Annotated in this window: 53 protein-coding genes and 1 tRNA gene (2 of these 54 running past the window's edge); 29 read left to right on the top strand and 25 right to left on the bottom strand. The window is 67.2% G+C overall.

From position 1 onward, the window contains the following. The 3 genes from dacB to C4B30_RS12470 all read left to right on the top strand — a co-directional run. A protein-coding gene (dacB, locus tag C4B30_RS12480; protein ID WP_027785299.1) for a D-alanyl-D-alanine carboxypeptidase/D-alanyl-D-alanine endopeptidase crosses the window boundary here: on the top strand, positions 1-85 show its 3' end. The gene continues 1469 nt to the left of window position 1, outside the view; only the last 85 of its 1554 coding nucleotides appear in the window; its start codon lies beyond the left edge, outside the window; its stop codon occupies positions 83-85. Positions 86-416: 331 nt separating this feature from the next. Next, positions 417-1331, top strand: a complete 915-nt coding sequence (locus C4B30_RS12475; RefSeq protein WP_027785300.1) for a sterol desaturase family protein — start codon at positions 417-419, stop codon at positions 1329-1331. A gap of 96 nt (positions 1332-1427) precedes the next feature. Beyond that, positions 1428-2567, top strand: a complete 1140-nt coding sequence (locus tag C4B30_RS12470; protein WP_027785301.1) for an SGNH/GDSL hydrolase family protein — start codon at positions 1428-1430, stop codon at positions 2565-2567. An 81-nt stretch (positions 2568-2648) separates the two neighbouring features. On the opposite strand, the gene C4B30_RS12465 is transcribed toward C4B30_RS12470, so the two are convergent. The 6 genes from C4B30_RS12465 to pyk all read right to left on the bottom strand — a co-directional run bounded on the left by C4B30_RS12465 (position 2649) and on the right by pyk (position 9481). Further along, positions 2649-3677 (bottom strand): L-threonylcarbamoyladenylate synthase, encoded by a 1029-nt coding sequence (locus tag C4B30_RS12465; RefSeq protein ID WP_027785302.1) that lies wholly within the window; start codon positions 3675-3677, stop codon positions 2649-2651. A gap of 11 nt (positions 3678-3688) precedes the next feature. Next, positions 3689-4885 carry a 5-(carboxyamino)imidazole ribonucleotide synthase gene (locus C4B30_RS12460; protein ID WP_089499149.1) on the bottom strand — a complete coding sequence of 399 codons (1197 nt, stop codon included), beginning with the start codon at positions 4883-4885 and terminating at the stop codon, positions 3689-3691. Between the two features lie 90 nt (positions 4886-4975). Next, the gene (gene purE, locus C4B30_RS12455; protein WP_027785304.1) at positions 4976-5497 is read right to left on the bottom strand and encodes a 5-(carboxyamino)imidazole ribonucleotide mutase; all 522 of its coding nucleotides are present in this window, start codon (positions 5495-5497) and stop codon (positions 4976-4978) included. Positions 5498-5562: 65 nt separating this feature from the next. Beyond that, a complete protein-coding gene (locus C4B30_RS12450) occupies positions 5563-6453 on the bottom strand; it encodes a phosphoribosylaminoimidazolesuccinocarboxamide synthase (RefSeq protein WP_027785305.1) in 891 nt (296 codons plus the stop codon). Between the two features lie 233 nt (positions 6454-6686). Further along, positions 6687-7751 carry a class II fructose-bisphosphate aldolase gene (gene fba / locus C4B30_RS12445; RefSeq protein ID WP_027785306.1) on the bottom strand — a complete coding sequence of 355 codons (1065 nt, stop codon included), beginning with the start codon at positions 7749-7751 and terminating at the stop codon, positions 6687-6689. 293 nt (positions 7752-8044) lie between these two features. Next, on the bottom strand, positions 8045-9481 hold the full coding sequence (pyk, locus tag C4B30_RS12440; protein WP_027785307.1) for a pyruvate kinase: 1437 nt from the start codon (positions 9479-9481) through the stop codon (positions 8045-8047). Here pyk and C4B30_RS36050 point away from each other — a divergent pair. Then, a complete protein-coding gene (locus C4B30_RS36050; RefSeq protein ID WP_256980619.1) occupies positions 9480-9608 on the top strand; it encodes a hypothetical protein in 129 nt (42 codons plus the stop codon). The genes pyk and C4B30_RS36050 overlap by 2 nt on opposite strands. 157 nt (positions 9609-9765) lie before the next feature. On the opposite strand, the gene C4B30_RS12435 is transcribed toward C4B30_RS36050, so the two are convergent. The 3 genes from C4B30_RS12435 to C4B30_RS12425 form a co-directional block, all read right to left on the bottom strand. Then, positions 9766-10962, bottom strand: coding sequence for a phosphoglycerate kinase (locus tag C4B30_RS12435; protein ID WP_027785308.1), 1197 nt, complete (start codon positions 10960-10962; stop codon positions 9766-9768). 280 nt (positions 10963-11242) lie between these two features. Further along, a complete protein-coding gene (locus C4B30_RS12430) occupies positions 11243-11566 on the bottom strand; it encodes an AzlD domain-containing protein (protein ID WP_027785309.1) in 324 nt (107 codons plus the stop codon). Further along, positions 11563-12318 (bottom strand): AzlC family ABC transporter permease, encoded by a 756-nt coding sequence (locus C4B30_RS12425; protein ID WP_027785310.1) that lies wholly within the window; start codon positions 12316-12318, stop codon positions 11563-11565. Before C4B30_RS12425 ends, C4B30_RS12430 begins: the two co-directional genes overlap by 4 nt. Positions 12319-12525: 207 nt before the next feature. On the opposite strand from C4B30_RS12425, the gene C4B30_RS12420 reads away from it, so the two are divergent. The 6 genes from C4B30_RS12420 to C4B30_RS12395 all read left to right on the top strand — a co-directional run bounded on the left by C4B30_RS12420 (position 12526) and on the right by C4B30_RS12395 (position 17085). Beyond that, positions 12526-13449, top strand: coding sequence for a branched-chain amino acid transaminase (locus tag C4B30_RS12420; protein ID WP_027785311.1), 924 nt, complete (start codon positions 12526-12528; stop codon positions 13447-13449). A 50-nt stretch (positions 13450-13499) separates the two neighbouring features. After that, positions 13500-13694, top strand: a complete 195-nt coding sequence (locus C4B30_RS12415; RefSeq protein WP_006749970.1) for a zinc-finger domain-containing protein — start codon at positions 13500-13502, stop codon at positions 13692-13694. Between the two features lie 140 nt (positions 13695-13834). After that, entirely contained in the window at positions 13835-14872 is a 1038-nt protein-coding gene (gene waaF / locus C4B30_RS12410) for a lipopolysaccharide heptosyltransferase II (RefSeq protein WP_027785312.1), read from the top strand. A 115-nt stretch (positions 14873-14987) separates the two neighbouring features. Continuing rightward, complete coding sequence (locus C4B30_RS12405) at positions 14988-15434, top strand: nuclear transport factor 2 family protein (protein WP_027785313.1); 447 nt, start codon at positions 14988-14990, stop codon at positions 15432-15434. Positions 15435-15467: 33 nt separating this feature from the next. After that, positions 15468-16505, top strand: coding sequence for a hydrolase (locus C4B30_RS12400; RefSeq protein ID WP_027785314.1), 1038 nt, complete (start codon positions 15468-15470; stop codon positions 16503-16505). Further along, on the top strand, positions 16498-17085 hold the full coding sequence (locus C4B30_RS12395) for a DUF2946 family protein (RefSeq protein WP_027785315.1): 588 nt from the start codon (positions 16498-16500) through the stop codon (positions 17083-17085). Before C4B30_RS12400 ends, C4B30_RS12395 begins: the two co-directional genes overlap by 8 nt. Positions 17086-17124: 39 nt before the next feature. On the opposite strand, the gene C4B30_RS12390 is transcribed toward C4B30_RS12395, so the two are convergent. Continuing rightward, complete coding sequence (locus tag C4B30_RS12390; protein WP_027785316.1) at positions 17125-18819, bottom strand: M48 family metalloprotease; 1695 nt, start codon at positions 18817-18819, stop codon at positions 17125-17127. A 269-nt stretch (positions 18820-19088) separates the two neighbouring features. Here C4B30_RS12390 and moaC point away from each other — a divergent pair, with 269 nt between their 5' ends. The 6 genes from moaC to C4B30_RS12360 all read left to right on the top strand — a co-directional run bounded on the left by moaC (position 19089) and on the right by C4B30_RS12360 (position 27152). After that, positions 19089-19577, top strand: a complete 489-nt coding sequence (gene moaC / locus C4B30_RS12385) for a cyclic pyranopterin monophosphate synthase MoaC (RefSeq protein ID WP_027785317.1) — start codon at positions 19089-19091, stop codon at positions 19575-19577. A gap of 112 nt (positions 19578-19689) precedes the next feature. After that, positions 19690-22377 carry a type VI secretion system Vgr family protein gene (locus C4B30_RS12380; RefSeq protein WP_105132574.1) on the top strand — a complete coding sequence of 896 codons (2688 nt, stop codon included), beginning with the start codon at positions 19690-19692 and terminating at the stop codon, positions 22375-22377. Further along, positions 22370-23236 carry a hypothetical protein gene (locus C4B30_RS12375; RefSeq protein ID WP_027785319.1) on the top strand — a complete coding sequence of 289 codons (867 nt, stop codon included), beginning with the start codon at positions 22370-22372 and terminating at the stop codon, positions 23234-23236. Before C4B30_RS12380 ends, C4B30_RS12375 begins: the two co-directional genes overlap by 8 nt. Before the next feature lie 79 nt (positions 23237-23315). After that, positions 23316-24467, top strand: a complete 1152-nt coding sequence (locus C4B30_RS12370; RefSeq protein ID WP_027785320.1) for a WD40/YVTN/BNR-like repeat-containing protein — start codon at positions 23316-23318, stop codon at positions 24465-24467. Between the two features lie 191 nt (positions 24468-24658). After that, positions 24659-25918, top strand: coding sequence for a WD40/YVTN/BNR-like repeat-containing protein (locus tag C4B30_RS12365; protein WP_227789536.1), 1260 nt, complete (start codon positions 24659-24661; stop codon positions 25916-25918). A 31-nt stretch (positions 25919-25949) separates the two neighbouring features. Then, the gene (locus tag C4B30_RS12360) at positions 25950-27152 is read left to right on the top strand and encodes a hypothetical protein (protein ID WP_027785322.1); all 1203 of its coding nucleotides are present in this window, start codon (positions 25950-25952) and stop codon (positions 27150-27152) included. Positions 27153-27248: 96 nt separating this feature from the next. Here C4B30_RS12360 and C4B30_RS12355 read toward each other — a convergent pair whose 3' ends face one another. From C4B30_RS12355 to recA, 9 genes are all read right to left on the bottom strand, one after another. After that, entirely contained in the window at positions 27249-27599 is a 351-nt protein-coding gene (locus C4B30_RS12355; protein ID WP_027785323.1) for a TonB family protein, read from the bottom strand. 450 nt (positions 27600-28049) lie between these two features. Beyond that, on the bottom strand, positions 28050-29828 hold the full coding sequence (locus tag C4B30_RS12345; RefSeq protein ID WP_089499153.1) for a PglL family O-oligosaccharyltransferase: 1779 nt from the start codon (positions 29826-29828) through the stop codon (positions 28050-28052). Positions 29829-29984: 156 nt separating this feature from the next. Beyond that, positions 29985-30581, bottom strand: a complete 597-nt coding sequence (locus C4B30_RS12340; RefSeq protein ID WP_027785325.1) for a pilin — start codon at positions 30579-30581, stop codon at positions 29985-29987. A 97-nt stretch (positions 30582-30678) separates the two neighbouring features. Next, positions 30679-31383: a TerC family protein gene (locus C4B30_RS12335; RefSeq protein WP_027785326.1), complete on the bottom strand. Its 705-nt coding sequence runs from the start codon at positions 31381-31383 to the stop codon at positions 30679-30681. A gap of 156 nt (positions 31384-31539) precedes the next feature. After that, positions 31540-32421 (bottom strand): succinate--CoA ligase subunit alpha, encoded by an 882-nt coding sequence (gene sucD / locus C4B30_RS12330; protein ID WP_006477916.1) that lies wholly within the window; start codon positions 32419-32421, stop codon positions 31540-31542. Positions 32422-32485: 64 nt separating this feature from the next. Continuing rightward, a complete protein-coding gene (gene sucC, locus C4B30_RS12325) occupies positions 32486-33652 on the bottom strand; it encodes an ADP-forming succinate--CoA ligase subunit beta (protein WP_006491644.1) in 1167 nt (388 codons plus the stop codon). Positions 33653-33720: 68 nt separating this feature from the next. Next, on the bottom strand, positions 33721-34329 hold the full coding sequence (locus C4B30_RS12320; RefSeq protein ID WP_027785327.1) for a DUF2889 domain-containing protein: 609 nt from the start codon (positions 34327-34329) through the stop codon (positions 33721-33723). A 145-nt stretch (positions 34330-34474) separates the two neighbouring features. Continuing rightward, positions 34475-35338, bottom strand: a complete 864-nt coding sequence (gene recX / locus C4B30_RS12315) for a recombination regulator RecX (protein WP_027785328.1) — start codon at positions 35336-35338, stop codon at positions 34475-34477. Further along, positions 35338-36408, bottom strand: a complete 1071-nt coding sequence (recA, locus tag C4B30_RS12310) for a recombinase RecA (protein WP_027785329.1) — start codon at positions 36406-36408, stop codon at positions 35338-35340. Before recA ends, recX begins: the two co-directional genes overlap by 1 nt. A 186-nt stretch (positions 36409-36594) precedes the next feature. Between recA and C4B30_RS12305 the strand changes: the two genes are divergently transcribed. The 4 genes from C4B30_RS12305 to C4B30_RS12285 all read left to right on the top strand — a co-directional run bounded on the left by C4B30_RS12305 (position 36595) and on the right by C4B30_RS12285 (position 41010). Next, positions 36595-37323 carry a response regulator transcription factor gene (locus C4B30_RS12305; RefSeq protein WP_027785330.1) on the top strand — a complete coding sequence of 243 codons (729 nt, stop codon included), beginning with the start codon at positions 36595-36597 and terminating at the stop codon, positions 37321-37323. Between the two features lie 17 nt (positions 37324-37340). Next, positions 37341-38888 (top strand): sensor histidine kinase, encoded by a 1548-nt coding sequence (locus C4B30_RS12300; protein ID WP_027785331.1) that lies wholly within the window; start codon positions 37341-37343, stop codon positions 38886-38888. Positions 38889-39115: 227 nt separating this feature from the next. Beyond that, positions 39116-40774: an MFS transporter gene (locus C4B30_RS12295; protein WP_027785332.1), complete on the top strand. Its 1659-nt coding sequence runs from the start codon at positions 39116-39118 to the stop codon at positions 40772-40774. 159 nt (positions 40775-40933) lie between these two features. Then, positions 40934-41010 (top strand) — tRNA-Met (locus C4B30_RS12285). Between the two features lie 232 nt (positions 41011-41242). Here the strand turns inward: C4B30_RS12285 and C4B30_RS12280 are convergent. Beyond that, entirely contained in the window at positions 41243-42214 is a 972-nt protein-coding gene (locus C4B30_RS12280) for a LysR family transcriptional regulator (protein WP_027785333.1), read from the bottom strand. Positions 42215-42389: 175 nt separating this feature from the next. Beyond that, entirely contained in the window at positions 42390-43364 is a 975-nt protein-coding gene (locus C4B30_RS12275) for a GlxA family transcriptional regulator (protein ID WP_027785334.1), read from the bottom strand. A gap of 117 nt (positions 43365-43481) precedes the next feature. Between C4B30_RS12275 and C4B30_RS12270 the strand changes: the two genes are divergently transcribed. Together C4B30_RS12270 and C4B30_RS12265 are read left to right on the top strand one after the other, a co-directional pair. After that, complete coding sequence (locus tag C4B30_RS12270) at positions 43482-44165, top strand: DJ-1/PfpI family protein (RefSeq protein WP_027785335.1); 684 nt, start codon at positions 43482-43484, stop codon at positions 44163-44165. 59 nt (positions 44166-44224) lie between these two features. Beyond that, positions 44225-44536, top strand: coding sequence for a cupin domain-containing protein (locus C4B30_RS12265; protein ID WP_027785336.1), 312 nt, complete (start codon positions 44225-44227; stop codon positions 44534-44536). An 86-nt stretch (positions 44537-44622) separates the two neighbouring features. On the opposite strand, the gene C4B30_RS12260 is transcribed toward C4B30_RS12265, so the two are convergent. Next, on the bottom strand, positions 44623-44907 hold the full coding sequence (locus C4B30_RS12260) for a PAAR domain-containing protein (RefSeq protein WP_027785337.1): 285 nt from the start codon (positions 44905-44907) through the stop codon (positions 44623-44625). A 575-nt stretch (positions 44908-45482) separates the two neighbouring features. On the opposite strand from C4B30_RS12260, the gene C4B30_RS12255 reads away from it, so the two are divergent. Both C4B30_RS12255 and C4B30_RS12250 read left to right on the top strand, forming a co-directional pair. Then, the gene (locus C4B30_RS12255; RefSeq protein ID WP_027785338.1) at positions 45483-46370 is read left to right on the top strand and encodes a LysR family transcriptional regulator; all 888 of its coding nucleotides are present in this window, start codon (positions 45483-45485) and stop codon (positions 46368-46370) included. A 246-nt stretch (positions 46371-46616) separates the two neighbouring features. Next, entirely contained in the window at positions 46617-49724 is a 3108-nt protein-coding gene (locus tag C4B30_RS12250) for a transglycosylase domain-containing protein (protein WP_027785339.1), read from the top strand. Positions 49725-49763: 39 nt separating this feature from the next. On the opposite strand, the gene C4B30_RS12245 is transcribed toward C4B30_RS12250, so the two are convergent. Then, positions 49764-50111: a GFA family protein gene (locus tag C4B30_RS12245; RefSeq protein ID WP_027785340.1), complete on the bottom strand. Its 348-nt coding sequence runs from the start codon at positions 50109-50111 to the stop codon at positions 49764-49766. A 148-nt stretch (positions 50112-50259) separates the two neighbouring features. On the opposite strand from C4B30_RS12245, the gene C4B30_RS12240 reads away from it, so the two are divergent. After that, positions 50260-50508: a DUF1272 domain-containing protein gene (locus C4B30_RS12240; RefSeq protein WP_027785341.1), complete on the top strand. Its 249-nt coding sequence runs from the start codon at positions 50260-50262 to the stop codon at positions 50506-50508. A gap of 28 nt (positions 50509-50536) precedes the next feature. Here C4B30_RS12240 and C4B30_RS12235 read toward each other — a convergent pair whose 3' ends face one another. Continuing rightward, positions 50537-51220, bottom strand: coding sequence for a FadR/GntR family transcriptional regulator (locus C4B30_RS12235; protein WP_034185441.1), 684 nt, complete (start codon positions 51218-51220; stop codon positions 50537-50539). A 146-nt stretch (positions 51221-51366) separates the two neighbouring features. Between C4B30_RS12235 and dgoD the strand changes: the two genes are divergently transcribed. Further along, the gene (gene dgoD / locus C4B30_RS12230) at positions 51367-52515 is read left to right on the top strand and encodes a galactonate dehydratase (RefSeq protein WP_027785343.1); all 1149 of its coding nucleotides are present in this window, start codon (positions 51367-51369) and stop codon (positions 52513-52515) included. Positions 52516-52690: 175 nt separating this feature from the next. Here dgoD and C4B30_RS12225 read toward each other — a convergent pair whose 3' ends face one another. Beyond that, a complete protein-coding gene (locus C4B30_RS12225; RefSeq protein WP_027785344.1) occupies positions 52691-53623 on the bottom strand; it encodes a CopD family protein in 933 nt (310 codons plus the stop codon). 378 nt (positions 53624-54001) lie between these two features. On the opposite strand from C4B30_RS12225, the gene C4B30_RS12220 reads away from it, so the two are divergent. The 3 genes from C4B30_RS12220 to C4B30_RS12210 all read left to right on the top strand — a co-directional run. Beyond that, on the top strand, positions 54002-54766 hold the full coding sequence (locus C4B30_RS12220) for a c-type cytochrome (RefSeq protein ID WP_027785345.1): 765 nt from the start codon (positions 54002-54004) through the stop codon (positions 54764-54766). A 19-nt stretch (positions 54767-54785) separates the two neighbouring features. Beyond that, positions 54786-56084, top strand: coding sequence for a c-type cytochrome (locus tag C4B30_RS12215; protein ID WP_027785346.1), 1299 nt, complete (start codon positions 54786-54788; stop codon positions 56082-56084). A 137-nt stretch (positions 56085-56221) separates the two neighbouring features. Beyond that, positions 56222-56427 carry the 5' portion of a DEAD/DEAH box helicase gene (locus C4B30_RS12210; RefSeq protein WP_027785347.1) on the top strand. 1261 nt of this gene lie beyond the right edge of the window, so only the first 206 of its 1467 coding nucleotides appear in the window; it begins with the start codon at positions 56222-56224; its stop codon lies off the right edge, out of view.

Raw genomic sequence — 56427 nt, 5'->3', positions numbered from 1 at the left:
CAGCTTCATCAACAACGATCACGCGGAAGGCGCGCGCGCCGCGCACGACACGCTGCTCGAGTGGATCTACGCGGGCGCGCACTGACGATCCGTGCCCCGCGCAGCGGGCCGTCGTGACAGGGCGGCCCGCGCGCGCCCCGCACCGCGCCGCCCGCGAAATCTCGCGCCGCGCGGTTTGAAACGCCCGCGCCACCGTCGCGCGACGCCCCGCGCGTACGCCGCATGCATAAAACGGGGCCGCACCGCCCGGCCCCGTGCAGTACGGATTCCGTAGAAACCCTGTCCTCAGAGGGAACCCTCTACGCTGCCCCCTCGCCTAGCGCGTGGCGATTGCGTAGGCTGTTGGCCTGACCGATATCTACAACGGGCCACACGCCCGGCCCGATGGCTTGCAGGGGAACGAAGGAGACACGCCCATGCGATTCGACGTCGAATTGCTTCTGCTCGCGCTGGCGCCCGTCTTCCTGCTCTGCATCGCGTGGGAGGCCTGGCACCTCGCCCGCACCCGTGCGCAGGACCGCATCTATGCGTGGCGCGACACGCTGTGCAACGCGGCGCTCGCGCTGATGCACCAGGGCGCCGACAAGATCGCATGGCTGTTCGTGATTCCCGTTTATGCGTACTGCTACCGGCACTATCGCGTCTACACGTGGCACGACGGCTGGCTGTCGTTCGCGGTGCTGTTCGTCGCGCAGGACTTCCTCTACTACGTGTTCCATCGCGCGAGCCATCGCGTGCGCTGGCTGTGGGCCGCGCACGTCGTGCACCACTCGTCCGAACGGATGAATTTCTCGACCGCGTTCCGTCAGAGCCTGATGTACCCGATCGCGGGCATGTGGCTGTTCTGGCTGCCGCTCGCGTTCGCCGGCTTTCCGCCGCAACAGGTCGTCGGCATCGTGCTGATCAACCTCGCGTTCCAGTTCTTCGTGCACACCCAGGCGATCGGCAAGCTCGGCTGGCTCGAATACGTGCTGAACACGCCGTCGATCCACCGCGCCCACCATGCGCGCAACCCGCGCTACATCGACCGCAATTACGCAGGCGTCCTGGTGATCTGGGATCGCCTGTTCGGCAGCTATGTCGAGGAAACGCCCGACGATCCGCCGCGGTACGGAATCGTCGAACGGCTCGGCTCGAACAACCCGCTCGTCGCGACCTTCCACGAGTGGGTGGCGATGGCGTCCGACGCGTGGCGCGTCGACGGATGGCGCAACAAGCTGCGCGCGATTTTCGGCCCGCCCGAGTGGGCGAGCGCTTATCATGCGCAGATTGCCGAGGCCGCGAACCAGGATCCGCGCACCGTGCCGCTGGCGGTTGCGCGCGACCGATAAACCGTTTCAGCCAACGGCCGCCGCGCAGCCCGGAACCGAGCAGGCACGCGGCAGATGAGAAACACATCAGGGCCATATCTACGAGGAGATCGAACGATGCAGACACAACAACACGCACCTTCCCGCACGCGTCAGCGCATGCTGCGCACCGCGCAAGTCGCGATCGCCGGCGCCGCGCTCGCGCTGCTCGCCGCATGCGGCGGCGGTGACGACAACAACGGCAGCAGCGCGTCGAACACGCCGCCGTCGGGCGTGAAGATGCAGATCGTGTCGTTCGGCGACAGCCTGTCCGACGTCGGCACCTACTCGCAGATCAAGCTCGGCTTCGGCGGCGGCCGCTTCACGACCAACCCGGGCCAGGTATGGACGCAGGACGTCGCGCAGTACTACGGCGACACGCTGCAGCCCGCGAACCAGGGCGGCTTCGGCATCCCGCTGCAGGCGACGGGCGGCCTCGGCTACGCGCAGGGCGGCTCGCGCGTGACGCTGCAGCCGGGCATCGGCCATGCGGACGCCAGCGTGCCGAACCCCGACTACGCACAGGCGACGACGACGCCGATCGCCGACCAGGTCAAGCAGTACCTGACGCAGCACGGCAGCTTCAACGCCGGCCAGATCGTGCTGATCAACGGCGGCGCGAACGACATCTTCTACCAGGCCCAGGTCGCGCAGGCGCAAGGCAATACGCCGGCCGCGCAACTCGCGGCGGCGCAGGCGATCGGCCTGGCCGCGCAGCAGCTCGGCGGGATCGTCCAGCAGATCGTCGCGGCGGGCGCGACGCACGTGTTCGTCGCGAACGTGCCGGACATCGGCGGCACGCCGCTCGCGCTGCAGGGCGGCACGCAGGCCGCGTTCACGCAACTGTCGGGCCTGTTCAACCAGACGCTCGTCGGCACGCTCGCCGCGCTGAAGGTCGACCCGACGAAGGTCGCGATGGTCGATTCGTTCACGTGGCAGGACGGCATCGCGGCCAACTACAAGGCGAACGGCTTCAGCGTGTCGAATACCGACACCGCCTGCAACCTGAAGGCGATGGTCCAGGCCGCCACGCAGTACGGCGTCGCGAACGCGACCGCGTTCGGCTCGTCGCTGTTCTGCTCGCCGCAGACCTACACGGTCGCGAACGCGGACCAGACCTACATGTTCGCCGACATGGTCCACCCGGCGACGCGCCTGCACGCGCTGTTCGCGCAATACGTCGAACAGCAGATCGCGAAATCCGGCGTCGGCAAGTAAGCCGCCGGCCACGCGCCCAAACGAAAACGCCCGACCGGTTCGCCGGTCGGGCGTTTTTCATTCGGCAGGCGCCCGAGCGCGTCAGTCGCGCGCTTCGAAGGCAGCCGCCGCGCGGCCGAGGCGATCGTTGACCGCGATCCATTCGACGGTCTCGGGCAGCTTCTCGACGAGGATGCGCGCGACCTGCGCGCGGTCGAGCGCCCGCAGCATGCCGTACAGGTCGCGTGCATAGGCCTGCGGATCTTCGGGCGCCGCGATGAAATGCACGCCGTCGGCCCGCGCCCAGTGTCCTGCCCGCGACGCGCGTGCGACGAGCGCGACGCGCTCGCCGTCGGTTTGCGCGGCCGCGAGCAGCGGCTCGAGCGCGTCGAACGGCAGCAGCGCGAGCGGCGTGCGCGGCGCGTAATGCGCTTTCAGCGTGCCCGACGCGCGCGGCGCGGTCGCGTCGCTGCCGTCCGGCAGCTTCGGCGCGCGGCCGAGCACGTCGGCGATCTGTCGAGGCGTCACGTGGCCCGGGCGCAGCAGCGCCGGGAAGCCGCGCGACAGGTCGAGGATCGTCGACTCGATGCCGACTTCGGATGCGCCGCCGTCGAGTACGTGCACGGTATCGCCGAATTCGTCGCGCACGTGTTGCGCGGTCGTCGGACTCACGTGGCCGAACCGGTTCGCGGACGGCGCCGCCACGCCGCCGTGGCCGCCGCGCCGTGCGCTGAACGCGGCCAGCAGCGCCTGTGCGACCGGATGCGACGGACAGCGCAGCCCGACCGAATCCTGCCCGCCGCTCACGGCATCCGGAATGCGCGCATGGCGCTTCAGGATCAGCGTCAGCGGGCCCGGCCAGAACGCATCGATCAGCGCGTGCGCGTCGGGCGGCAAGTCGTCGGCCCAGTAGCCCGGATCGCCGCCGGGCGGCAGATGCACGATCACCGGATGGTTCGCCGGCCGCCCTTTCGCCGCATAGATGCGCGCGACGGCCTCGGGATTGGCCGCGTCGCCGCCGAGCCCGTAGACGGTTTCGGTCGGAAATGCAACGAGCTGGCCCGCGTCGAGCAACGCGGCGGCCGCGTCGATCTGCGCGGGCGTCACGTGCGTCGGGAGATCGATGGACATCGGCCCGCGCCTCAGTCGAGCGGCACGCGCAGCAGTTGCGCGCACGCGTTGGCGGCGGCTACGGCTTCGTCGCGCGTCTCGGCCGTGAAGTTCACGTGACCCATCTTGCGGCCGACGCGCGCCTCTTCCTTGCCGTACAGGTGCAGGTGCGCGGCCGGCATCGCGGCGACCGTGTCCCACGGCGGCGTGACGGCATCGGCTGCCGCACCGTCGGGGAACCACACGTCGCCGAGGATGTTCAGCATCGCGGCCGGCGAATGCTGGCGCGGGTTGCCGAGCGGCATGCGCGTCATCGCGCGCACCTGCTGCTCGAACTGGCTCGTTGCGCACGCATCGACCGTGTAGTGGCCGGAGTTGTGCGGGCGCGGCGCCATTTCGTTCGCGACGAACGAGCCGTCCTCCAGCACGAAGAATTCGACGCACAGCACGCCGACGTAGCCGAGCGTATCGGCGATCCGCACGGCCGCCTGCTGCGCCTCGTCGACGCGCGCGGCATCGGCCGCCGGCGCCGGCACGATCGTCAGCGCGAGGATGCCGTTGTGATGCACGTTCTGCGCGAGCGGGAAGGCGGCCGAGCGGCCGTCCGCGCCGCGCGCGATCAGCGCCGACACCTCGTATTTCAGCGGCAGGCGCTTCTCCAGCACGCACGGCACGCCGCCGAGCGCGGCATGCGCGTCGCGCGCTTCCCGCGCGGTGGCGACGCGCACCTGGCCCTTGCCGTCGTAGCCGAGGCGGGCCGTCTTCAGGATGCCCGGCAGCACCGCGTCGAGCGCGGCATCGTCGAGCGCGGCGAGCGCCGCCGCCGATTCGATCACGACGTGCGGCGCGACCGGCACGCCCGACGCCTCGATGAAACGCTTCTCCGCGATCCGGTCCTGAGCGACCGCGACGCAGCGGCCGGCCGGTGCGACGAACGTCGTGCGCGCGAGGAAATCGAGGCTCGCGGCCGGCACGTTCTCGAATTCCGTCGATACGGCCTCGCACAGGTCCGCCAGTTCGGCGAGTGCGGCTTCGTCGTCGTACGCCGCGCGCAGATGGCGATCGGCGACCGCGCCGGCGGGGCTCGCCGGATCGGGATCGAGCACGGCGACGCGATAGCCCATCGACTGGGCGGCAAAGCAGAACATGCGGCCGAGCTGGCCACCGCCGACCATGCCCAGCCACGCGCCGGGCAGGATCGGGGAAACGGAATCAGGAGTTGCGGTCATGTCAGTGGTCGGTCGCGGCGGAACGCGGAAATGCCCGCCGCAGTGGGAAAATCCGGCGCCGGCCGCCTCGTGCGGCCGCGCGCCACGCCGTCATTCCAGCGGCGGCAGCACCATCGCGTGCGCGGCTTCGTTCTGGCGCACGCGGAACGCCGCGAGCCGGTTCGCGTAGTCGACCGAATTGCCGGACAGGATCGACACCGCGAACAGCGCGGCATTCGCGGCGCCGGCCTCGCCGATCGCGAACGTCGCGACGGGCACGCCCTTCGGCATCTGCACGATCGAGTGCAGCGAATCGACACCCTTCAGATACTTGCTCGCGACCGGCACGCCGAGCACGGGTACCGTGGTCTTCGCGGCCAGCATGCCGGGCAGGTGCGCGGCGCCGCCGGCGCCCGCGATGATCGCGCGCAGCCCGCGCTCGCGCGCCTTCTCCGCATAGTCGAACATCTCGTCGGGCATCCGGTGCGCGGACACGACCTTCGCTTCGTACGGCACGCCGAATTCCTGCAGGACGGCGACCGCATGCTTCATCACGTCCCAGTCGGAACTCGAACCCATCAGCACGCCGACGAGCGGCGCGCTGTGCGTGTGGGCAGTTTGCTTTTCATTCATTTCGTGTGTTCCTGTCGATCGGAGTCAGTGCTTCGGCACTTACTCCGGTCCCATGCAAAGCTCCGTCAGGCGAGCGACTGGCCCGTGATGCGCTCGAGCGCTTCCTGGTACTTCGCGGCCGTCTTCTCGACGACGTCGGCCGGCAGCGCCGGCGCCGGCGCCGTCTTGCCCCACGGCTGCGCCTCGAGCCAGTCGCGCACGAACTGCTTGTCGAACGACGGCGGGTTCGTGCCGACTTCGTACTGGTCGGCCGGCCAGAAGCGCGACGAATCGGCGGTCAGCACTTCGTCCATCAGGTACAGCTTGCCGTGGTTGTCGAGGCCGAATTCGAACTTCGTGTCGGCGATGATGATGCCGCGCGTCGCCGCGTAGTCGGCCGCTTCCTTGTACAGGCGGATCGAGATGTCGCGGATCGTCGCGGCCAGCTCGGTGCCGATGCGGCGCTCGGTTTCCTCGAACGTGATGTTCTCGTCGTGCTCGCCCATCTCGGCCTTCGCGGCCGGCGTGAAGATCGGCTCGGGCAGCTTCTGCGCGTTCTGCAGGCCTTCCGGCAGCTGCACGCCGCAGACGGCGCCCGACGCCTGGTATTCCTTCCAGCCGCTGCCGGCCAGGTAGCCGCGCACGACCGCTTCGATCATGATCGGCTCGAGGCGCTTGACGACCACGCCGCGGCCCTTTACCTGCTCGACCTCGTCGGCCGCGACGACCGCTTCCGGCGCGTCGCCCGTCAGGTGATTCGGCACGATGTGCGCGAGCTTGTCGAACCAGAAGTTCGCCATCTGGTTCAGCACGCGGCCCTTGTTCGGAATCGGCTCGCCCATCACCACGTCGAAGGCCGACAGGCGATCGGTCGTGACGATCAGGAGCTTGTCGTTGCCGACCGCGTAGTTATCGCGAACCTTGCCGCGACCGAGGAGCGGCAGCGAGCGGAGCGTGGATTCGTAAAGGGTAGACATCGTCTTTTCGCAGATAAGGAGCCAAACAAAAAGGGAAACGCCGTTCCCCGCGGCAGGCGGGAACGGCGGTCTTGCAATACGTCGGCGAACCGGCGGGCGCAGCGCCCGGACGGCTGCCGGCCGGCCCTCGTTCGGCCGGACGGAACGGCTGCCGGGGCCGGATCGGATCCGGCCAGCCCGGCGGCCAGCCCATGCCCGGCGGCAAAACCGGGCGGGGCAATCGTACTACAGTCTCAGCGCACGACCTGTGCGAGCGCGCCCGACTTGTACTGCTCGGCGATCTTGTCGAGCGACACCGGCTTGATCTTGCCGGCCTGGCCTTCGCAGCCGAACGCGAGGTAACGGTCGACGCACACCTTCTTCGCGGCTTCGCGCGCGGGCTTCAGGTAGTCGCGCGGATCGAACTTGCCCGGATTCTCGAACAGGTAGCGGCGGATCGCGCCGGTGATCGCGAGACGCAGGTCGGTGTCGATGTTGATCTTGCGCACGCCGTGCTTGATGCCTTCCTGGATTTCCTCGACCGGCACGCCGTAGGTTTCCTTCATGTCGCCGCCGAATTCGCGGATCTCGGCCAGCAGTTCCTGCGGCACCGACGACGAACCGTGCATCACGAGGTGCGTGTTCGGGATGCGCGCGTGGATTTCCTTGATGCGCTGGATCGACAGGATGTCGCCCGTCGGCTTCTTCGAGAACTTGTACGCGCCGTGCGACGTGCCGATCGCGATCGCGAGCGCATCGCACTGCGTGAGCTTCACGAAGTCGGCGGCCTGCTCCGGATCGGTCAGCAGCTGCTCGCGGGTCATCGTGCCTTCCGCGCCGTGGCCGTCTTCCTTGTCGCCCTTCATCGTCTCGAGCGAGCCCAGCACGCCGAGTTCGGCCTCGACCGTCACGCCGATCGAGTGCGCCATCTCGACGACCTTGCGCGACACGTCGACGTTGTACTCGTACGACGCGACCGTCTTGCCGTCGGCTTCGAGCGAACCGTCCATCATCACGCTCGTGAAGCCGCTGCGGATCGCGGCCGTGCAGACGGCCGGCGACTGGCCGTGATCCTGGTGCATCACGACCGGGATGTGCGGATACGATTCGACCGCGGCTTCGATCAGGTGGCGCAGGAACGGCTCGCCCGCATACTTACGCGCGCCGGCCGATGCCTGCATGATCACGGGCGCGCCGACCTGATCCGCCGCCGCCATGATCGCCTGGATCTGCTCCAGGTTGTTCACGTTGAAGGCCGGCAGGCCGTAACCGTGCTCTGCCGCGTGGTCCAGCAATTGACGCATTGATACGAGAGGCATTGTGGAACTCCTTGGAATGAAAACCGGTGCGCCCTGACGCCGGCGCGGCGCTCGCTCCCGGTCCAGACCGGGGCGGCACGGCGCGGCTGAGCGTCGAATAGCCGCATTTTATCGCGAAGCGCCTCCGATTCCGACCGCCGAGTGGCGCCCGCTCGCAATTTGTTACGTTCGCACGGCACAATGCGGCCAAAAAGAAGAAAAAAAGCCGCGCGGGGCTTCGGACCCCGCGCGGCTTTCGCGCAAAAAACAGTGCCGGATCGATTCCGGCCGGCTCGATGCGGCCCGGCCGGCGCTCAATAGTGCTCGCCGACCCGCACGATCTTCAGCGTGTTGGTGCCGCCCGCCTGCCCCATCGGCTCGCCGACGGTCAGCACGACCATGTCGCCATGCTGCACGTAACCCTGCTTGACGACGATCTCGAGCGCCGCCTGCAGCGCCGAATCGCGGTCGCTGTTGAAGTCGACGTGCAGCGGCGTCACGTTGCGGTACAGCGCCATCGTGCGCTCGCTGCCGACGCGCGGCGTCAGCGCGAAGATCGGCACGTGCGTGTAGTGACGCGACATCCACAGCGCGGTCGCGCCCGATTCGGTCAGCGCGATGATCGCCTTCGCGCCGAGGTGATACGCGGTGAACAGCGCGCCCATCGCGATCGACTGGTCGATCCGCGTGAACGTGCGGTCGAGGAAATCCTTGTCCAGCTCGACGTGCTCCGATTTTTCCGCCTCGACGCACACGGCCGCCATCGTCTCGATCGTGACGACCGGGTACTTGCCGGCGGCCGTCTCGGCCGACAGCATCACCGCGTCGGTGCCGTCGAGCACCGCGTTCGCGACGTCCGACACTTCCGCGCGGGTCGGCACCGGTGCGTAGATCATCGATTCCATCATCTGCGTCGCGGTGATCACGAGCTTGTTCGACTCGCGCGCCATCCGGATCATCCGCTTCTGCAGCGCCGGCACGGCCGCGTTGCCCACTTCCACCGCGAGGTCGCCGCGCGCGACCATGATGCCGTCGGACGCGTCGAGGATGCTCTGCAGCGCCGGAATCGCTTCCGCGCGCTCGATCTTCGCGATCATCTTCGGCTTGATGCCGTACGGCGCGCCCGCGATGTTCGCGAGCTGGCGCGCCATTTCCATGTCGGTCGCGTTCTTCGGGAACGACACCGCCACCAGATCCGCGCCGAGCGACATCGCGGTGCGGATGTCTTCCATGTCCTTCGCGGTCAGCGCCGGAGCCGACAGGCCGCCGCCCTGGCGGTTGATCCCCTTGTTGTTCGACAGCTCGCCGCCCACCTTGACGGTCGTGTGGATCTCGTCGCCGAGCACGCGCTCGACGGTCAGCACGATCAGGCCGTCGTTCAGCAGCAGCAGGTCGCCCGGCTTCAGGTCGCGCGGCAGTTCCTTGTAGTCGAGGCCGACGCGCTCGTCGTTGCCGAGTTCGCAGCCCGCATCGAGGATGAAAGCCTGGCCCGGCTCGAGCGTGGTCTTGCCGTTCTCGAACTTGCCGACGCGGATCTTCGGGCCCTGGAGGTCGGCCATGATCGCGATCTCGCGGCCAATCTTGCGGGCGGCCTCGCGCACCATCTCGGCGCGCTGGCGGTGATCGTCGGCCGTGCCGTGCGAAAAATTGAGCCGCACGACGTCGAGGCCCGCCTGCATCATCTGCAGCAGAATCTCCGGCGAACTGGAGGCCGGGCCGATCGTGGCGACTATCTTGGTGGCGCGCTGCATGAAACTCCTCATCTGGATCAAGGTGGATGCGCTGGGTGAAACGCTGCGAGAGCCGGAAGCGGCAGGCCCAGCGGCCGTCGCTCCGGTGGGCGTGCCGGTGCTCGCGCCCGGCATCGCTTTGTTCTGAATCTCGTGGTGCTGCACGGCCGCGTCGCCGGCGGCCGCCGGTGCGCGCGGGGCGGTGTTCGCCCGCGCGGGCGCGCGTTTGCGCTTGCCCGCGCCGGCCGGCTGCTCCGCTTTCGCGGAGCGCGCGGCCTTGGTCGCCCCTGCGCGCGTCGCCACGCTCAGGCCGCCCGCGTTTCGAGCACTTCCACCGCCGGCAGCTTCTTCCCCTCGAGGAACTCGAGGAAGGCGCCGCCGCCCGTGGAGATATAGCTGACCTGGTCGTGGATGCCGTACTTCGCGATGGCCGCGAGCGTGTCGCCGCCGCCCGCGATCGAGAACGCGGACGATTTGGCGATCGCTTCGGCGAGCGTCCTGGTGCCGTTGCCGAACTGGTCGAACTCGAACACGCCCACCGGCCCGTTCCACACGATCGTGCCGGCCTTCTCGAGCTGGCTCGCGAGCGCCTTGGCCGTATCGGGGCCGATGTCGAGGATCATGTCGTCCGCCTCGATGTCGGCGACCTGCTTCACCGTGGCTGCGGCCGTCGGCGAGAATTCCTTGGCGGTGACGACGTCGGTCGGGATCGGCACCGACGCGCCGCGCTCGCGCGCTTCGTCGATGATCGCCTTCGCCTCGGCGACGAGATCGGCTTCCGCGAGCGACTTGCCGATCGACAGGCCGGCCGCGAGCATGAACGTGTTCGCGATGCCGCCGCCGACGATCAGCTGGTCGACCTTGCCGGCCAGCGACTTCAGGATGGTCAGCTTGGTCGACACCTTCGAGCCGGCGACGATCGCCACCAGCGGGCGCGCCGGGTTGCCGAGCGCCTTGCCGAGCGCGTCGAGTTCGGCCGCCAGCAGCGGGCCCGCGCATGCGACCGGCGCGTACTTCGCGATCCCATGGGTGGTCGCTTCCGCACGGTGCGCGGTGCCGAACGCGTCGTTCACGTACACGTCGCAGAGCTTCGCCATCTTTTGCGCGAGTTCGTCCGAATTCTTCTTCTCGCCCTTGTTCACGCGGCAATTCTCGAGCAGCACGACCTGGCCCGGCGCGACGTTCACGCCGTTCTCGACCCAGTTCGCCACGAGCGGCACGTCGCGCCCGAGCAGTTCGGCGAGACGCTTCGCGACCGGCGCGAGCGAGTCTTCCGGCTTGAATTCGCCCTCGGTCGGACGGCCGAGGTGCGACGTGACCATCACGGCCGCGCCGGCATCGAGCGCGGCCTGGATGGCGGGCACGGACGCACGCACGCGCGTGTCCTCGGTGATGTTGCCGTGATCGTCCTGCGGGACGTTCAGGTCGGCACGGATGAACACCCGCTTGCCGGCGAGCTGGCCGGCGGCGATCAGGTCGGTAAGACGCTTGACTTGGCTCATGTTGAACAGATTGAAGTAGTGGATGGGGAAAGGGGGTTCACGCTGGACGTGCGCGGGCTGCCGCGAAAGGGCGCCGGATGCGGCCGTGGCTGGCGGTTCGCATGACGCGCACGGGTAAAAAATCTTGAACGGGCATTCTAGCCGATCCACCCGGCAGACTGACCCGTGCGGCGGCGAATTCCGCCTATTTGGGATCGCGCGCCGGAACCGCCGTTTTGCCGCAATGCAGCAATACCCGGACGCAGGCATCCGGCGCCCGGCAAGCCGGAATGGCTGCTCATCAGAAGATCAGGCGCAGCGCGGTGAACACGAGCATGCCGACGACGATCGTGCCGAGCATGCTGCGCCGCCACAAAAACCAGCCGAAGCCGGCGAGCGCTGCGTAGAACGGATGGTTGGACAGCGCGAACGACAGCCCGGCCGGCGTTTCGAGCACGTCGGGCAGCACGACGGCGACCAGCGCGGCGGCCGGCGCGTAGCGCAGCGCGCGCTGCGCGCGCTCGGGCAGCACGGTGCGCTCGCCGCCGATCAGGAACAGCGCGCGGGTGACGGCCGTGACGATCGTCATCCCGACGATGACGATCCAGATCTCGGTCGCGCTCATTCGATGTCCTTTTCGTGCACGGTTTCGGTACGGATGCGCCGCCAGTCGGCCCGCTCGACGAAGAAATCGGCCGCGCAGCCGGCCGCGAGCGCGGCGAACACCGCCAGCGGCAGCGCGAGCCGGTACGGCAGGTCGAACGCGACCAGCGACACGATCCCGGCGACCGCGACGGCCGCGAGCGTCGAGCGGTTCGCGACCGCCGACACCATGATCGGGATCAGCGCGAGCGTGCCGGCCAGCTCCAGCCCCCAGCTCGCGGGAAAGATGCTCGCGAGCAGGATGCCGGCGAGCGACGACACCTGCCACGACGCCCAGCTCGCGAGCGCCATCCCCCAGAAATACGCTTCCTTGCCCGGCACGCGGCCGTACGCGAAGCCCTGTTTCTGGAACAGCAGGTAGATCACGTCGCCGTTGAAATAGCCGATCGCGAGGCGCCGCCACAGCGGCAGGTAGGAAAAATGGGGCGCCAGCCCGGCGCTGAAGATCACGAAGCGCAGGTTGACCATCGCGGCCGTGAGCAGCACGGTCCAGATCGGCAGCTTCGCCGCGAGGAGCGGCAGCACCGCGAGCTGCGACGAGCCCGCGTAGACGAACAGCGACATCGCGCTCGCCTGCCCGAGCGTCATCACGGACTTGCTCATCGCGACGCCGGTGACGAGACCCCAGGACAGGATCGCCATCAGTGTCGGGGAATAGTCGCGCGCGCCCTGGATCAGCGCGAAGCGGTCGGTGGCGGACAATCGAGCGAGCATCGGAAAGCGGGCCGCAGCGGGCGGTTCATGGGGCCGCCGGCGCCTCCTGCCGGTGCGACCCATCGTTATTGGAATCGGTACCGGACGATTATAGCGCCGGCCCCGCGCCGGCCGACCGGATCGCCACCAAATGACGCTAAAATAAGCGTCTTTCCGGCTCAACGCTGCATACACCCCGCAGCACCCCACCGCTTCCAGGAGAATCCTATGTCAATGGCCGACCGCGACGGCAAGATCTGGATGGACGGCAAGCTGATCGACTGGCGCGACGCCAAGATCCACGTCCTGACCCACACGCTGCACTACGGCATGGGCGTCTTCGAGGGCGTGCGCGCGTACAAGGCGGCCGACGGCAGCACCGCGATCTTCCGCCTGCGCGAGCACACCAAACGTCTGCTGAATTCGGCGAAGATCTTCCAGATGGACGTGCCGTTCGACCGCGAAACGCTCGAAGCCGCGCAACTCGCGGTCGTGCGCGAGAACCGGCTCGAGTCGTGCTACCTGCGCCCGATCATCTGGGTCGGCTCGGAAAAGCTCGGCGTGGCCGCGAAGGGCAACACGATCCACGTCGCGATCGCCGCGTGGCCGTGGGGCGCGTACCTCGGCGAAGAGGGCCTCGCGAAGGGCATCCGCGTGAAGACCTCGTCGTTCACGCGCCATCACGTGAACGTGTCGATGGTGCGCGCGAAGGCGTCGGGCTGGTACGTGAACTCGATTCTCGCGAACCAGGAAGCGACGGCCGACGGCTACGACGAAGCGCTGCTGCTCGACGTCGACGGCTACGTGTCGGAAGGCTCCGGCGAGAACTTCTTCCTCGTGAACAACGGCAAGCTGTACACGCCGGACCTGTCGTCGTGCCTGGACGGCATCACGCGCGACACGGTCATCACGCTCGCGAAGGACGCCGGCATCGACGTGATCGAGAAGCGCATCACGCGCGACGAGGTCTACACGGCCGACGAAGCGTTCTTCACCGGCACGGCCGCCGAAGTCACGCCGATCCGCGAGCTCGACAACCGCACGATCGGCAGCGGCGCACGCGGCCCCGTCACGGAAAAGCTCCAGTCGGCGTTTTTCGATATCGTGTCGGGCAAGAACGCGAAGTACGCGCACTGGCTGACGAAGGTCTGAGCGCGCCGCGCCACCGACCGCCCCACAAAAGAGTGATAAGAGAAAGTCTCATGAGTGAAATCAAGGAAATGCCGCTGGTCGAGCTGACGGCCAAGGATCTTCCCGCCTACTGCCCGAACCCGGCCATGGCGCGCTGGAGCGCTCACCCGCGCGTCTTCATCGACGTGTCGCACGGCGAGGCGCGCTGCCCGTACTGCGGCACGCGCTACAAGCTGCGCGACGGCGAGGTCGTCAAGGGCCACTGAGCCACGACGGCCGGGCCCGAGGGCCCGCCTATCCGCAAGGCGGCGCAGCCGGAGGTCCGGCGCGCCGCCCTTCCCCATTCTGGCAACCCGAACGCGGCGCCCGTGCGCCGTGCTTCATTACGACATCGGAAGTCGACCTGATGCGTCGAGCGCTGGTTATCGCACCGAACTGGATCGGTGACGCATTGATGGCGCAGCCGCTTTTTGCGCTGCTGAAAAAGCTCCATCCCCGCATCGCGATCGATGCCGTCGCGCCCTCGTGGGTCGCGCCCGTGCTCGAGCGGATGCCCGAGATCCACGATGTCTACGCGACCGATCTCGCGCACGGCAAGCTGCAACTGCTGCGCCGCTGGCAGCTCGCGAGCGACCTGCGCGACGTCGGCTACGACGCGGCGTACGTGCTGCCGAATTCGCTGAAGTCCGCGGTGATCCCGTGGCTCGCGAACATCCCGCTGCGGATCGGCTATACGGGCGAGCACCGCTACGGGCTGCTGAACGTGCGGCACGCGAATCCGACCAAGTCGGGCGAGCGGCCGCCGATGACGACCCATTACGCGGCGCTCGCGTACGCGCCGGGGGCGAAGCTGCCCGAGTCGATGAAGACGCTGCCCGCGCCGCGCCTGGACGCCGACCTGAACGAGACGGCGCGCGTGTCCGCACGTTTCAATCTCGATACGCGCAAGCCGCTCGTCGTGTTCTGCCCCGGCGCCGAATACGGCCCGGCCAAGCGTTGGCCGCCCGAGCATTTCGCGTCGCTCGCGACCATCGTCCACCAGTCGTTCCCGTATACGCAGATCGTCGCGCTCGGCTCGCAGAAGGATGCCGCGGCCGCGCAGGCGATCGCCGACCACGCGCCGAACGTGCGCAACCTGTGCGGGCAGACGTCGTTGTCCGAGGCGTGTGCGCTGATCGCGCGCGCGAACGCGGTCGTCACCAACGATTCGGGCCTGATGCACGTCGCCGCCGCGCTGCGCCGGCCGCTCGTCGCGCTGTACGGATCGACCGATCCGCGCCACACCCCTCCGCTGTCGGACCTGGCGAAGGTACAATGGCTGCATCTCGAATGCAGTCCCTGCTTCGAACGCGAGTGCCCGCTCGGCCATCTGAAGTGCCTGCGCGAACTCGGTCCCGAGCAGGTATTCGGCGATTTGCGCGGCATGCTCGTCGGGCAGCGCTGACCCTGACCGGCAGCGTCGCACGGCGCGCCGGGCAATCCGATTCACCGGTGTGCGGCGGCTCGATCCGGGCCGCCGTGCTGAATATGGCGCGCGATGCGCGCGAGAGACAACCCCGATGCCACGTTTTGCCCGTCTTTTCGAAGCCGCTGCCGATACGCTGAACGCCTACTACCAGGCCGTCGCGGATGCCAATCTCGACGCGCTGCTGGCGTTGTGGATCGACGAGGATTTCGCCAGCTGCGTATGGGCGGACGGCGAGCATCTGCACGGCCTCGACCAGATCCGCGGGGGGCTCGCCAATCGGCTCGCGACGCGTCCGGTCACGATCGAGCCGCTCGACATCCGCGTGTACGACAGCCTCGGCACGGTCGTCTATACGATCGCCGAAGCGCATCAGCAGGCCGACCTGACGGCCGAACCCGACATGGTTTTCGCGACGTACGTGATGATTCACGAACGCGGCGAATGGCGCATCGCGCACATCCACGCGAGCCCGATTCCTGAACGAGCGGCCGGACAATTCGCCGCGAAGATCCGTCACGGGCAGGGTCCGCTGCACTGACGAAGAACGAAGCAACGCATTAGCGGGGCGATCATGAGTACGGCTTCTCCGCCCACCTCGCCGCTGACCGGGGCCCCGGCCCCCGACGACGATTCATTGCGCTATCGCGCACCGCGCTGGCTGCCCAACAGCCATGTGCAAACCATCGTGCCCGCGCTGTTCGCGCGGCGTCCGCTTGTCGCTTACCGGCGAGAGCGATGGGAAACCCCCGACCACGACTTCATCGATCTCGACTGGGTCGCGCATCTCGACAGCGCGGCGCCGGCGCCCGACGCGCCGCTGTTCGTGCTGTTCCACGGCCTCGAAGGCAGCTCCGGCTCGCACTACGCGCTCGCGATGATGGCGACCGCGCGCGCGAAGGGGTGGCACGCCGTCGTGCCGCACTTCCGCAGTTGCAGCGGCGAGATCAACCGCCAGCCGCGCTTCTACCATCTCGCCGACAGCGCCGAGGTCGACTGGATCCTGCGCCGGCTCGCCGCGCAGCATCGCGGGCCGCTGGTCGCGGCGGGCGTGTCGCTCGGCGGCAACGTGCTGCTGCGCTGGCTCGGCGAGCACCGCAGCGACACGTCGATCGTGCATGCCGCCGCCGCGATCTCGACGCCGATCGACGTGCACGCGGGCGGCCGCGCGCTGTCGCAGGGGTTCGCGATGGTCTATACGCGCAGCTTCCTGAAGACGCTCAAACGCAAGGCACTCGCCAAGCTCGACCAGTATCCGGGCCTGTTCGACCGCGAAGCGATGCTGCAGGCCGTGACGATGCGCGACTTCGACGAGGTCGTGACCGCGCCGCTGCACGGTTTCGCGAACGCGGACGACTACTGGACGAAGGCGACCACGCGGCCGCTGCTGCCCGCGATCGACGTGCCGACCTTGATCCTCAACGCCCGCAACGATCCGTTCCTGCCCGAATCGGCGCTGCCGGGCCCGGCCGACGTGTCGCCGGCCGTCGAGCTCGACCAGCCCGCGCACGGCGGCCATGCGGGTTTCATGACCGGGCCGTTCCCCGGCCGCCTCGACTGGCTGTCGGCGCGGGTGTTCGGCTATTGCTCGAGATTCGTCGACCATGGATGACATCGTCAGGCAGGCGCTCGCCAAATGGCCGAACGTGCCGGATTGCACCGGCTGGCTGCTGCTCGACCGGCGCGGCGCCTGGCGGCTGCGCGACGACGCGGCGCAGGCGGCCGGCGAGCTCGGCTCGCCGGTCCGGCATGCGGCGCTGAACGCGTTCATCGGCCGCAACTATGCATGCGACGCGCAGGGCCAGTGGTTCTTCCAGAACGGGCCGCAGCGCGTGTACGTCGAACTCGCGTATACACCGTGGGTCGTCCGGCTCGCCGAACGCGACGGGCAGCTTGCGCTCACCGACCAAACGGGCGCCCCGTTCGAACCGGATGCGGTCTGGCTCGACGACGGCGGCGGCGTGCTGTTTCGCGAGGCCGGCACCCCCGCGCGCATCGCGGCGCTGCACGATCACGACCTCGGGCTGTTCTCCGATCACGCGGATTTCGATGCCGAGCCGCCCGTGCTGCGCTGGCGCGACGGCCGCACGCTGCCGCTCGGCAGCATCGCGTGCGCCGACGTGCCCGGCCGGTTCGGCTACGTCGCGAGCCCGGCGCGTCACGCGCGCGACGCGGCCGGCAGCGGCTGCTGACCCGTCGCGACGGCGTCCGCGTGCGCCGCGCGGCGGCCGCTACCCGCGGCCGTTCTTCTCGTCGTCGCGCTCTTCCTTGTAGCGCGCCTCGAATTCCAGCAGCCGCGCGCCGATGATCGACTGCTCGTAGAACGACACGTCCTTCGCGTCGCGCGCTTCCTTCAGTTGCCGGATCGCCGACGGCCACGCGCCGTCGAGCGCCAGTTTCTCCGCCAGCGCCCGGCGCCGCGCGAGCACGTCGCCCTTGCCGTCGCTCGACTTCGCGAGGTAATCCCACCAGTCCGGCTGTTCGGGGTCGGCCTTGGCCTGCGCCCGTGCGAGCGTCTGCGCTTCGGCGAAGCGGCGCGCCGCGATCAGCGCCTGCAGGTGCGCGACGATCGCCGCGTGCGACGCCGGCCAGCGCCGCTGCGCGAGCGCCGAGAGCCGTACCGCGTCGTCGGTTCGGCCCGCGCGGCGGGCGATGTCGGCGGCCAGCACGTCGAGACTCGGCGAGCTGCTCGCCGGGTCGTCGTCGCGCCGCTCGCGCGCATCGAACGCGCCGCGCGCCGACGCGAGCGCCTTGTCCGCCGCGTCGTACTGGCCGAGCAGCGTGTGCGCGAGCGCGATGCCGTACCAGTTCGCCGCGACGTTCGGGGCCGTGCGATCGTCGATCTCGAGCTGCATCCGGCGCGCCTCGGCCGAGATGTCGGTCGGCGCCCGGTTCTGCAGGATGCGCAGCCGCGCGCGCACGAACCCGTATTCGGCCGACTGGCGCGGCTGCCGGTACGGCGCGCGGCGCGCACGGTCCTCCATGTCGGCAATCCGCTCGCCGGTCAGCGGGTGCGTGCGCGCATAGGCCGGCACGCCCGCATCGCCCATCGACGCGCGATCGAGCCGCTCGAAGAAGCCCGGCATCCCGTACGGGTCGTAGCCGGCCCCCGCGAGCAGCTGGAAGCCGACGCGATCGGCCTCGCGCTCGGCCGAGCGCGAGAAGCGCAATTGGTTGTCGACCGCATACGCCTGCCCGCCCATCGCGATCGCGCTGCCGAGATCGCCGCTGCGCGCGAGCACGCCGGCCAGCACGCCGAGCAGCATCGTCGCGAGCGCCGTGTAGCCGGACTTCTCGCTCGCGCCGATCATCCGTGCGATGTGCCGCTGCAGCACGTGGCCCATCTCATGGCCGACCACCGATGCGAGCTCCGACTCCGTCTGCGTCGTCACGACCAGCCCGCTGTTGATCCCGATGAAGCCGCCCGGCATCGAGAACGCATTGATCTGCGGATCGCGCACCGGGAACAGGTCGAAGTCCGGCGTGTAGCCGCCGATGTAGCGCGCCGCCGCCGCGGCCGCGAGCCGCGCCGCCATCGCGTTCAGATAGTCGCGCACGAGCCAGTCGTCGAGATAGTCGGGATCGCGCCGCACTTCTCGCATCACGCGCTCGCCGAGCCGGCGCTCGGCGCGCGGCGTCAGCGAGCCGCCGGAGCCGTCGCCGAGATCGGGCAGCTCCAGCGCACGCAGCGGCGCGCGCAGGCTCGCGACTGGCACCGACGCACCGCCCGCGCCCGACAACCGGCTCTCCGCGCCGCCGTACGTGCCGAATACGCCGGTCGCGATGCCGGACGGCACGGTGGAAATCGACGTCGAGCCGCCGGCCGCCGGCTCGAGCGGTGGCGCGGATGCGCTCTGCGCATGGCCGCCCGGCGGCAGCACGAGCGCCGCCGACAGCGACACGGCAAGCAACTGTTTGACACGCATGGCAGGATGAAAAACGACGCCGTCCCGCGCACCGGCGCGCATCGCGGCGTTTGGTCTGAATATTCGGGTCATTGTACCGGCGCCGAGACGACTGTCCCGTGCCGAACGTGCGTCATCTGCGCCTGCGGCGACGCGAACGCCGCTGCTATGATAGGCGCCCGTTGAGAGGTTGGATCGGTTCTTAGCGCCGATACCTGATTCGGCGCCCGGCCGATCGCGAAGCAGGATCGACGGACGTGCGAGCGCACTCCGTTCCACTAGAGGAAGCCATGTCAGGACTCACCCATTTCGATGCCGCCGGCCATGCGCACATGGTCGACGTCGGCGGCAAGCAGGAAACGCAACGCATCGCGATCGCGCGCGGCACGATCCGGATGCTGCCGGCCACGTTCGCGCTGATCCGCGACGGCAAGGCCAAGAAGGGCGACGTGCTCGGCGTCGCGCGCATCGCGGCGATCCAGGGCGCGAAGCGCACGGCCGATCTCATTCCGCTGTGCCACCCGCTCGCGCTGACGCGCGTGGCCGTCGACTTCGAACTCGACGACGCGCTGCCGGGCGTGCATTGCGTCGTGCAGGTCGAGACGTTCGGCCGGACCGGCGTCGAGATGGAAGCGCTGACGGCCGTCCAGGTCGGGCTGCTGACCGTCTACGACATGTGCAAGGCCGTGGATCGCGGGATGGTGATCACGGATGTAAGCGTGCGGGAGAAGCGCGGCGGGAAGTCGGGGGACTGGAAGGCGGAAGACGCGGTGGGTTGAAGCCAGGGACCGCCCGCCTGTAAATTCGAGATAGAACCGGTTTTTCTCATACAATTACCGGATTCCGCACGGGAGAGCGTGCGAACCAGCACAAAAAAAGCGAGCACTGGTGATGAATTCGCAAGCGTCAAGAAGCGCATTGCTGGCCGGACCGGTTCAGCACGAGCGGCTTGTCAAACTGGATACGCCGCTCGGCCCCGACGTCCTGCTGCCGCATCGCGTCAAGGGACGATCGCGGCTCGGGCGCCATTTCGAGTTCACCGTCGATACCGTCTCGGTATCGGACAACCTCGAACTCAAGAAACTGATCGCCCAGCCGGTGACGCTGTGGATCCAGCAGGCCGACCGGTCGTACGCACCTCACCACGGCTACGTACATGCCGCCCGCCGGCTCGGATCGGACAGCGGCGTCACGCACTATCAGATCGTCTTTGCGTCGTTCCTGCACTTCCTGAAGTTCCGCCGCGATCAGCGCATCTGGCAGGACCGGTCGGCAGACGACATCATCGCCGACGTGCTGAACCAGCACCCGCAGGCCAAGGGGCGCTTCACCTTCAAGCTCTACCAGCCGCTGCCGTCCCGCTCGTTCTGCATGCAATACGAAGACGACTGGAATTTCATGCATCGCCTGATGGAATCGGAAGGCCTGTACGGCTTCTGGGAGCAGGCGGACGACGGCAAGTCGCACAAACTCGTCGTCGTCGACCGGATTGACGCGCTACTCGCGCTGTCGCCACAAACAGTCCGCTTTCATCACGCCGGCGCAAAAGACGAAGCCGATTCACTCGTCCAGTTCTCCGGCTCCCGAACGCTGCGAAGCGTCGCACGCACCACGCGCACGTTCGACTACAAGCAGCCGCCCACAGCATCGAATCCGAAGGCAACCCATACGCCGACGATCGCGAACCAGGGCGACCTGCCGCAGCAACTCGAAGTCTACGAATACACGGGCGCCTATACCTACCCCGAACAGTCCCGCGGCGACCATCTATCGAAAATCTGGATGGAGGAGCAGGAGTCGCACGCGAAGCGCTTTCATGGCATCGGCGGCGTGCGCCGCATGGACGCGGGACGCACTTTCGAACTGGCCGAACACCCCGCGCACGACAAGGATGATGCCGGCCAGCGCGAATTCGCCGTGATCGAGACTGCGTGGATCATCGCGAACAATCTGCCCGTCGCCGATCCGCAGGCCGGGTTCCCGCACAGCCTGCAGGCCGAAATCGGCGACATCGTGCAGTCGAGCGGCCCGGACCTGTCGCGCGTTTCCCATCCGGACGGCAGCGAGGGCTTTTTCCAGGTCAGCATCGAAGCGCAGCGCACGACGGTGCCGTTCCGCAGCCCGTTCGAGCATGCGAAACCGCCGATGCATCTGCAATCGGCGATCGTCGTCGCGCCGCAAGGCGAGGAAGTCCATACCGACGAACTCAACCGGATCAAGGTCCGCTTCCACTGGGATCGCCTCAACGACGGCGACGAAAAGGCGTCGTGCTGGCTGCGTGCCGCCGCGTCCGATTCGGGCAACGGCTATGGCGCCGTTCACCCCCACCGCAGCAGCGAAGAAGTGCTGATCGACTTTCTCGGCGGCGACTGCGATCGCCCGATCGTCGTCGGAAAGCTGTACAACGGCGCGACGAGCCCGCAATGGCACAGCAACGGCATCCTGTCCGGATACCGGTCGAAGGAATATGCGGGCGCCGGCTACAACCAGCTGGTGCTCGACGACGCGACAGCGCAAAACCGCATTCACCTGTACAGCAGCCAGGCCAACGCGCATCTGCACCTCGGCTACCTGATCGATCACACAGGCAATAACCGCGGCAGCTATCTCGGCAGCGGTTTCGACCTGCGATCCGACGCCTTCGGCGCAGTTCGCGCGAACCGCGGGCTGTACGTCACGACGCATCCGAAACGGCCGGCAAGCCAACCGCTCGATGTCGAGGAGACGCAACAGCAACTCGTCCGCGCGGAAGGCCTGATGGAGGCGATGTCGGATGTCGGCACCCAGCATCAAGGCGAGTCGCTCGACCCCGGCCACGCGGCGTTGAAGCAGTTCACCGACGCGACGCAGAACAGCGTGAGCGGCAATGCATCGGGTGGCCGAACCGCCGGCGGCGGAACCGGCAGCGCCAATGCGTTCAAGGAGCCCGTGATGCTGTTCGGCAGCCCGGCCGGCATCGCGATGTCCACGCAGCAGTCCACGCAGCTTGCCGCGGACCAGCACATCAACCTCGTCAGCGGGCAAAGCACGCACGTCGCCGCCGGAAAATCGCTGATCGCGAGCGTCCTCGACCGGATCAGCCTGTTCGCACAGAACGCGGGGATGAAGCTGTTCGCCGGCAAGGGCAAGGTCGAAGTCCAGGCGCACGCGGACAACATCGAGCTGACCGCACAGAAGGCGCTGAAGCTGATCGCCGTCACGCAATCGACCGAAGGTGCCGCGGCCAAGGAAATCCTGCTCACGTCCGGCGGCGCCTACATCCGCATCGCCGACGGCAACATCGAAGTGCACGCGCCCGGCAAGATCGACATCAAGGGTGCGCAGCATGCGTTCAGCGGCCCCACCCACCTGTCGCAAACCATGCCGGCGCTGCCGAACTCGACCGGCAACTACGATCAGGCGTTCATCGCGCACTGGGCCGGCACCGACATTCCGGTCGCGAACACGCGCTATCAGATGTTCTCGAACGGCAAGCTGCTCTCGGAAGGCGTCACCAACGCGGCGGGAGAGACGGGGCTCACACAGAGCCATGTGCCCCATGACGTCGTCGTCAAGTTTCTAGGGAAATCGAATGGCTGACGGACAACAGGAAAAGGTGCTCGGGACCGGCTCGGGGATGCTGACGCCGACGGGGTACAAGGATCGGCCGAAGGTAGAGATCAATATCTGTGACAAGCATGTAACGCCGGCGCCGAAATGGATCGTCGGCACCTGTCCGTTCTACTATCGACCGCTTCACGGCGCCTATCTGGAAACGGTTGAAAAGGTCAGCATGTCGAGCATTTGGTCGACCATCAAGGGCTTCGCCCTCTCGTGGGACCCATGGACCGACTCCGATGTCGCGCACCGCCTCCTGCATCGGCGCGAGCAACTGATCGAGCCTGGCAGTTCGGATTCCGACTGGTCGCGGCATGGAAACTTCATGATGCGTCATATCGGATGCGGACATAAACCGCCCGATTACTACATCAGCTACGGCTACTACTATTGCTCCGACTATGGCGCCAACCTTCTCCCGCGACTGTCCGCCCAGGGGAAAGCGTGGTTGAACAAGGCGCGGAAGCTGCTCCAGGCCAACATGGAAGACGGCCTGAACCAGAACATGATGGGCAATACGATCCAGATGGCCAGCCCGACACCGGGGAACGGCGGGGTCGATATGACCTGGCCGCAATTCGAACTGGAAATGAACAACGAAAAATTCAAGGAGTTCGCGTTCAAGACGCACCCGATGGCCTACCTTGACGGAGGATTGGCGGACCTGCCGATCACGGATCTCGTCAAGATCGGGATGCGTCCGAACATCCAGGAATGGGGCGAAGGAAAGACGTGGGGGCAGGCTTTCGATTCGGGCATCCCCGTTCTCCGGAAAAAGACCGAGGAATGGGATGTCGACGATCCGGTCGGCAAGGCGCTCGGAAGACTGCTGGTGAAGTGACATGCGAAAAGGCAAACGATGGCTTTTGATCGCGGGATGCGTTCTTGTTCTGCCGATCGCTATTTACGGATATACGGAAATGACTTCAGGGTGGGAAACGGTATCGACCGAATTCATGCGCAACGACAAGCCGTACGGCGCAGGCGCATTTCGCGTGCAACGCAACGACTTCATGTCGTTGAAGGTTGCGAGACCGGAACTCACGTTCAAGCCTGAAAGCGAGCAGAAGAACCCTGACGTCGCGGAGTTCGCCGAATCGTGGATGGACGACTCGAACGAGCGCCTGAACCGGTCCACCGTCAGTTTCCTGCGCGGCACCCTGGGCGGCAGCGTCGCACGTCACTTCCAGCAACCGGGCCAGACCGCGTCATGGTGGTACTCGCCCGACTGGCGCGTCCTGTACGTCAGTACCGGCTGGATGGATTACAAGGCGCCTCGCCCCGACGACGGCGCGGTCCCTCAGACCACCAAGCTCTGGAAATCGAGCGATGGCGGCCAGCACTGGTCCCAGCTCCAGTGGCCGGCGGACCATAACATCAGCCGGTTGCTGTTCATCGATGCTCAACGTGGCTACGCGATCGGCTGGGGGCCACACGTCTGGCGAACGGCAGACGGTGGCCAATCGTGGCAGGAAATCAAGGAGCCTCCAGGCGCGATCGTCCAGGGGAAGTCGCGTAGAACTTTCGACGGTACCAACCTCGGCCCGGACGGCACATTGCGCGTCGCCTATCTGAGCGCCGACGTCGCGCATCCGCAACCGACCGGCATCGTCAGTCGGCTCGGCTGGGATCAGCAGGACTTCACCCAGGAAGCGGTGCTGCCCGGACAAGTCGTCGTCGGCCTCGAATCACCGCCGGCCCCCGCTCGAGATTACACCCTGTATGCGCTGTCGCGCGCGAGTGGTGAATCCGGCGGCAGCCACGGTGCAGGTGTCATTTCAGCCTGGACCAGCGAGCACCCCGATCACATCCGGGAGTTGCACACATTCGAAGGCCACTTGACGCTCAACGGGCTGAGCGCGGGGCGCAACGGCGTCGTGCTAGTCCACGCTACCGATCCCAACACCGCCAACGGCGGTGGCTCGCCCATCGACCTGACCATCAGCAGCACCGACGACGGCAAAACGTGGCAGCAGACCACCGACAAGGCTTCGCAGGGCGGCTACTTTGATCCTGAATCGAATACGCTCTACTCGGTGTTTGCCTACACGCTGAGGAAGCGGCAATTCTGATTGCCGCCCGACGTGCTTGGCGCGGGCTGCGTCCGCAGAACTCGACGAAGCCCGCGACATAACCGGTCGCACGAGCAAACATAACGGCGCGGTTCAGTGATCAGGCAAAACCGTCGCGCGCGAGGCCAGTCAAGCGCCAACCCGAATTCGTCCTTCGACTTCCGTCGGTCCCCATGCGCAATCGATCCAAATTGAAGCGACTGGCCGCCATCGCGCTCGGCAGCGCCGCGCTAGCTTTTCTGTACGAAAGCACGGGCCCTCGATGGGAAACCGTTTCGTCGGAGGTCACGTGGCCGGACCCGCCGGTGGGTGGTGGGGATTTCTACCTTGATGGCAGCACGATCATGTCGCTCACGGTCTCCGATCCCGTGATTACGCTGAAGCCTGCCAGCGAGTGGAAAAGACCGATGGTCGCCGAACCCACCGAAGCGTGGATGAACAATGCGGGAGAAACGCTGAATCGGCGAACCGCGAATTTCTTCCGCGGCACGATCGATCACGGGCTGCAGCGCTACTTTCAGGCACCCGGCCAGAAAACCGCATGGTGGCATTCGCGCGACGGGAACATCCACTTGATCAGTGCCAGCTGGATGAGCTACACGTCTGCGCGTACTACAGACGATCTCGTCCCGCATCAAACCCGAGTCTGGAAATCGCTCGACGGCGGCCGCCATTGGTCACGGCTCGAATGGCCCGAGCACGAAGATATCGATCAATTCCTTTTCATCGATGCGGAGCACGGCTACGCGATCGGCTGGGGCCCTACCGTCCGACGCACATCCGACGGCGGCGAATCCTGGAAGCAGATCGCGCCACCGCCGGGCGCGATTGTCCCCGGTGAAACTCGGCGCCAGTTCAAAGGTGTGAGCCTGGGCCCGGACGGCGTACTGCGAGTGGCTTACCATGTCGATCGATCGGCAACAGCCCCTGCCCGCAGCGTCATATATCGGCTCGCCCCGGATCAGCAGGCGTTCGTCCCGGATGCCGTCCTGCCGGACCAGACAGTCGTCCGGCTCGAGTCGACACCTGCCACGGCGGGGAGCTACGCGCTTTACGCGCTGTCCCGCCTCGACAATGAGAGCAACATCGACGCAGCACGGGAGCGCGGACACCGGACCGGCGTACTTTCCACATGGACGAACGCGCAACCCGAGCATGTCCGGCAAGTGGCGACGTTCGACAAGAAGCTCATTCTGGGTGGCCTCGACGTGGGCCGCGACGGCTTGCTGCTCGTGTACGCGATCGATCCCAAGCAGGCGATCGATGATCCACCGGTCGCCCGGATGTTCAGTAGCACTGATGCTGGCAAGACCTGGAAACAGACTGACGACGAGACGATCTATCGCAGCAAGTACTTCGATCCGGATACGAACACGCTCTATTCGCTGCTCGGCGCGAGACTGAAGAAGCTGTCATTCCCGATGCGAAATGCCCCCGCTTCAAAAGACTGAACCCCCTCGCTACAACCTGAGAAACCATTCGATGATGAAGACGCTGCATTACGCCGCGCTCTCGCTGTGGATTGCCGCCACACCGGCCGCCGCGTTCGCGGCCGGCACCTGCCCCGCCGCCGACACCGCCGCACGCGCGGCAATCGACGCGCAGCACCTCGTCCAGCAGGTCCGCAATCCGCAAGGCGATGGCGGCGGCAACGTCGACGTCTCGCCGCCGCTGCGCGACGCGCTTCGCGCATACAAGCAGGCGCTCGTCGGCGCGATCGACGCACGGCTCGCGTGCAGCGACGAACACGTCGACCAGGCAGCACTGAAACGCACGTTCGCGGCTGCGCTCGGCGTGCCGGCCCAGTCGGCCGCGCCGAAAAACGGCGAATCGGCGTTCGGCCGCAATCCGGACGTCGATGTCGAGCGCGGCGGCACGTCCCGCCCACTTCTGTTCGTACGAGCCGGCTTCGACATCGCGTGCGGCGACGACAACCTGCTCACCGCGTACGCATGGGAAAACGGCGGCTGGCGGCGCGTGCTGCGCTGGCAGGCCGACGATTACAAGGACATCGGCGGCGCCTACGGCGGCGGCTTCTGGTTCTCGGCGCTGCCCGGCGGGCAGGTCGCCGTCGTCCACGGCACGCCGTGGTGCTCGTCGCGCTGGAGCCGGTTCGGCGCGGACGTGGTCGCACCGGCAAACGGCTCGACCGCGCAACGCACGCTGTTCCGTACCGAACACGGCTACGTGATCGACGACGACGCGATCCGGTTCAAGGTGCGCCCAGACGGCTTCGAGCTGCGCACGACGGTCGGCTCGCTCGACAGCGAAGTCATTACTCGGCCGGGCATCTTCCGCTACCGCGTCGACGGCGACACCGTGCAACGCGTGCAGCCCGCGGCGCTCAACGGCCGGGATTTCGTCGACGAATGGCTGAAGGTGGACGATGCGCTTGCGCGCGAATGGAGCGAGCCCGCCGCAGCAGCGGCCGCGCTGAAAACCCGACAGGCATTCAACGCGGAAAGCAAGGCGCCCGATACCGGCTTCGCGTACGGCCCCGTGCGCGGCTGCTCGGACAGCAAGGACCGCTTTCAGGTCGAACTGGATCTGACGGGCAAGAGCGGGGAAACGGTCGCGCGGCGCTATGCGCTGATTCGCCAGGAGCGCAACGGATTCACGATGCTCGGGCTGCGCAATTCGGCCGAACCGGCCTGCCGCGGCGCGAACCTGATGCCGCAGCACTGAACATCGGGCATGCGCGGCGCAACGGCCGCGCGAAACGGGGCCGCCGGCCAGCGGCAAAAACGGACGGAAAACGGCGCGCAGCGCGCCGTCCGCACATCACTGCCCGCGCTGCGGCTCGAACACGAACGGCTGGGTCAGCAGGAACGGATTCGCGGTCGCGCCCGTCTGCGCACAGGTCGCGTGCGTCATCGCTTCGACGGCCGCGCGATCGGCCGCCGCATTGCGGCTGCTCGTCGTCACGGTGACGTTCTGCGCTTCGCCGGACGTCGTCATCAACGCACGCACCAGCACGGTCACCGGACGCGTGAGCGGCTTCGCGGTATCCGGATAGACGGCACGCGGAATGTGGCAGGTCAGCTTGCTTTCCTGTGACGACGACAGCATCGCGCAGCCGGAAAACAGCATCGCGACGGCGGGCAGGATCAGGTAGGTCGAGCGAATGGCCATGGTCGAATATCGTTCTTCAGCACTGTTCTGGGCACACGCGCCGCGCGACGGAAGCCCTCCCCGCCCGCATCGCGTGTGTCGCACTGCGCCGCGGCCATCGGACCGGCGCCCCGTTACGGCCGCACGGCGAGCCAGGCTCGACCGCGATCCTGCCCGGCGAAATGCCCGGATAGCCGGGAAGTTTCCGTGTTCGCGCCGGCTACGCCCCACGCCGGCGCGCACGCCGACGCTTTCGCGCATTGTGCACGCGCCGCCCCGCCAGCGGCGGCAATTTGACAATGGTTGACGCGAATCGCCGCCCATTCGACCGGAATCCGCGCGATCCGCGAGGTAATCGAGACCCGACCGGATCGGCACGCTACGCGCCGCGTCGTGTTGCTCCGACGTCAGCCGCCTTCAGCGCGACGCAATCGACGCCGGCATTCCCCGTTCCGGCGGGCACGATCTGCGTCAATCCGAATCGTCGTCGTCCGAATCGTCGCCCTCATCGGCCGGCACTTCCCCGTACTTCGCGACGACGGCCGCCCGGAATGCCTTCAGCGCCGGCTCCTGGTCGCACAGCTTGTACAACGAGGCCAGCTGTTGCGGCCAGTCCTTCAATTCCTTCGCAAACACATGCAGGCGCGCGACGGTATCGAGGGCGTCGGCTTCGCGGCCGGCCAGCGCCTGCAGCACCGCGTAGCGGCGCAGCACCGTCTCGCCCGGCAGCAGCGCGATCGCACGCTCGTGCGCGGCGAGCTTGGCCGGCAAATCGTCCCGCGAAATCGGGAGCAGCGTCGCCGCACCGTAATCGCCCCACGCGCCGAACAGCAGCGACGGCGCATCGCGGTACTGCTCGGCCGGGCTGCTGCCGTAATAGAGCACTTCCGCGCGCTGGTAGTCGCGCAGCACGGGCACCGCCGCCAGCACGCCGCCGAACGACAGCACCGCGAACAGCCCGAATGCCGCACGCCCCGGCAGGACACGCAGCGGCTTCACCTCAAGCAACCCGATCACGAACATCGCCGGCAGCAGGAAGAACATGTATTGCTGCGGATACTCGACCAGCGCATGCATCAGCAGGATGCCGATCAGCGCGAAGCCGAACACGCGCATGCTCGACTGCGGCGCCCGCACCGCGCGTACGAACCACGTGACGAGCGTGACGGCGAGCACGCCGAGCCCGACGAGACCGGACTTCGCGAGCAGGTCGATGAAGATGTCGTGCGAATTGTTCGCGATCTCGACGCCGCCGAGCGTGCGCACGAGCGCGAACTGGTGCGACGGAAATTCGCCCCAACCGACCCCGAGTAGCGGATGCTCGCGGAACATCGCGAGCCCGTACTTCCACAGCGCGAGGCGCGGCGCGATCTGCCCGGCGTCGCGCATCCGGTCGGCGGCCGACTCCGCGAGATTCAGGTGGTAGTGCACGTTGGCCCAGCGCACCGCGACGTTCACCGCGATGAAGGCGACCGCGAGCACGACCGGTATCAGCCATGCACGCGCATTGCCGGGCGTGCGGCGCGATTCGACCCACGCCATCCAGAAGCCCGCGACGACCATCACCGCGACCTGCAGCCACGGCCCGCGCGACACGGTCAGCGCGAGACCGACCGACAGCACGAGCGACAGCGCGAGCCACGCCCACACCGCGAGCCGGCGAGTCTGCACCAGGTACAGCGCACCCGCGAGCGCAAAGGCGATGTAGCTGGCCAGGTGATTCGCCTGCGCCATGTTGCCGTATGGACGGCGGTCGACCGCGATGTTGTACACCACGACGAACGGCGAGACGGCCGACTCGAGGTGGAACAGCTGCACGATCTGGGTCCCGACCGCGAACACGCCGCCGACCAGCAGCGCACCGGCCATCATCCGCGACACGATTTCCGCCATCCCGTCGCGCGCAAGCGCGTAGCCGGCCTGCATTGCAACCAGCGCGGCGGCGAGATAACCGATCGCCAGCCAGTTCATCGACGGCACCTTGAGCGGGATCAGCGCAACCTGCGCGATCAGCACCACCGCGAAGCCGAGCGGCACGGCGAACGCAGCCGGCGCGGCAAACGGCTCGGTCGGACGGCCGGTGCGCGCGAGCAGCACGACGGACACGCCTACCAGCAGATACAGCACCAGCGCGGAAAACTCGGAATAGAAGGTCGGGATCGGATACGTGTGATTCGTGATCGCGTACGGCAAGATCAGGGCGACAGCCAGCGCAACGAGCGACAACGAACGGGAAAAAGTAGAAGGCATGAGCGAACCGGATGTCAGCAACCGGCGCACTATACAAAACTTTCCCCGCTCTGTGCGGGGCTGTCGCTCCGCGAACCGGCGCGGGGCCGCAGCCCCCGCCGGCCGAATCGGCGGCCGGCAGGCCGCATGCGCGGCCGCCCGCCTTCTGCGCCGGCCTTACGCGCGGCACTCCGCGGGTGCATATTTCGCGGGCAGCGTCGCGGCGTCTCCCGGCAACGGCCCCGCTCCCGGCGCCGGCAGCGACGATGCGTCCTTGCCGGCGGCAAAGCATTCCCACGCAATCGCGCCCGCCTGTATCGCCCCCTTTTTGAGCGGCACGCGCGCGGTGGGCGCATCGGCCTTGTCGGGCGCAGACGGCACGAGCACCAGCGTATTCGCGCCGGCCGCGGCCACGTGGGAGGTGAACGCGACCCTGATCTGCCCGGTAGCGCCGTCGATCGTGACGGATTCGACGTTGCGGGTCGCGGCAGGCGGGCTGTAGCCACCGTCGAGGCTCGCGCCGCTCGCGGCATTGTCGGCAACCGCGAGCCGCGCGGACGACGCGAGCGCAAGCCCCTCGCCGACGCGCGACCGCGCGAGGTAATCCTGGTACGCGGGAATCGCGTAGGCCGCGACGACGCCGACGATCGCCAGCACGATCATCAGTTCGATCAGCGTGAAGCCGGCCGGCCGCCAGCGCGGCGACGGCCGGTTCGCGCGCCGGAGATCGGCGGCAACGCGACGGAACAGGGAAACGGAAAAGGCTTCGAACATGACAGGGGCTCCGGAAACGAAAAACGCCTGCCGATACAGGCAGGCGTCTCGATCGTAGCCAGCGGGCCGCGAGGCCGACAGTCGGCCGGATGGCCAGTCAGTGCGCGTGCGGCACGTTGCGGCGTTTCCTGAGCGCGTAACCGATCGCGACGACGAACAGCGCGCCGGCGATGCTCGCGCCGTACACCACCGACGGCGTATCGAGCACCGGCCAGCGATCGCCAACCGGGTCGTTCACGATCAACCCGCCCGCGATCCAGCCGAGCAGCCCGGCGCCCAACGCCACGACGACCGGGAAACGGTCGAGCAGCTTCAGCACCAGCGTGCTGCCCCATACGATGATCGGCACGCTGACGACGAGCCCGAAGATCACGAGCGCGAGCCGGTGCGACGGATCGGCCTGCTCGGCCGCGCCGGCGATCGCGATCACGTTGTCGAGGCTCATGACCGCATCGGCGATCACGATCGTCTTCACGGCGTCCCACAGCCGGTCGGCCGGCTTGATGTTGTCGTGCGCGTCGGCGGCCGGCGCCATCAGCTTGATGCCGATCCACAGCAGCAGCAGCCCGCCGCCGAGCTTCAGGAACGGCACGTCGAGCAGCGCCACCGCGAACGTGATCAGCGCGACACGCAGCAGGATCGCCCCTGCGGTGCCCCAGACGACGCCGCGCAGCCGCTGGTTCGCCGGCAGATTGCGGCACGCGAGCGCGATCACGACCGCGTTGTCGCCGCCGAGCAGGATATCGATGATGACGATCTGGAGAATGGCGCCCCAGTGCAGCGAGGTCAGGAATTCGAGCATGGCCGTGAGGAAAGGACGGCGGCCGCCCGCGGGCGACCCGGTTCATCGCCGGCACATGCAGGACGCATGCCCGGTGCTTACGAATTCATTGCGCGAGCATAACAAAAAACGCCGGCTAAGCCGGCGTTTTCTGCAGGACGAGCCCGAGGGAAATGATTACAGCGCCTTCTTCAGCAGACGGCCCATTTCCGACGGGTTGCGCGTGACGGTGATGCCGCACGCTTCCATGATTTCCAGCTTCGCTTCGGCCGTATCCGCACCGCCCGAGATCAGCGCGCCGGCGTGGCCCATGCGCTTGCCCGGAGGCGCCGTGACGCCAGCGATGAAGCCGACGACCGGCTTCTTCATGTTGTCCTTGATCCACTCGGCGGCGTTGGCTTCGTCCGGACCGCCGATTTCGCCGATCATCACGACCGCATCCGTATCCGGATCGTCGTTGAACATCTTCATCACGTCGATGTGCTTCAGACCGTTGATCGGGTCGCCGCCGATACCGACTGCCGACGACTGGCCGAGGCCGAGTGCCGTCAGCTGGGCAACTGCTTCATACGTCAGCGTGCCCGAACGCGACACGACGCCGATGCGGCCCTTGCGGTGGATGTGACCCGGCATGATGCCGATCTTCAGTTCGTCCGGCGTGATCGTGCCCGGGCAGTTCGGCCCGAGCAGCAGCGTCTTGCGGCCTTCGCGACGCATGCGGTCCTTCACTTCGATCATGTCACGGACGGGGATGCCTTCCGTGATGCAGATCGCGAGATCCAGATCGGCTTCGACCGCTTCCCAGATCGCAGCGGCTGCGCCTGCCGGCGGAACGTAGATAACCGACACGGTCGCGCCGGTTTCCGCCTTCGCTTCCTTGACGCTCGCGTAGATCGGAATGCCTTCGAAATCCTCGCCGGCCTTCTTCGGGTTCACGCCCGCGACGAATGCTTCGCGGCCGTTTGCGTATTCACGGCAGGCGCGCGTATGGAACTGACCGGTTTTGCCGGTAATGCCCTGCGTGATGACCTTCGTGTCCTTGTTGATCAGAATCGACATGTATTTTGACCTCTGTTCGATGGGCGTCGCGTGCAAGCCGCGCCGCCATGCGTATTCGATAGCGTTACTTGCCTGCGGCAGCCGCGACGACCTTCTGCGCAGCCTCTTCCATGCTGTCAGCCGAGATGATCGGCAGGCCCGAATCGGCCAGCATCTTCTTGCCGAGGTCTTCGTTCGTGCCCTTCATGCGCACGACGAGCGGCACGTTCAGGTTCACGGCCTTCGAACCGGCGATCACGCCTTCCGCGATCACGTCGCAGCGCATGATGCCGCCGAAGATGTTCACGAGGATCGCCTTCAGACCCGGGTTCTTCAGCATCAGCTTGAACGCTTCGGTGACCTTCTCGGTCGTCGCGCCACCGCCGACGTCCAGGAAGTTCGCCGGTTCGCCGCCGAACAGCTTGATGGTGTCCATCGTCGCCATCGCTAGGCCTGCGCCGTTCACGAGGCAGCCGATGTTGCCGTCGAGCGAGATGTACGCGAGGTCGAACTTCGACGCTTCGATTTCAGCCGGATCTTCTTCGTCCAGATCGCGGTACGCGACGATTTCCGGGTGACGGAACAGCGCGTTCGAGTCGAAGTTGAACTTCGCGTCGAGTGCGGTGACCTTGCCGTCGCCGGAGACGTTCAGCGGGTTGATTTCAGCCAGCGATGCGTCGGTTTCCCAGAATGCCTTGTACAGGCCTTGCAGGATCGCGCGCGCTTGCGGAATCGACGCAGCCGGCACGCCGATCTTCGCGGCGAGATCGTCGGCCTGGGCATCCAGCAGGCCCGTCGACGGCTCGACGATGACCTTGTGGATCAGTTCCGGATGCTTTTCGGCGACTTCCTCGATGTCCATGCCGCCTTCGCTCGAACCCATCAGAACGATCTTTTGCGACACGCGATCGACGACGAGGCTGACATACAGTTCCTGCTTGATGTCGGCGCCTTCCTCGATCATCAGGCGGTTGACCTTCTGGCCTTCCGGACCGGTCTGGTGCGTGACGAGCTGCATGCCGAGGATCTGGTTCGCGTATTCGCGCACCTGTTCGATCGACTTCGCCACCTTCACGCCGCCGCCCTTGCCACGGCCGCCTGCGTGAATCTGAGCCTTCACGACCCAAACCGGGCCGCCGAGCTCTTCCGCCACCTTGACGGCCTCGTCCACCGAGAACGCCGGCTTGCCGCGCGGTACCGCGACGCCGAATTTCCGCAGGATTTCCTTACCCTGGTACTCGTGAATCTTCATGCGTGATTCCCTTCAGTCTGAGAGTTGGATGAAATGTCGCTTAAGACGCTTCTTCGAATGATTTCCGTTCATTCCTTCGTGCTGCCTTCACCGGGCAGATCCGGCCGAATCGGGCCATACCAGCGCGGGTAGTACTGCCGCACGACCTCGCCGTCGAATCGCAGCGCACGGCAGCGGCCGAGCTGGAACGGCGGTTCGGCGTGCACGCCGTCATGATCCGGCCCTTCGCCGCCCTCCTCGCGCACGTTCCACACATCACCGGCGAACGCCTGGATCGCGGCCGTCGGCAGCACGGCGCACAGTTCGGTGAGATGGGAACAGCCTGCGACGCCGGCGAGCAGCCGGTTCGCGTTGCGGCGGAAATTGCGGAAGAGATTGAGCCCGATGAGGGCCCGATAGGCAGGCGGGGCGGATTGACAGTGACCGGGATAGGGCACCCATTCCGAAGACGCTTCGGCGTCGACGACATTGAGGTCACGATCGATGGTCACGCGCAGCCAGAGTTCGTGGATCGGCAGGCCCTGGGGCCGGATGCCCGACGCAAGTGCGACATCGCGCGGCTTGTGGTCGGTCAGGCAGGCTTCGATGTCCCACAAGCCGTCGCCGCGCTCGTAGGCTTCCGCTCGGATTGCGCGTCGATGTCGCAACTGACGGGGCACGGGCTCGGATAGCGGCATGCTGGAGGTTGAGGCCGAAGAGGAAAACCGGTGGATTTTAGCATATTGGGTATTTGAGACAGTTTGCCGCGACGGCGGGTATTCCCGCCTGCCGGAAGCGGTTGCAATGCAGCAAAATCGCGCGCCACACGCGCGGCCGGGCGCGTCAGTCGTCGATCGGGAAATCGTCGCCGACTTTCAGCAACTTCACGATGGTCGCACTCGAGAAGCCGCGGGCGGCAAGGAAGCGCGCCTGCTTCGCGCGCTCCGCGGGCGTTTGCGGCAGTGCACCGAATTTCTTGCGCCAGACGGCCTGCGCGCGCGTCAACTCGGTCTCGCGCAATTGCGCATTCACCTCTTCGACGAGACTGTCACCGACCGCATGGCGCTTCAGCTCGCTGACGATGCGCGCGACGCCGACGCGCGATGCGCGGCGATGCACGAGGCTCTCGGCGAAGCGCGCGTCGGACAGCCAGCCTTCCTTTTCCAGCGCATCGAGGACCGGTTCGACGGATTCGTCCTCGCCGACGTAGGGGGCGAGCTTGCGCGCGAGCTCCGTGCGGCTGTATTCGCGCCTCGACAGATAGCCGAGCGCGCGGCCCTTCAACGACCGCGGCGGCTTCGACGACTTGCGCTCGCCGGCGCCCGGAGCGTCGCTTGAAGCAGCGCCGGAAGACGCGCCGGCTGCGCGGCGTGTGCGGCGCGGATGCTGGCTGCTGCGCGTATAGACATCTTCTGCCGCGGGCGAATCGGCTGCGCGATCGCCCGGGAAGCGGACACCGGACACGCGACGGCGGGAGCGATCGTGTGCGTCGAACGACTCATCGTCGTCGAACGGATCGTCCGGTGCGGCAATCTCAAATGAAACGAGGGCATCGTCGGATGCCCTCGTCGCGGTGCGGTTCGCGGCGTTGCCGCCTGCGTCCCGCCGGTCGGCGCCCGAGGATCCGGCTCGCCGGCCGGAGCGACCCGCCGTTTCGGGCGCGTCGCTCTCTTCCGTCTCGCCAGCCTGACCTCGGCGCCCGACCATCACTCTTCTTCGTCCAACACCTCGGCTTCGTTGCCAGCGCCATCAGGCATTGCGACGACGCCGAGCGATTCGCGAATGCGGTTCTCGATCTCGCGTGCGATTTCCGGATTCTCACGCAGGAATTCGCGCGCGTTGTCCTTGCCCTGGCCGATCTTCTCGCCGTTGTAGCTGTACCAGGCGCCCGCCTTGTCGACGATCTTCGCCTGCACGCCGAGATCGATGATCTCGCCCTGACGCGAAATGCCTTCGCCATACAGGATGTCGAAGATCGCTTCGCGGAACGGCGGCGCCACCTTGTTCTTGACGACCTTCACGCGGGTCTCGTTGCCGATCACCTCGTCGTTCTTCTTGATCGAGCCGATCCGGCGGATGTCGAGACGCACCGACGAGTAGAACTTCAGTGCGTTGCCGCCCGTCGTGGTTTCCGGATTGCCGAACATCACGCCGATCTTCATCCGGATCTGGTTGATGAAGATCACGAGGCAGTTCGTGCGCTTGATCGTGCCGGTCAGCTTGCGCAGCGCCTGCGACATCAGGCGAGCCTGCAGGCCCGGCAGCGAATCGCCCATCTCGCCTTCGATTTCGGCCTTCGGCACGAGCGCCGCGACCGAGTCGATGACGATCATGTCGATCGAGCCCGAGCGCACCAGCGCGTCGGTGATTTCCAGCGCCTGCTCGCCGGTGTCCGGCTGCGAGATCAGCAGTTCCGGCACGTTCACGCCGAGCTTCGACGCGTACTGAACGTCGAGCGCGTGCTCGGCATCGATGAAGGCTGCCGTGCCGCCGATCTTCTGCAGTTCGGCGATGACCTGCAGCGTGAGCGTGGTTTTACCGGACGATTCCGGACCGTAGATCTCGACCACCCGGCCGCGCGGCAGGCCGCCGACGCCAAGCGCGATGTCGAGACCCAGCGAACCCGTGGAGACGACCTGGATGTCCTCGGCCGCCTCGGCGTCGCCCATGCGCATGATCGACCCTTTGCCGAACTGCTTCTCGATCTGCGCGAGTGCGGCCGCCAGCGCCTTGCTCTTCTCGGCGGTCATCCCGGAGCCCTTCTTGCTATCTTCCATGAATCGTCCTTTGCTATGATGAGCAGCGTCTGTTGGAGGCGCGCCCGCTTCAAGCGCTGCCCACGAATTCAGACACTGTATAAAAAAACAGTGTTTTGTGCAAGCCCGCAATGCAGAGCGTTGTACACGAATAACTTCGGAGACAGCCGCACCGGCGAGAACGCCCTGCCGGCATCGGTCAGCAACATGCGAATTCTCATCGCCGAAGACGACAGCATACTCGCGGACGGCCTCACCCGGTCACTCCGCCAATCGGGCTATGCCGTCGATCACGTGAAGAGCGGCGTCGACGCCGACACCGCGCTGTCCATGCAGACTTTCGACCTGCTGATCCTCGATCTCGGGCTACCGAAAATGTCCGGGCTCGACGTCCTCAAGCGCCTGCGCGCACGCAATTCCAATCTGCCCGTGCTGATCCTGACCGCCGCCGACAGCGTCGACGAACGCGTGAAGGGGCTCGACCTCGGCGCCGACGACTACATGGCCAAGCCGTTCGCGCTCAACGAGCTCGAGGCGCGCGTGCGCGCGCTGACCCGGCGCGGCGCCGGCGGCGGCCCGACCGTCGTGCGCCATGGCTCGCTCGCGTTCGACCAGGTCGGCCGCATCGCGTATGCGAACGATCACGTGCTCGATCTCTCCGCGCGCGAACTCGGCCTGCTCGAGGTGCTGCTGCAGCGGATCGGCCGCCTCGTGTCGAAGGAACAGCTCGTCGATCATCTGTGCGAATGGGGCGAGGAAGTCAGCAACAACGCGATCGAAGTCTACGTGCACCGGCTGCGCAAGAAGATCGAACCGAGCGGCGTGCGGATCTCGACCGTGCGCGGCCTCGGCTATTGCCTCGAGAAAGTCGCGCCCGCGACGCCGGCCAACACGGCGGCGCCCCAGCCCGCGGCGGCCGGCACGCCGCTGCGCTGACGCCGGGCGGCGCCGCGATGGCCACGCCGGCCCATTCCCGCCACCCGACCGGCGCGCCGTCGTCGGCTGCCGACGAGGCGCGCGACGCGCGCTACGAGAACCCGTTCGCGCCGCCCGACGAAACCGAATCGCCCGAAACGCCGCGCCCGCGCTCGCTGTTCGGCGAAATCCTCGACTGGATGCTCGCGCCGCTGCTGCTGTTGTGGCCGATGAGCATCGCCGTCACCTATCTCGTCGCGAAAACGATCGCGAACAGCCCGTTCGACCGCGCGCTCGAGACCAACGCATACGTGCTCGCACGGCAGATCCACCCGGTCAACGGCGTCGCCGAGCTGACGCTGCCGGAGCAAACGCGCGACTTCCTGCGCGCGGACAACGTCGACAGCGTCTACTTCCAGGTGCTCGGCACGCGCGGCGAGCTGGTCGCGGGCGAGGCCGACATGCCGCTGCCGCGCGACGAGGACCGCCCGCCGCCGGGCGTCGTCGTGTTCCGCGACGACCTGCTGCGCGGCAACGACGTGCGCGTCGCGTATACGACCGTCGAGCTGCCGCAGGCGAGCGGCGCGCAGCCCGTGCTCGTGCAGGTCGGCGAAACGCTCGACAAGCGCAACGCGCTCGCGAACGACATCATCAAGGGCGTGATCCTGCCGCAATTCGTGATCCTGCCGCTCGCGATCCTGCTCGTCTGGTTCGGGCTGTCGCGCGGGCTCGCACCGCTCAACGCGCTGCAGGCGCACATTCGCGCGCGGCGGCCCGATGACCTGTCGCCCGTCGAGGCGCAGCGCGCGCCGCCCGAGATCGAACCGCTCGTCACGTCGTTCAACGACCTGCTCGCGCGGCTCGAACAGAACATGGCGCTGCAGAAACGCTTCATCGCCGACGCCGCGCACCAGATGAAGACGCCGCTCGCGGGCCTGCGCACGCAGGCCGAGTTCGCGCTGCGCCACCCGGTGCCGCCCGACGTGCAGCGCTCGCTCGAGCAGATCGCGACGAGCTCCGAGCAGGCCGCGCGGCTCGTCACGCAACTGCTTGCGCTCGCGCGCGCCGAGAACCGCGCGAGCGGGCTCACGTTCGAGCCGGTCGAGATCGCCGCGCTCGCGCGGCGCACGGTGCGCGACTGGGTACAGGCCGCGCTCGCGAAACGCATGGACCTCGGGTACGAAGGCCCGGACGACGACGCGCCGCTCGACGTCGACGGCAATCCGGTGATGCTGCGCGAGATGCTCGGCAACCTGGTCGACAACGCGATCCGCTATACGCCCGAAGGCGGTCGCATCACCGTGCGCGTGCGTGCCGAGCCCGCGGCGCGGCTCGTGCATCTCGAAGTCGAGGATACGGGCCCGGGCATCCCGGCCGGCGAGCGCGAGCGTGTCGTCGAGCGCTTCTACCGGATCCTCGGCCGCGAAGGCGACGGCAGCGGCCTCGGGCTCGCGATCGTGCGCGAGATCGCCGCGCAGCACGGCGGCACGCTGACGCTCGACGATCACGTCTACCAGCACGCGCCGCGCCTCGCCGGCACGCTCGTGCGCATCAGCCTGCCGCTCACCGACACCGCCCCGGATTAACCCTGACGCGCATCGCCGCGGCTCGGCGCGAATACGTCGAAACCGGCGATTTACCGGACGTTCGTGCCACGATCGGCTCGCGAAGCGACCGATTCGACACGGGTTAACGCGCAGTCGTTTTGTACGCGCGAGTCAGTGCGCCGTAAGTTTCCGTGCCAATAATCGTCGACAGGCCCGCCCCTCCCAAGGCGGCCGCACATCTATATCAAGGGACTTGGAGACGATTCATGGCAACGTTAGGCGGGCAAATTTCGCACTCGCCGATGACGGGCGAAGAGAAGAAGGTGATCTTCGCGTCGTCGCTCGGCACCGTGTTCGAGTGGTACGACTTTTACCTGGCCGGGTCACTCGCGGCCTACATCAGCAAGAGCTTCTTCTCCGGCGTCAATCCGACCGCCGCGTTCATCTTCACGCTGCTCGGCTTCGCCGCCGGCTTCGCGGTGCGGCCGTTCGGCGCGATCGTGTTCGGCCGGCTCGGCGACCTCGTCGGCCGCAAGCACACGTTCCTCGTGACGATCGTGATCATGGGCGTCTCGACGTTCGTGGTCGGCTTCCTGCCCGGTTACGCATCGATCGGCATCGCCGCCCCCGTGATCTTCATCGCGATGCGGCTGCTGCAGGGCCTCGCGCTCGGCGGCGAGTACGGCGGCGCGGCGACCTACGTCGCCGAGCATGCGCCGGCCAACCGGCGCGGCTTCTACACCGCGTGGATCCAGACGACGGCCACGCTCGGCCTGTTCCTGTCGCTGCTCGTGATCCTCGGCGTGCGCACGTTCATCGGCGAGGAAGCGTTCGGCAGCTGGGGCTGGCGCGTGCCGTTCGTCGCGTCGATCCTGCTGCTCGCGGTGTCGGTGTGGATCCGGCTGCAGCTGAACGAATCGCCGGTGTTCCTGCGCATCAAGGCGGAGGGCAAGACGTCGAAGGCGCCGCTGACCGAAGCATTCGGCCAGTGGAAGAACCTGAAGATCGTGATCCTCGCGCTCATCGGCCTGACGGCCGGCCAGGCCGTCGTGTGGTACACGGGCCAGTTCTACGCGCTGTTCTTCCTCACGCAGACGCTGAAGGTCGACGGCGCCAGCGCGAACATCCTGATCGCGATCGCGCTCCTGATCGGCACGCCGTTCTTCCTGTTCTTCGGTTCGCTGTCGGACAAGATCGGCCGCAAGCCGATCATCCTCGCCGGCTGCCTGATCGCGGCGCTGACCTACTTCCCGCTGTTCAAGGCGCTCACGCACTACGCGAATCCGCAGCTCGAACTCGCGACGCAGAAGGCGCCGATCACGGTCGTCGCCGATCCGGCCACCTGTTCGTTCCAGTTCAACCCGGTCGGTACGTCGAAGTTCACCAGCTCGTGCGACATCGCGAAGGGCGCGCTCGCGAAGGCCGGCCTGAACTACGAGAACGTCGCGGCGCCGGCCGGTACGCCGGCTGAAATCAAGGTCGGCGACACGGTGATCCAGACCTACGACGGCAAGGCGGCCGACGCGAAGGCGCAGGGCGCCGCGTTCGACAAGACGCTCGCGTCGACGCTGAAGGGGGCCGGCTACCCGGCGAAGGCCGACCCGGCGCAACTCAACTGGCCGATGACGATCGTGATCCTGACGATCCTCGTGATCTACGTGACGATGGTCTACGGCCCGATCGCCGCGATGCTGGTCGAGATGTTCCCGACGCGGATCCGCTACACGTCGATGTCGCTGCCCTATCACATCGGCAACGGCTGGTTCGGCGGCTTCCTGCCGGCGACCGCGTTCGCGATCGTCGCGGCGAAGGGCAACATCTATTCGGGGCTCTGGTACCCGATCGTGATCGCGCTGGCCACCTTCGTGATCGGCCTGCTGTTCGTCAAGGAGACGAAGGACTCGGACATCTACGCGCAGGATTGATGGTGTGCGTGGAGCGGGGGACGGCCGGCGGAGATACGCCTTCCGGTGGCCGGCTCCCGGCCGTGATGGAGGTCGGCACGGGGCGGCGGCAACTTTTTTCGGGAAAGATGGAAAAAGGTATTGACAGCCGGACGGCCGATCGACATAATTCAAGTCTTCGGCGAATTAGCTCAGTCGGTTAGAGCGACGGAATCATAATCCGCAGGTCCGGGGTTCGAATCCCTGATTCGCCACCAAATGCGAAAAGCCGCTGTTTCGAAAGGAACAGCGGCTTTTTTCATTGCGTCACGCGTCAGTGACTTCCTGTCGCAACATCCCCGTCTGCATCAACACCCCACTCGCTCACGCATCGATGATGATCCAGCCCGGCCCATCAGCCACTCGGCCGCCCACGGCACGGATCGTGCAGCGGCGGCATTTGACGGAGCAACCGAAACGGCGCCAAGCGCTGCGCGCCGATGCGCAGCGTCACACGGCCACCGCCCCTCTCTGGAGCGCCGCCTGCACCTCCACCTTCCCCCGCCAGTTTTCCCCACCCTCCAGCGCCGGCGTCGACTCGAACAGCTCCGCGATCCAGTCGGCGAACACGCGCACCTTCTGCGACAGATGCCGGTTGTGCGGATAGACGATCGAGATCGGTTTCGGCTTCGGATTGCAGTCCGGCAGCACCTCGACCAGCGAGCCGTCGAGCAGGTTCGGCAGCACCATGAACAGCGTCGGCTGGATCATCCCGAAGCCTTCGAGCCCGCACGTCACGTACGCATCCGAATCGTTGACCGTGACGCTGGCGTTCATCCGCACCTCGAATGGCTTGCCGTCGATCATGAACACCCACGGAATCGCCCGCGCGCCATGGCTCGAACGAAAATTCACCGCATGATGATCGACGAGATCGGCAATCTCGTTCGGCTCGCCGTGGCGGGCGAGGTAATCGGGCGACGCGCACGTCACGCGCTTCAGCATCCCGATGCGCCGCGCGACCATCGACGAATCCTCGAGCGGCCCGACCCGGATCATGCAGTCGATGCCTTCCTCGACCGGATCGACGTAGCGGTCGGACAGCCCCAGCTCGAGCGTGATGTCCGGATAGCGCTGCCGGAAGACCGACAGCGACGGCAGCACGATGCGCCGCCCGAGCGAACTCGGCATGTGAACGCGCAGCATGCCGCTCGGCTTGCGGTTGCCGGCCTGGAAACTCGCGTCGGCCTCGGCGATCTCCGCGATGATCTTCATGCAATGCTCGTAGTACGCAGCGCCCTCCTGCGTCAGCGACAGCCGGCGCGTCGTCCGGTGCATCAGGCGCACGCCGAGCAGCGCCTCGAGATTCTGGATGATGGTCGTCACCGACGCGCGCGGCATCGCAAGCGTGTCGGCCGCCCGCGTGAAGCTGTTCGCGTCGACCACGCGGGTAAAAACTTCCATTGCCTGAATGCGGTCCATGCTGCTTCCCCCTTCGAATCGCCAACGGAACAGAATAGAGCGCGCGACGGGCGCGGCACAAGCCCCCGTCCATTGTTCTCATATCCTGAATAGTTCCAATGCTTCGGACTGGAAATCGACCCGTTTCCAATCAGTTCCGGGCGGCGTCGCGCCGGCCCCGCTCATCCGTCCAACGTTAGCGCACGAACCGCTCGCGATACCCCTGCGGCGACACGCCGAGCACGCGCACGAAGCTGCGCCGCAGCGTCTCCTCGGAACCGAAACCGCAACGCCCGGCAATCCGCTTGACGGGCCACGCCGTTTCGCCGAGCAGGCGTTGCGCGGCCTCGACACGGATCTGCTCGACCGCGCGCGCGGGCGTGCGGCCGGTTTCCGCGCGATAGTGGCGCACGAAGCTGCGCTCGCTCATGCTCACGCGCTCGGCGAGCGCGGGCACTGACAAGTCGGCCGTCAGGTGCTCGGCCATCCATGCGTGCAGCTCGCCGAACCGGTCGGCGGTGCGCTGCATCGACAGCATCGTGCTGAACTGCGCCTGCCCGCCCGGACGCTTCAGGAACACGACGAGTTCTCGCGCGACGTCGAGCGCGGTCGCCCGCCCGAGATCCTCCTCGACCAGCGCGAGCGCGAGATCGATGCCGGCCGTCACGCCGGCCGACGTCCACAGCGCGCCTTCGCGGATGAAGATCGGGTCCGGCTCGACGCGCACGTTCGGGTAGCGCGCCGCGAATTCGTCGCAGCGCGCCCAATGCGTGACCGCGCGCCGGCCGTCGAGCAGGCCGGCTTCCGCGAGCAGAAACGCGCCGGTGCAGACGGACGCCACGCGCCGCGCGCGCCCGGCCTGCTGCCGCACCCAGCGCACCACCCGCGCATCCTTCGATGCCGCATGCACGCCCTTGCCGCCGGCGACGATCAGCGTATCCGGACGGCGCGCGGCCGCGCTGAGCGACTCGGCCATCACGACGAGGCCCGACGACGTCTCGACGGGCCCCGCTTCGACGGCCACGACGCGCGGCGCATACGGCGCCGGCTGCCCGCGCTCCAGCGCGAGCTCGTTGACGGACGCGAACACCTGCAGCGGCCCCGTCACATCGAGCAATTGCGCACGGGGAAACGCGAGGACCAGGATCGAACGCGGGGCGGCGGCAGGCATGTCCATTGGCTGAAAACGTGGGGGATATGGCGATTTCGCCAAACACTACGCGCCTAGAATCGATCTGTCCATCCCGTGCCGAACGGCGCGCGTTCCCTTCCCTCTCGGAGCCTTCGCATGACCCTGCATATCGGCCTTCTCGTCTTTCCGGGCGTCCAGCAACTCGACCTCACCGGCCCGCACGACGTGCTCGCGTCGCTGCCGGATGCGGCCGTCCATCTGGTGTGGAAGTCGCGCGACGCGGTCGCGTCGAGCAGCGGCCTCGCACTCGCGCCGACCTGTACGTTCGACGACTGCCCGCCGCTCGACGTGATCTGCATCCCGGGCGGGATCGGCATCAACGAGCTGCTGCTCGATGCCGAAACGATCGCGTTCGTGCAACGGCGCGCGGCCACCGCGCGCTACGTGACGTCGGTCTGCACGGGCTCGCTACTGCTCGGCGTGGCCGGCCTGCTGCGCGGGCGGCGCGCGACGACGCACTGGAGATACCACGCGCTGCTCGAACCGCTCGGTGCGATACCCGTGCGCGAGCGTGTCGTGCGCGACGGCAACCTGGTCACGGGCGGCGGCGTGACGGCCGGCATCGATTTCGCGCTGACGATCGCCGCGGAGCTGGTCGGCGACGAGGAAGCGCAGGCGATCCAGCTGCAGCTCGAATACGCGCCCGCGCCGCCGTTCGACGCCGGCTCGCCCGACACCGCGCCGGCCGCGGTCGTGGAGCGCGTCACCGAGCGTTCGGCGGCCGGCTTCGCGAAGCGTAAGCAGATCGTCGAGCAGGCGCTGCGCGCCACGTCGCGCTGAATGCGGATGTCGGGAAAATCACTGGAAAGCGGCGCGCACGCGTGCCGGGGAACACATCGATGAACATCATCCGGAGCGCCGCATTCACGGCGGACCGCGCGTGGGGCGCCCTCGACATCGCGAACCTGAACGGCATCACGGTCCGGCTGCACTGGACCGACCAGCCGTATCGCTGGCATGTGAACGACGGCGAGGAGGTGTTCGCGGTGCTCGATGGCCGCGTCGAGATGCGCTACCGCGACGCAGGCGTCGAGCACGCGACGGTGCTCGAAACGGGCGACGTCTTCCACGCGACGGTCGGCACCGAGCACGTCGCGCATCCGCTCGGCGCCGCGCGCATCCTCGTGATCGAGACCGAAGGCAGCGCCTGACGGCAAGCGCCCGTGCATCGATGCCGCCCGGAGGGCAACTGCGTCCGCGCGGCTGCCTCCGCGTGGCTGCATCCGCGCGGCGCGTTTTACGCCGAGATGGTCCCGGTGGCCTGCGACGCGATCAGTTTCGGCTGCGGCGTGCACTGGCACTGGCACAAGTCGTGTTCGAGGGCAACGACCTTACCCATCACGGTCATCGTGCGCTCGCCGCCGTCCGACACGATCACGCCCGGCGACTTGCACGCCGCACAGAACACGGATGCGCCGAGGTATGCGAGTTCGCGCCCGTCGAACGACGAATTGGCGATCCCTTCGAGCACGACGCCGCCGTGATCGGTCGTGTCGCCCTTCAGAATGAATTTGCGGCTCATGATGTCGGTTCTTCCCTCGGAAACGCCGCGCAACGCAGTCGCGCGCGGGCAAACTGCCCGTCGATCGCGGGCGTTCCGCGAGCATATCATCGCTCGTCGCCGCGACACGCGCCTCCCGCGGCACCAACCGGCGGCTGCAAGAAGTATGCGTCGCGCGCGGCTATCCGGCGCCCCGGTGTGCTCACGAGCCGCGATGCGCTGCCCGGTTGCCTGCGGCTACCCGATCCACTGCTTCGTCGAAGCCATGCGTCGACGCAATCGCGCGAAGCTGCCGTGACGACAGGACACATCCGGCTCGGCATCACATTGCATCGAGAATAGCGGATGCTTTAATAAAAAATTAACCTATATTTTCGTACAATTACTAAATACAATCCCACCAAAAAGGTTTAATAGCAAACCGAATCAAATCATTGATTCAACGACCTACCCACCTCGGAACCCATCATTCTCCGGCCGTTCTCACACCCGATAAATACGCAATTCCATAATAATCATTCGTAAAAAAAGCCCATTAAAATTCAGTAAACCGATAGATAGAATTCAATCAACACTTTCTATATATCGATAAAAAAATGGACGAACTCCTACCGATGCGACTCTTCGTCAAGGTCGCCGAACTTCGTAGTTTCGTGCGCGCGGCCACGGAACTGAACATATCCAATTCGTCGGCCACCCGCCTCGTCATGAGCATCGAGGATCGGCTCGGCGCCCGCCTGCTGAATCGCACCACCCGCAGCCTGTCGCTGACCGACGCGGGCCATCTCTATCTGGCGCAGATACGTCACGTGATCGACGAAATCGACCGGGTCGAGGAAACGATCGCATCGATGCATCACGAACCGATCGGATCGCTGAAAATCGCCGCGCCGGTCATGTTCGGCATGCACGTGCTCGCGCCGGCCATCGACGCGTTCAAGATGCGCCACCCGGCCATCGTGCCGGAAGTCACGATCGTGGATCGTCACGTCGACCTCGTGTCGGAGGGCTTCGACGTCGGCCTGCTGCTGTCCCAGCACATCAGCAACAACACACTGGTGAAGCGCCCGCTCACGCGGCTCAAGCAGATCGTCTGCGCCGCGCCGCAATATGTCGACCGGCATGGCGCGCCCATGCATCCGCATGATCTCGCGTCGCACGCATGCCTGGCATTCCATGCCGATTTCATGGGCGAATACCTGTCGTTCGATCACGACCAGACGCGCATCACCGTGCGTCCGAACAAGTCCGCGTCGTCGAACAACGTCGGGCTGATCCGGAACTGGGCGTTGTCCGGCATGGGCGTCGCGGTCCTGCCCGACTTCCTCGTCGAGTCGGATCTCGACGACGGCCGGCTGCTGGCGCTGCTGCCCGGCTATCGGCTCGAGGCGCTCGAAATGAATGTCGCGTATCCGAGCCGGCGGCACTTTCCGCGCAAGGCCCGGCTTTTCGTCGATCACCTGATCGACCATTTCGTCAGTTGAATGAACCGTGGAATCGCGCACCATTTTTCACGCCGATTCACCGCTGCCCGTTCGACCGTCGCATGGCCCGGGCGGCGCGCCGGCTGGGGCTCCTGCGGCCGTTGGCCGGTCGCTCGGCCGGTATGGGCACGCCTGTTGCGCCGGCGCATCTCGGTAGTCAACCGGCCTTGGCAGCCCGCCGCGGAGGACTACACTAATCCTCAATAGGGTGCGGCCGGATAACCGCGCCCTCAGGGAGACGCCGCCATGAATCGGCCGCTGAATCGTATCCTGCCGCGCGTGACCGGTCTCGCATCGGTCTGGACGTGGGTCAAGTGGTCCTTGCTCGCCGCACTGCTGATCGCGGTGGCGATCGTCGCGCGGCTTGTGCAGACCGAGATCGAAACATCCCGGCTGCAGGCGCACTACCTGTCCGAGCTCACCCGCGACGTCGGCTACACGGTCGAAGCGGGGCCGAGCGATCACATCCGCTTCCCCGCGAACGGCCCGTACGACCAGCGCTTCGGCTACGCGATGATTCCCGCGTTCCAGCAGCGGCTGCTCGCGCGCGGCTTCGTCGTCAGCGAGCAGGCGCGCGATTCGCAACGGATGCTGTCGCTTGGCCAGCGCGGGCTGTTTCTCCCTTACGAAGAGAAAGACCAGACGGGCCTGATGCTGTTCGATTCGACCGGCTCGCCGCTGTTCGCGACCGTGTTTCCGCAGCGCGTCTATGCCGACTTCGACACCGTGCCGCGCGTGATCACCGATTCGCTGCTATTCATCGAGGATCGCTACCTGCTCGACGCGAACGAACCGAACCGCAACCCGGCGATCGACTGGGGGCGCTTCAGCCGCGCGCTCGCCGACCAGGCGCTGCACGTCGTCAACCGCCATCAGTCGCGCCCGGGCGGCAGCACGCTCGCGACGCAGATCGAGAAGTTCCGCCATTCGCCCGAGGGCCGCACCGCGACGCCGCCCGAGAAGCTGCGGCAGATCGCCTCCGCGTCGGTGCGCGCCTACCTGAACGGCCCGCAAACGATGCTCGCGCGCCGCACGATCGTCGTGCGCTACCTGAACTCGGTGCCGCTCGCCGCGCGGCCGCACGTGGGCGAAATCACCGGCATCGGCGACGGTCTCGCCGCGTGGTACGGCCGCGACTTCAACGACGTCAACCGCGTGCTGTCCGCGCCGACGACCGGCGACAACGTCGACCAGCAGGGCAAGACGTTCCGCGAGGTGTTGTCGCTGCTGATCGCGCAGCGCGCGCCGTCGTACTTCCTCAACCGCGGCTATCCGGCGCTGCAGAAGCTGACCGACAGCTACCTGCGGCTGCTGTCGAACGGCGGCGTGATCTCGCCCGCGCTGCGCGATGCCGCGCTCGCCGCGCAGATCGAACGCAGCGCGCCGCCGGCCGCCGCGCGCGTGCAGTCGTTCGTGTCGCGCAAGGCCGTAACCTCCGCGCGCGCGTCGCTGCTGTCGGCGCTCGGCATCGGCGACCTGTACCAGCTCGACCAGCTCGATCTGCAGGCTACCAGCACCCTCGACAACGGCGTGCAGCAGGCGGTCGCCCAGCGGCTCGCGCAGGCGTCGACGCGCGACGGCGCGCAGGCCGCCGGCCTGTACGGTTTCGAGATGCTCGCGCCGAAGGACGACCCGTCGCACCTCACGTACAGCTTCACGCTGTACGAACACCGCAACGGCGCGAACCTGCTGCGCGTGCAGACCGACAGCGTGAACCAGCCGTTCGACGTGAATCGCGGCGGCCGCATCAACCTCGGCTCGACCGCGAAGCTGCGCACGCTGATCACGTACCTGCAGATCGTCTCCGATCTGCATGCGCGCTATGCGAACCTGTCGAACGCGGCGCTGGCGCGCGTGAAGCCCGATCCGATCGACGGGCTGTCGCGCTGGGCACTCGACTACCTGTCGCATACGCGCGACCGCTCGCTGCAGGCGATGCTCGATGCGGCCGTCGAACGCAAGTATTCGGCGAGCCCCGACGTGTTCTACACGGGCGGCGGCGCGCAGGTGTTCTCCAACTTCGAGAAGTCGGACAACGGCCGCATCATGACGCTGCACGCGGCGTTCGAGCACTCGGTCAACCTCGTGTTCGTGCGGCTGATGCGCGACATCGTCCACTACGAGACGCTGCAAGCGGCCGGGCCGTCGTCGTCGTGGCTCGGCGATCCGGCGCAGCGCCAGCATTACCTTCAGCAATTCGTCGACGGCGAAAGCCAGGTCTACGTGAAGCGGTACTACACGCGCTATGCGGGCAAGGCGCCCGACGACGCGCTCGCGCTGATGCTGCGCGACGTACGCAAGTCGCCGCCGAAGATCGCGACGGTGCTACGCAGCGTCGCGCCGAACGAATCGCTCGCATGGTTCGATGCGCAGATGCGCGCGCAACTGAAGGGCACGCCGGCCGCGACGCTGTCCGACGACGATCTCGCCGCGCTCTATGCGAAGTACGCGATCGACCGCTTCAACCTCAACGACCGCGGCTATATCGCGAGCGTCCATCCGCTCGCGCTGTGGACGCTCAACTACCTGCGCGCGCACCCGGGCGCAGCGCTCGCCGACGTTCAGCGCGACAGCCGCGAGGTGCGTTTCTACACGTATTCATGGTTGTACAAGACCCGCTACCACGCGACGCAGGACCGGCGCATCCGCCGCATGGTCGAGCTGCGCGCGTATGCGGAGATCACGAAGTCGTGGCGCGCGCTCGGCTACCCGTTCGCGGAAGTGACGCCGTCCTACGCGGCCGCGATCGGCGCATCGGGCGACCAGCCCGACGCGCTCGCGAAATTGATCGGCCTGGTCGCGAACGGCGGCCAGAAGGCGCCGACCGAGACGATCACGCGGCTCGATTTCGCGAAGGGCACGCCGTACGAAACCCGCTTCGTGCGCGCGGCCGCGCAGCCGCAGCCGATGCTGTCGCCGGAGATCGTCAACGTGACGCACACGCTGCTGCGCGACGTCGTGCTCCACGGCACCGCGCGCCGCCTCGCGGGCGGGCTCACGCTGCCGGACGGCAAGACGCTCGACGTATATGGCAAGACGGGGACGGGCGATCAGCGATTCAACGTCTATGCGCGCGGCGCGCGGCTGATCGAGTCGCGCAAGGTCAACCGCAGCGGCACCTTCGTGTTCGCACTCGGCGACCGGTTCTTCGGCGTGCTGACGGCGACCGCGCACGAGCCGTATGCGGCACGCTACGACTTCACGAGCGCGATGGCCGTGCAGTTGCTGAAGTCGATGGCGCCCGCGCTCGCGCCGCTGATCGAACGCCCGGCCGACGCCGGCACGCGCACCGCGGGGCCCGCACCGCAGGCGGAAACGCCTGCGCCGAACGCGGCCGCCGTGCAACCGTCCTGATCCGATCGCGGCGCGCAGGCGCCCGCGCCGGCGCGCCGCTCAGCGCGAGCGGCCGTCGTAGTGCGTGACGGGCAGCGCGTCGAGGTCGACGCCCTCGAGGCAGCGCACGTTGATCGCGGCCATCGCGGTGCCGTCCGGGTGGACGCCTTCGCCGAACGCGTGAATCCCGCAGCGCTTGCAGAAGCGATGCCGGATCACGTGCTTGTTGAACAGGTAGGTCGCCAGATTCTCGTCGGGCGTCAGCAGCTTCATGTGGTCGCGCGGCACGAACCACATCAGCGCACCCTTGCGGTGGCAGATCGAGCAGTTGCACGCCATCACGCCCTGCAGGTCGCCTTCCGCCTCGAACGTCACGTCGCCGCAGTGACAGCTTCCGCGATAAAGCATGGTCGTCTCCCGGTGCGGCCCGTGCGCGTCGCCGGCGCCCGGGCGGGACACCGTTGGCCGGGCCGATCCAAACGCGTACAGTAGCGCTCGCACGCGCCGCACGCAATGTCCGGGCGGCGCCCATCCCTCACCGACCCAGGAGACCATCATGCTCGAACTGCGCCCCGGTTGCGAATGCTGCGACAAGGACCTGCCGCCCGATTCGGCGGACGCGCGCATCTGTACATTCGAGTGCACGTTTTGCGCGACCTGCGCGGACGACGTGCTGAAGGGCCGCTGCCCGAACTGCGGCGGCGACCTGGTCGCTCGCCCGCGGCGGCCGGCGAGCCTGCTCGCGAAGTACCCGGCGTCGACGGAGCGCATCCACAAGCCGGGCGGCTGCGCGAACGCCGCCTGACGGCGCGGCACCGGCCGCCCTGCTCCCGTCACGACATCTCGATTCGCGCGCGCGTCACCGCGAGCAGCGTCGCCATCGCGCGGCGCGCGCCGTCCTCGTCGCGCACGCGGATCGCGTCGCTGACGGCCGTGTGCTCGGCAAGCGACGCGTTGTACACGTCCGCCCGACGCGCGTTCAGCTGCAGTTGCGCCTCGAGCGTACGATCGATCAGCGCGCCGAGCGGCACCAGCAGCTCGTTGCCGCCGGCCTCCAGCACGCTCAGGTGAAAGCGCAGGTCGGCGCGCACCCATTCGTCGACGTTGCGCGCGGCCGCCATCGCGCGCGCCGCGCCCTCGATCGCGTCGAACGCGTCGGGCGTATGGGTGCGCGCGGCCAGCGCGGCCGCGTACGGCTCGATCATCTCGCGCATCTCCTGCAGCTTGAGCGCGAACGCGAGGGGCGGCGCGACGCGCGCATACCAGTCGAGCAGATCGGCATCGAGCAGGTTCCACGCACGGCGCGGACGTACGCGCGTGCCGACTTTCGGCCGCGATTCGACCAGCCCCTTCGACGTCAGCGTGCGCAACGCCTCGCGCATCACCGTGCGGCTCACGCCGTACATCTCCATCAGGTCGGGTTCCCTCGGCAACAGCGATTCGGGCGGATAGTCGCCGCGCAGGATCGCCGTCGCGAGCCGGAAGGCCGTCTGTCCATGCAGGTCGCGTTGAATGATCGTTCTCCGTCGGGTGCGGTGCCCACTATCTGCACATTAATGCTATTAATACTATTTTTTATTCGACTACGCTAGGATAATCGCGAAAGCACGGATCGTGTGCCGCGTCGGCACGGCCGCGCCGGTCAATCATGGAGACTCGCGTCATGAAAATCACCCGCCTCGAAACGTTCGTCGTCCCGCCCCGTTGGCTGTTCCTCAAGATCGAAACCGACGAGGGCATCATCGGCTGGGGCGAGCCGGTCGTCGAAGGTCGCGCGCACACGGTCGAGGCCGCCGTGCAGGAACTGGCCGACTACCTCGTCGGCCGCGACCCGCTCCTGATCGAGGATCACTGGCAGGTGATGTACCGCGCGGGCTTCTACCGCGGCGGCCCGATCATGATGAGCGCGATCGCGGGCGTCGACCAGGCGCTGTGGGACATCAAGGGCAAGCATCACGGCGTGCCCGTGCACGCGCTGCTGGGCGGCCAGGTGCGCGATCGCATCAAGGTGTATTCGTGGATCGGCGGCGACCGGCCGAGCGACGTCGCGAACAATGCGCGCGCGGTCGTCGAGCGCGGCTTCAAGGCCGTGAAGATGAACGGCTCCGAAGAGCTGCAGATCGTCGACACCTACGACAAGGTCGAGCAGGTGATCGCCAACGTCGCGGCGGTGCGCGACGCGGTCGGCCCGCACGTGGGGATCGGCGTCGACTTCCACGGCCGCGTGCACAAGCCGATGGCGAAGGTGCTGGCGAAGGAACTCGATCCGTACAAGCTGATGTTCATCGAGGAGCCGGTGCTGTCGGAGAACGCCGAGGCGCTGCGCGACATCGTCAACCAGACCAACACGCCGATCGCGCTCGGCGAACGGCTGTACTCGCGCTGGGACTTCAAGCACGTCCTCGCGGGCGGCTACGTCGACATCATTCAGCCGGACGCGTCGCACGCGGGCGGCATCACCGAGTGCCGCAAGATCGCGACGCTCGCGGAAAGCTACGACGTCGCGCTCGCATTGCACTGCCCGCTCGGACCCATCGCGCTCGCCGCGTGCCTGCAGCTCGACGCGGTCAGCTACAACGCATTCATCCAGGAACAGAGCCTCGGCATCCATTACAACCAGGGCAACGACCTGCTCGACTACCTGCGCAACCCCGAGGTGTTCCGCTACGAAGACGGCTTCGTCGCGATCCCGCAGGGCCCGGGGCTCGGCATCGACGTGAACGAGGAGAAGGTGCGCGAGATGGCGAAGACGGGCCATCGCTGGCGCAACCCTGTGTGGCGCCACGCGGACGGCAGCGTCGCCGAGTGGTGAGTGCGATGCGCAACGCGCGCGGCCGCGGCCGGCGCGATCCGCATCGACTCGAGTACGGCCGCCCGATGAACTGACAGGCGGCCGTTTTTGCATGCGCGGCGAGCATGCCATGCGTGGCGCACGCCCTTCGCGTCCCTGCATTGCGCGCTTGCATTGCGCCGCGCGGAACCTGCCGTCAGCCGAGCGCCGCGAACCCCGGCACGCTGAACGACAGCACGGCGGCCGCGACGAACACGCCGATCATCGTCATCCCTTCGAGATGCAGGATGTTGCGAAACGTGTGCGCGTCCTCGGTCGACGCGGTGCGGCGCAGGCGCGGCAGCGCCGAGAAGCGGTTGAGCCCGCCGAGCACGAGCGCGAGCGCGACGAGCAGCAGCTTCAGCAGCAACACGCGCCCCCACGTGCTGCCGTCGAGCGGCGCGAGCGAGCCGCCGAGCCCGCGGATCGCGTTGAGCACGCCGGTGCCGAGCACGAAGACGACCGCGGCGATCGACGTACGCGACAGGCGCTGGCCGATGCGGATCAGCGCGCCGCGCGCGACCGACGTACCCAGCGCCGGCAGCACCGCGAGCCCACCCGCGAGCACGAGGCCGCCCCAGACGGCAGTGGCCAGCAGGTGCAGCGTCTGCACGCCGACCGCCGCGGACAGCACGCCGCTATCGGCCGCATGGCCGAGCGACGCCTTGCCGGCCGCGACCACGATCACCGCGAGCCACAGCACCGCATGCGCGAGCGGACCGTCCGGCTTCGCGAGCGCCACGAACGCGAGCACCACCGCGCCGGCGAACGCGACGCTCCACGCGAATCCCGTATGCGTCTGCATCAGCATGACGGGCATCGCGGCGAACGCGCCGCCGAGCCCCGCACCGCTCATCGTCGCGGCCTCGTAGACGAGCCAGCCGAGATCGGCGAGCACCAGCGCCAGCGCCGCCGCGACCAGCGAATGTTGCGCACGCAGCCATGCGGGATGCGACGGCGCGACGACCGGCCGCGCGCCGTCCTTGCCGAGCCACGCCTTGAGCAGCGCCGAGCCGACCGCCATCGCGAACGCCGCATCCATCAGCGCCGCGAGCGCGACCTGACCGATCCACAAGCTGTCGAACTTCATCGCGCATTCCCTCCCGCAAGCGGCAGGCCGGCAGTGCGGCGGCAACGGGACGGACAGCGTGAGGCAGGCAACGGCACGGTAAGAAACGTCATCGATGAATCCGGAAACGGGAGAAATGACTGGACCTGCGGCGGAGGCGGCGCCGCGCGACCCGCGAGTGTACGGTCTTCGAGGGCGAAAGCGCACGCCGGTTCACTCGAGCGTTGCGCAATGCGCGTCAAATTGTCGCAAGTCGCAAACAGACAGGAACCGATGTCCTTTCGTCAAATAGCCGTCATTACCCATCGATGATAGAATGCCGCGTCGCAGCAGCCCGGCTGTCCTGCCGTCCATGCGCCGAGCCGATCGTAGCCCGGACAAGGTCCCCGACGAATAAACATGGAGTCTCGTGTGTCTTCAAGACGCCTCTTCCGTCCGCTGTTCGCCGTTCTGATGATCGGCGGCGCGGGCCTTATGAGCGCTGCCCAAGCGCAGACCAAGCCCACGGAGCAAGCGCACGCCCAGCAGGCGCCGCTCAAGGCACCCGATACCATGGCCGAGCGCGTGCGCGGCTGTACCGCATGCCACGGCGTTCACGGCCAGGGCACGGACAACGACTATTTCCCGCGTCTTGCCGGCAAGCCGGCCGAGTACCTGTACAACCAGCTCGTCAACTTCCGTGACGGCCGGCGCAAGTACCCGCCGATGAATTACCTGCTCACGTACCTGAACGACGACTACCTGCGCGAAATCGCCGAGCACTTCTCGGCCGAACGTCCGCCGTACCCGACGCCGGCGAAGCCGACGCTGCCGGCCACGACGCTCGCACGCGGCAAGCAGCTCGTCACGCAGGGCGACCCGTCCCGCAAGCTGCCGGCCTGCGTGGCCTGCCACGGCGCGGGGCTGACCGGCATGCAGCCGGCGATTCCGGGCCTCGTCGGCCTGCACGCCGATTACCTGAGCGCGCAGCTCGGCGCATGGCGCTCGGGCAACCGCCACGCGAAGGCGCCCGATTGCATGCACGACATCGCCGCGAAGCTTTCCGACGAAGACGTGACGGCCGTGACCGCATGGCTCGCCGCGCAACCGGCGCCCGCCAACCCCGTGCCGGCCCCGGCGCGTTCGATGAAGACTCCGCTCGCCTGCGGCAGCGAACCGCAATAAGGCAAGGGAGACAGACACAATGAAACGCAAGTCCCTGTTTGCACTCTCGGCCGTCGCGATCGTCGCGGCCGCCGCCCTCGTACCGGTCCTGTGGCCGGGCAACGACACGCTGCACGGCGCTGCCGCCGTCGCGGCCACGCCGGCCGATCAGGCCGCGCTGATCAAGAAGGGCGAATACCTCGCGCGCGTCGGCGACTGTATCGCGTGCCACACCGTGCGCGGCGGCAAGTCGTTCGCGGGCGGCCTGCCGATGGCGACGCCGTTCGGCACGATGTACACGCCGAACATCACGCCGGACGACCAGAACGGTATCGGCAAGTGGACGTCGGACGACTTCTACCGTGCGATGCACACGGGTCGCTCGAAGGACGGCAGCCTGCTCTACCCGGGCTTCCCGTTCGCGAGCTACACGAAGGTCACGCGCGCCGATTCGGACGCGATCTACGCGTACCTGCGCTCGGTGGCGCCGGTGTCGGTGCCGAGCCGTCCGCACGAACTGAAGTTCCCGTTCAACAACCGCAACCTGCTGATCGGCTGGCGCACGCTGTTCTTCAAGGAAGGCGAGTACAAGCCGGATCCGACGAAGTCGGTCGAATGGAACCGCGGCGCGTATCTCGTCGAAGGCCTCGGCCACTGCTCGATGTGCCACACGTCGATCAACATGATGGGCGGCCCGGTGAGCTCGTCGGCGTTCGCCGGCGGCCTGATCCCGCTGCAGAACTGGTATGCGCCGTCGCTGACGAACGACAAGGAACTCGGCCTCGGCGACTGGCACGTGCAGGAGCTGTCCGACCTGCTGCAAGCCGGCGTGTCGCACAAGGGCGCAGTGTTCGGCCCGATGGCGGACGTGGTCCACAACAGCCTGCAGTACATGAGCGACGAAGATACGCGCGCGATGTCGACGTACCTGAAGTCGATCCCGCAGAAGGCTGAAGCGCCGAAGAACATGCAGTACGAGCCGTCGAAGCAGTTCGGCAACGCGCTGTTCGACCAGGGCAAGAAGATCTACGCGGACAACTGCGCGACCTGCCACGCCGAAACCGGCGCCGGCAAGCCGCCGGCCTATCCGCCGCTCGCGGGCAACCACTCGATCATGATGGAATCGGCCGTCAACCCGATCCGCATGGTGCTGAATGGCGGCTACCCGCCGAGCACGTTCAAGAATCCGCGTCCGTATGGGATGCCGCCGTTCGCACAGTCGCTGTCGAACCAGGAGGTAGCGGCGGTCGTCACGTATATTCGGATGTCTTGGGGTAACAACGGTACGCCGATCTCGCCGCAACAGGTGAGCGATCTGCGTTCCGCGCCGCTCGACTAAGAAGCGGCTCACACACACGGGGCGCGGCTGCGGGAAACCGCGGCCGCGCCCTTTTGCTTTTTGGCTGTTTTGCGATGCGGGTTTGCCGCGCGGGCCGCGCGACGCATCGCCGATCATAAAACTCAAGAGTGGTATCTATGTCTTTCGAATCTCTCGGCCTGGCCGAACCGCTGGTCAAGGCGGTCAACGAGCTCGGCTACACGTCGCCGACCCCGATCCAGCAGCAGGCGATCCCGGCCGTCCTCGGCGGCGGCGACCTGCTCGCCGGCGCACAGACCGGCACCGGCAAGACCGCCGGCTTCACGCTGCCGATCCTGCAACGCCTGCACACGTTCTATGCCGA

It is taken from the genome of Burkholderia sp. BE12, from assembly GCF_002959955.1.
In the GTDB taxonomy this organism is placed as follows: Bacteria; Pseudomonadota; Gammaproteobacteria; order Burkholderiales; family Burkholderiaceae; genus Burkholderia.
Note: the sequence above shows the minus strand (reverse complement) of the source record. Positions and strands in the feature narration are given on the sequence as shown.

What these genes read in the sequence shown, in the direction of transcription:
- C4B30_RS12475 (WP_027785300.1), top strand. Translation starts at nt 417, where the DNA reads ATGCGATTCGACGTCGAATTGCTTCTGCTCGCGCTGGCGCCCGTCTTC.
- C4B30_RS12470 (WP_027785301.1), top strand. Translation starts at nt 1,428, where the DNA reads ATGCAGACACAACAACACGCACCTTCCCGCACGCGTCAGCGCATGCTG.
- C4B30_RS12465 (WP_027785302.1), bottom strand. Translation starts at nt 3,677, where the DNA reads ATGTCCATCGATCTCCCGACGCACGTGACGCCCGCGCAGATCGACGCG.
- C4B30_RS12460 (WP_089499149.1), bottom strand. Translation starts at nt 4,885, where the DNA reads ATGACCGCAACTCCTGATTCCGTTTCCCCGATCCTGCCCGGCGCGTGG.
- purE (WP_027785304.1), bottom strand. Translation starts at nt 5,497, where the DNA reads ATGAATGAAAAGCAAACTGCCCACACGCACAGCGCGCCGCTCGTCGGC.
- C4B30_RS12450 (WP_027785305.1), bottom strand. Translation starts at nt 6,453, where the DNA reads ATGTCTACCCTTTACGAATCCACGCTCCGCTCGCTGCCGCTCCTCGGT.
- fba (WP_027785306.1), bottom strand. Translation starts at nt 7,751, where the DNA reads ATGCCTCTCGTATCAATGCGTCAATTGCTGGACCACGCGGCAGAGCAC.
- C4B30_RS36050 (WP_256980619.1), top strand. Translation starts at nt 9,480, where the DNA reads ATGAAACTCCTCATCTGGATCAAGGTGGATGCGCTGGGTGAAACGCTG.
- pyk (WP_027785307.1), bottom strand. Translation starts at nt 9,481, where the DNA reads ATGCAGCGCGCCACCAAGATAGTCGCCACGATCGGCCCGGCCTCCAGT.
- C4B30_RS12435 (WP_027785308.1), bottom strand. Translation starts at nt 10,962, where the DNA reads ATGAGCCAAGTCAAGCGTCTTACCGACCTGATCGCCGCCGGCCAGCTC.
- C4B30_RS12430 (WP_027785309.1), bottom strand. Translation starts at nt 11,566, where the DNA reads ATGAGCGCGACCGAGATCTGGATCGTCATCGTCGGGATGACGATCGTC.
- C4B30_RS12425 (WP_027785310.1), bottom strand. Translation starts at nt 12,318, where the DNA reads ATGCTCGCTCGATTGTCCGCCACCGACCGCTTCGCGCTGATCCAGGGC.
- C4B30_RS12420 (WP_027785311.1), top strand. Translation starts at nt 12,526, where the DNA reads ATGTCAATGGCCGACCGCGACGGCAAGATCTGGATGGACGGCAAGCTG.
- C4B30_RS12415 (WP_006749970.1), top strand. Translation starts at nt 13,500, where the DNA reads ATGAGTGAAATCAAGGAAATGCCGCTGGTCGAGCTGACGGCCAAGGAT.
- waaF (WP_027785312.1), top strand. Translation starts at nt 13,835, where the DNA reads ATGCGTCGAGCGCTGGTTATCGCACCGAACTGGATCGGTGACGCATTG.
- C4B30_RS12405 (WP_027785313.1), top strand. Translation starts at nt 14,988, where the DNA reads ATGCCACGTTTTGCCCGTCTTTTCGAAGCCGCTGCCGATACGCTGAAC.
- C4B30_RS12400 (WP_027785314.1), top strand. Translation starts at nt 15,468, where the DNA reads ATGAGTACGGCTTCTCCGCCCACCTCGCCGCTGACCGGGGCCCCGGCC.
- C4B30_RS12395 (WP_027785315.1), top strand. Translation starts at nt 16,498, where the DNA reads ATGGATGACATCGTCAGGCAGGCGCTCGCCAAATGGCCGAACGTGCCG.
- C4B30_RS12390 (WP_027785316.1), bottom strand. Translation starts at nt 18,819, where the DNA reads ATGCGTGTCAAACAGTTGCTTGCCGTGTCGCTGTCGGCGGCGCTCGTG.
- moaC (WP_027785317.1), top strand. Translation starts at nt 19,089, where the DNA reads ATGTCAGGACTCACCCATTTCGATGCCGCCGGCCATGCGCACATGGTC.
- C4B30_RS12380 (WP_105132574.1), top strand. Translation starts at nt 19,690, where the DNA reads ATGAATTCGCAAGCGTCAAGAAGCGCATTGCTGGCCGGACCGGTTCAG.
- C4B30_RS12375 (WP_027785319.1), top strand. Translation starts at nt 22,370, where the DNA reads ATGGCTGACGGACAACAGGAAAAGGTGCTCGGGACCGGCTCGGGGATG.
- C4B30_RS12370 (WP_027785320.1), top strand. Translation starts at nt 23,316, where the DNA reads ATGACTTCAGGGTGGGAAACGGTATCGACCGAATTCATGCGCAACGAC.
- C4B30_RS12360 (WP_027785322.1), top strand. Translation starts at nt 25,950, where the DNA reads ATGATGAAGACGCTGCATTACGCCGCGCTCTCGCTGTGGATTGCCGCC.
- C4B30_RS12355 (WP_027785323.1), bottom strand. Translation starts at nt 27,599, where the DNA reads ATGGCCATTCGCTCGACCTACCTGATCCTGCCCGCCGTCGCGATGCTG.
- C4B30_RS12345 (WP_089499153.1), bottom strand. Translation starts at nt 29,828, where the DNA reads ATGCCTTCTACTTTTTCCCGTTCGTTGTCGCTCGTTGCGCTGGCTGTC.
- C4B30_RS12340 (WP_027785325.1), bottom strand. Translation starts at nt 30,581, where the DNA reads ATGTTCGAAGCCTTTTCCGTTTCCCTGTTCCGTCGCGTTGCCGCCGAT.
- C4B30_RS12335 (WP_027785326.1), bottom strand. Translation starts at nt 31,383, where the DNA reads ATGCTCGAATTCCTGACCTCGCTGCACTGGGGCGCCATTCTCCAGATC.
- sucD (WP_006477916.1), bottom strand. Translation starts at nt 32,421, where the DNA reads ATGTCGATTCTGATCAACAAGGACACGAAGGTCATCACGCAGGGCATT.
- sucC (WP_006491644.1), bottom strand. Translation starts at nt 33,652, where the DNA reads ATGAAGATTCACGAGTACCAGGGTAAGGAAATCCTGCGGAAATTCGGC.
- C4B30_RS12320 (WP_027785327.1), bottom strand. Translation starts at nt 34,329, where the DNA reads ATGCCGCTATCCGAGCCCGTGCCCCGTCAGTTGCGACATCGACGCGCA.
- recX (WP_027785328.1), bottom strand. Translation starts at nt 35,338, where the DNA reads ATGGTCGGGCGCCGAGGTCAGGCTGGCGAGACGGAAGAGAGCGACGCG.
- recA (WP_027785329.1), bottom strand. Translation starts at nt 36,408, where the DNA reads ATGGAAGATAGCAAGAAGGGCTCCGGGATGACCGCCGAGAAGAGCAAG.
- C4B30_RS12305 (WP_027785330.1), top strand. Translation starts at nt 36,595, where the DNA reads ATGCGAATTCTCATCGCCGAAGACGACAGCATACTCGCGGACGGCCTC.
- C4B30_RS12300 (WP_027785331.1), top strand. Translation starts at nt 37,341, where the DNA reads ATGGCCACGCCGGCCCATTCCCGCCACCCGACCGGCGCGCCGTCGTCG.
- C4B30_RS12295 (WP_027785332.1), top strand. Translation starts at nt 39,116, where the DNA reads ATGGCAACGTTAGGCGGGCAAATTTCGCACTCGCCGATGACGGGCGAA.
- C4B30_RS12280 (WP_027785333.1), bottom strand. Translation starts at nt 42,214, where the DNA reads ATGGACCGCATTCAGGCAATGGAAGTTTTTACCCGCGTGGTCGACGCG.
- C4B30_RS12275 (WP_027785334.1), bottom strand. Translation starts at nt 43,364, where the DNA reads ATGCCTGCCGCCGCCCCGCGTTCGATCCTGGTCCTCGCGTTTCCCCGT.
- C4B30_RS12270 (WP_027785335.1), top strand. Translation starts at nt 43,482, where the DNA reads ATGACCCTGCATATCGGCCTTCTCGTCTTTCCGGGCGTCCAGCAACTC.
- C4B30_RS12265 (WP_027785336.1), top strand. Translation starts at nt 44,225, where the DNA reads ATGAACATCATCCGGAGCGCCGCATTCACGGCGGACCGCGCGTGGGGC.
- C4B30_RS12260 (WP_027785337.1), bottom strand. Translation starts at nt 44,907, where the DNA reads ATGAGCCGCAAATTCATTCTGAAGGGCGACACGACCGATCACGGCGGC.
- C4B30_RS12255 (WP_027785338.1), top strand. Translation starts at nt 45,483, where the DNA reads ATGGACGAACTCCTACCGATGCGACTCTTCGTCAAGGTCGCCGAACTT.
- C4B30_RS12250 (WP_027785339.1), top strand. Translation starts at nt 46,617, where the DNA reads ATGAATCGGCCGCTGAATCGTATCCTGCCGCGCGTGACCGGTCTCGCA.
- C4B30_RS12245 (WP_027785340.1), bottom strand. Translation starts at nt 50,111, where the DNA reads ATGCTTTATCGCGGAAGCTGTCACTGCGGCGACGTGACGTTCGAGGCG.
- C4B30_RS12240 (WP_027785341.1), top strand. Translation starts at nt 50,260, where the DNA reads ATGCTCGAACTGCGCCCCGGTTGCGAATGCTGCGACAAGGACCTGCCG.
- dgoD (WP_027785343.1), top strand. Translation starts at nt 51,367, where the DNA reads ATGAAAATCACCCGCCTCGAAACGTTCGTCGTCCCGCCCCGTTGGCTG.
- C4B30_RS12225 (WP_027785344.1), bottom strand. Translation starts at nt 53,623, where the DNA reads ATGAAGTTCGACAGCTTGTGGATCGGTCAGGTCGCGCTCGCGGCGCTG.
- C4B30_RS12220 (WP_027785345.1), top strand. Translation starts at nt 54,002, where the DNA reads ATGGAGTCTCGTGTGTCTTCAAGACGCCTCTTCCGTCCGCTGTTCGCC.
- C4B30_RS12215 (WP_027785346.1), top strand. Translation starts at nt 54,786, where the DNA reads ATGAAACGCAAGTCCCTGTTTGCACTCTCGGCCGTCGCGATCGTCGCG.